The organism is Cognatiyoonia sediminum (assembly GCF_900129845.1).
Classification (GTDB): Bacteria; Pseudomonadota; Alphaproteobacteria; order Rhodobacterales; family Rhodobacteraceae; genus Cognatiyoonia; species Cognatiyoonia sediminum.
On record NZ_FQXB01000001.1, the window covers coordinates 795,023 to 850,699 of the forward strand.

The 55,677-nt window shown below is 54.0% G+C and carries 60 protein-coding genes and 1 tRNA gene (2 of these 61 only partly in view); 33 read left to right on the forward strand and 28 right to left on the reverse strand.

The genetic code is table 11. The annotated features are described in order from the left end of the window. The 3 genes in view from BUA85_RS03955 to BUA85_RS03965 are tightly spaced (at most 22 nt apart) and all read right to left on the reverse strand, a layout consistent with a single transcriptional unit that may run on beyond the window. Nucleotides 1–755 carry the 5' portion of a dimethylsulfoniopropionate demethylase gene (locus BUA85_RS03955; protein WP_072899476.1) on the reverse strand. The gene continues 346 nt to the left of window position 1, outside the view, so 755 of the gene's 1,101 nt are visible here — the first part of the coding sequence; the start codon lies at nt 753–755; its stop codon lies beyond the left edge, outside the window. Between the two features lie 22 nt (nt 756–777). Continuing rightward, nucleotides 778–1,488 (reverse strand): DUF1326 domain-containing protein, encoded by a 711-nt coding sequence (locus BUA85_RS03960; RefSeq protein ID WP_072899477.1) that lies wholly within the window; start codon nt 1,486–1,488, stop codon nt 778–780. 13 nt (nt 1,489–1,501) lie between these two features. Further along, the gene (locus BUA85_RS03965) at nt 1,502–2,278 is read right to left on the reverse strand and encodes a DUF2182 domain-containing protein (protein ID WP_110559069.1); all 777 of its coding nucleotides are present in this window, start codon (nt 2,276–2,278) and stop codon (nt 1,502–1,504) included. Between the two features lie 65 nt (nt 2,279–2,343). On the opposite strand from BUA85_RS03965, the gene BUA85_RS03970 reads away from it, so the two are divergent. Further along, entirely contained in the window at nt 2,344–3,099 is a 756-nt protein-coding gene (locus BUA85_RS03970) for a FadR/GntR family transcriptional regulator (RefSeq protein WP_072899480.1), read from the forward strand. A 21-nt stretch (nt 3,100–3,120) separates the two neighbouring features. Beyond that, the gene (locus BUA85_RS03975) at nt 3,121–3,477 is read left to right on the forward strand and encodes a DUF4345 family protein (RefSeq protein WP_072899482.1); all 357 of its coding nucleotides are present in this window, start codon (nt 3,121–3,123) and stop codon (nt 3,475–3,477) included. Here the strand turns inward: BUA85_RS03975 and BUA85_RS03980 are convergent. Continuing rightward, nucleotides 3,474–3,944, reverse strand: coding sequence for an outer membrane protein assembly factor BamE (locus tag BUA85_RS03980; protein ID WP_072899484.1), 471 nt, complete (start codon nt 3,942–3,944; stop codon nt 3,474–3,476). The genes BUA85_RS03975 and BUA85_RS03980 overlap by 4 nt on opposite strands. An 88-nt stretch (nt 3,945–4,032) precedes the next feature. Here BUA85_RS03980 and BUA85_RS03985 point away from each other — a divergent pair, with 88 nt between their 5' ends. The 6 genes from BUA85_RS03985 (at nt 4,033) to BUA85_RS04010 (ending at nt 8,055) form a co-directional block, all read left to right on the forward strand. After that, nucleotides 4,033–4,581, forward strand: coding sequence for a YceD family protein (locus BUA85_RS03985; protein ID WP_242648983.1), 549 nt, complete (start codon nt 4,033–4,035; stop codon nt 4,579–4,581). A 162-nt stretch (nt 4,582–4,743) separates the two neighbouring features. Beyond that, on the forward strand, nt 4,744–4,950 hold the full coding sequence (gene rpmF, locus BUA85_RS03990) for a 50S ribosomal protein L32 (protein WP_072899488.1): 207 nt from the start codon (nt 4,744–4,746) through the stop codon (nt 4,948–4,950). A 20-nt stretch (nt 4,951–4,970) separates the two neighbouring features. Beyond that, nucleotides 4,971–6,089 carry a phosphate acyltransferase PlsX gene (plsX, locus tag BUA85_RS03995; protein WP_072899489.1) on the forward strand — a complete coding sequence of 373 codons (1,119 nt, stop codon included), beginning with the start codon at nt 4,971–4,973 and terminating at the stop codon, nt 6,087–6,089. A 5-nt stretch (nt 6,090–6,094) separates the two neighbouring features. Then, complete coding sequence (locus tag BUA85_RS04000; protein WP_072899491.1) at nt 6,095–7,066, forward strand: beta-ketoacyl-ACP synthase III; 972 nt, start codon at nt 6,095–6,097, stop codon at nt 7,064–7,066. A 92-nt stretch (nt 7,067–7,158) separates the two neighbouring features. Continuing rightward, entirely contained in the window at nt 7,159–7,461 is a 303-nt protein-coding gene (gene ihfA / locus BUA85_RS04005) for an integration host factor subunit alpha (protein ID WP_072900403.1), read from the forward strand. 12 nt (nt 7,462–7,473) lie between these two features. Continuing rightward, nucleotides 7,474–8,055: a MerR family transcriptional regulator gene (locus tag BUA85_RS04010; protein WP_072899493.1), complete on the forward strand. Its 582-nt coding sequence runs from the start codon at nt 7,474–7,476 to the stop codon at nt 8,053–8,055. Between the two features lies 1 nt (nt 8,056). Here BUA85_RS04010 and BUA85_RS04015 read toward each other — a convergent pair whose 3' ends face one another. After that, nucleotides 8,057–9,139, reverse strand: a complete 1,083-nt coding sequence (locus BUA85_RS04015; protein WP_072899495.1) for a PA0069 family radical SAM protein — start codon at nt 9,137–9,139, stop codon at nt 8,057–8,059. A gap of 149 nt (nt 9,140–9,288) precedes the next feature. On the opposite strand from BUA85_RS04015, the gene BUA85_RS04020 reads away from it, so the two are divergent. The 5 genes from BUA85_RS04020 (at nt 9,289) to BUA85_RS04040 (ending at nt 12,517) form a co-directional block, all read left to right on the forward strand. After that, nucleotides 9,289–9,984 carry a corrinoid protein gene (locus tag BUA85_RS04020; protein ID WP_072899497.1) on the forward strand — a complete coding sequence of 232 codons (696 nt, stop codon included), beginning with the start codon at nt 9,289–9,291 and terminating at the stop codon, nt 9,982–9,984. A 100-nt stretch (nt 9,985–10,084) separates the two neighbouring features. Beyond that, nucleotides 10,085–10,459, forward strand: a complete 375-nt coding sequence (locus BUA85_RS04025) for a hypothetical protein (protein ID WP_072899499.1) — start codon at nt 10,085–10,087, stop codon at nt 10,457–10,459. Further along, a complete protein-coding gene (locus tag BUA85_RS04030; RefSeq protein ID WP_072899501.1) occupies nt 10,434–11,600 on the forward strand; it encodes a hypothetical protein in 1,167 nt (388 codons plus the stop codon). The genes BUA85_RS04025 and BUA85_RS04030 overlap by 26 nt, the downstream gene beginning before the upstream one ends. Nucleotides 11,601–11,646: 46 nt before the next feature. After that, nucleotides 11,647–11,859 carry a hypothetical protein gene (locus BUA85_RS04035; protein ID WP_072899503.1) on the forward strand — a complete coding sequence of 71 codons (213 nt, stop codon included), beginning with the start codon at nt 11,647–11,649 and terminating at the stop codon, nt 11,857–11,859. Nucleotides 11,860–11,890: 31 nt separating this feature from the next. Then, a complete protein-coding gene (locus tag BUA85_RS04040; protein ID WP_072899505.1) occupies nt 11,891–12,517 on the forward strand; it encodes a DUF1638 domain-containing protein in 627 nt (208 codons plus the stop codon). Here the strand turns inward: BUA85_RS04040 and BUA85_RS04045 are convergent. Then, nucleotides 12,514–12,918, reverse strand: coding sequence for a SufE family protein (locus BUA85_RS04045; protein ID WP_072899507.1), 405 nt, complete (start codon nt 12,916–12,918; stop codon nt 12,514–12,516). The two genes, BUA85_RS04040 and BUA85_RS04045, sit on opposite strands and share 4 nt — an antisense overlap. A gap of 122 nt (nt 12,919–13,040) precedes the next feature. Here BUA85_RS04045 and BUA85_RS04050 point away from each other — a divergent pair, with 122 nt between their 5' ends. Further along, nucleotides 13,041–13,526: a hypothetical protein gene (locus BUA85_RS04050; protein WP_072900404.1), complete on the forward strand. Its 486-nt coding sequence runs from the start codon at nt 13,041–13,043 to the stop codon at nt 13,524–13,526. Here the strand turns inward: BUA85_RS04050 and rnd are convergent. The 3 genes from rnd to purM form a co-directional block, all read right to left on the reverse strand. Next, a complete protein-coding gene (rnd, locus tag BUA85_RS04055; protein ID WP_072899509.1) occupies nt 13,523–14,680 on the reverse strand; it encodes a ribonuclease D in 1,158 nt (385 codons plus the stop codon). The genes BUA85_RS04050 and rnd overlap by 4 nt on opposite strands. A 93-nt stretch (nt 14,681–14,773) precedes the next feature. Beyond that, a complete protein-coding gene (gene purN / locus BUA85_RS04060; protein WP_072899511.1) occupies nt 14,774–15,382 on the reverse strand; it encodes a phosphoribosylglycinamide formyltransferase in 609 nt (202 codons plus the stop codon). Further along, a complete protein-coding gene (purM, locus tag BUA85_RS04065) occupies nt 15,379–16,419 on the reverse strand; it encodes a phosphoribosylformylglycinamidine cyclo-ligase (RefSeq protein ID WP_072899513.1) in 1,041 nt (346 codons plus the stop codon). Before purM ends, purN begins: the two co-directional genes overlap by 4 nt. Before the next feature lie 131 nt (nt 16,420–16,550). Between purM and BUA85_RS04070 the strand changes: the two genes are divergently transcribed. From BUA85_RS04070 to BUA85_RS04090, 5 genes are all read left to right on the forward strand, one after another. Further along, a tRNA-Ile gene (locus tag BUA85_RS04070) sits at nt 16,551–16,627 on the forward strand. A 113-nt stretch (nt 16,628–16,740) separates the two neighbouring features. Then, the gene (locus BUA85_RS04075; RefSeq protein WP_072899515.1) at nt 16,741–17,949 is read left to right on the forward strand and encodes an NADP-dependent isocitrate dehydrogenase; all 1,209 of its coding nucleotides are present in this window, start codon (nt 16,741–16,743) and stop codon (nt 17,947–17,949) included. A 55-nt stretch (nt 17,950–18,004) separates the two neighbouring features. Further along, nucleotides 18,005–18,616 carry a YitT family protein gene (locus tag BUA85_RS04080; RefSeq protein ID WP_072899517.1) on the forward strand — a complete coding sequence of 204 codons (612 nt, stop codon included), beginning with the start codon at nt 18,005–18,007 and terminating at the stop codon, nt 18,614–18,616. A gap of 152 nt (nt 18,617–18,768) precedes the next feature. Further along, the gene (gene typA / locus BUA85_RS04085) at nt 18,769–20,589 is read left to right on the forward strand and encodes a translational GTPase TypA (protein WP_072899519.1); all 1,821 of its coding nucleotides are present in this window, start codon (nt 18,769–18,771) and stop codon (nt 20,587–20,589) included. A gap of 67 nt (nt 20,590–20,656) precedes the next feature. After that, a complete protein-coding gene (locus BUA85_RS04090) occupies nt 20,657–20,962 on the forward strand; it encodes an SCP2 sterol-binding domain-containing protein (RefSeq protein WP_083526173.1) in 306 nt (101 codons plus the stop codon). Here BUA85_RS04090 and BUA85_RS04095 read toward each other — a convergent pair. From BUA85_RS04095 to recA, 4 genes are all read right to left on the reverse strand, one after another. After that, nucleotides 20,959–21,402: an MOSC domain-containing protein gene (locus BUA85_RS04095; protein WP_072899521.1), complete on the reverse strand. Its 444-nt coding sequence runs from the start codon at nt 21,400–21,402 to the stop codon at nt 20,959–20,961. The genes BUA85_RS04090 and BUA85_RS04095 overlap by 4 nt on opposite strands. 17 nt (nt 21,403–21,419) lie before the next feature. Next, nucleotides 21,420–21,713, reverse strand: a complete 294-nt coding sequence (locus BUA85_RS04100) for a DUF1330 domain-containing protein (RefSeq protein ID WP_072899523.1) — start codon at nt 21,711–21,713, stop codon at nt 21,420–21,422. After that, nucleotides 21,714–24,359 carry an alanine--tRNA ligase gene (gene alaS, locus BUA85_RS04105; protein WP_072899525.1) on the reverse strand — a complete coding sequence of 882 codons (2,646 nt, stop codon included), beginning with the start codon at nt 24,357–24,359 and terminating at the stop codon, nt 21,714–21,716. Between the two features lie 124 nt (nt 24,360–24,483). Next, a complete protein-coding gene (gene recA, locus BUA85_RS04110; RefSeq protein ID WP_072899527.1) occupies nt 24,484–25,572 on the reverse strand; it encodes a recombinase RecA in 1,089 nt (362 codons plus the stop codon). Between the two features lie 195 nt (nt 25,573–25,767). On the opposite strand from recA, the gene BUA85_RS04115 reads away from it, so the two are divergent. Continuing rightward, nucleotides 25,768–26,367, forward strand: a complete 600-nt coding sequence (locus BUA85_RS04115) for a hypothetical protein (RefSeq protein WP_072899529.1) — start codon at nt 25,768–25,770, stop codon at nt 26,365–26,367. Here BUA85_RS04115 and glpK read toward each other — a convergent pair. Together glpK and glpD are read right to left on the reverse strand one after the other, a co-directional pair. Further along, nucleotides 26,364–27,848 (reverse strand): glycerol kinase GlpK, encoded by a 1,485-nt coding sequence (glpK, locus tag BUA85_RS04120; protein ID WP_072900406.1) that lies wholly within the window; start codon nt 27,846–27,848, stop codon nt 26,364–26,366. The two genes, BUA85_RS04115 and glpK, sit on opposite strands and share 4 nt — an antisense overlap. A gap of 38 nt (nt 27,849–27,886) precedes the next feature. Next, entirely contained in the window at nt 27,887–29,434 is a 1,548-nt protein-coding gene (glpD, locus tag BUA85_RS04125; protein WP_072899531.1) for a glycerol-3-phosphate dehydrogenase, read from the reverse strand. 168 nt (nt 29,435–29,602) lie between these two features. Between glpD and BUA85_RS04130 the strand changes: the two genes are divergently transcribed. The 4 genes from BUA85_RS04130 to BUA85_RS04145 all read left to right on the forward strand — a co-directional run bounded on the left by BUA85_RS04130 (nt 29,603) and on the right by BUA85_RS04145 (nt 32,654). After that, the gene (locus BUA85_RS04130; protein ID WP_072899533.1) at nt 29,603–30,361 is read left to right on the forward strand and encodes a DeoR/GlpR family DNA-binding transcription regulator; all 759 of its coding nucleotides are present in this window, start codon (nt 29,603–29,605) and stop codon (nt 30,359–30,361) included. A 67-nt stretch (nt 30,362–30,428) separates the two neighbouring features. After that, nucleotides 30,429–31,136: an ABC transporter permease gene (locus BUA85_RS04135; protein ID WP_072899535.1), complete on the forward strand. Its 708-nt coding sequence runs from the start codon at nt 30,429–30,431 to the stop codon at nt 31,134–31,136. After that, nucleotides 31,129–31,872, forward strand: coding sequence for an ATP-binding cassette domain-containing protein (locus tag BUA85_RS04140; protein WP_072899537.1), 744 nt, complete (start codon nt 31,129–31,131; stop codon nt 31,870–31,872). The genes BUA85_RS04135 and BUA85_RS04140 overlap by 8 nt, the downstream gene beginning before the upstream one ends. After that, nucleotides 31,869–32,654: an ABC transporter substrate-binding protein gene (locus BUA85_RS04145; protein WP_072899539.1), complete on the forward strand. Its 786-nt coding sequence runs from the start codon at nt 31,869–31,871 to the stop codon at nt 32,652–32,654. The genes BUA85_RS04140 and BUA85_RS04145 overlap by 4 nt, the downstream gene beginning before the upstream one ends. On the opposite strand, the gene BUA85_RS04150 is transcribed toward BUA85_RS04145, so the two are convergent. Together BUA85_RS04150 and BUA85_RS04155 are read right to left on the reverse strand one after the other, a co-directional pair. Next, nucleotides 32,651–33,367: an RlmE family RNA methyltransferase gene (locus BUA85_RS04150; protein WP_072900407.1), complete on the reverse strand. Its 717-nt coding sequence runs from the start codon at nt 33,365–33,367 to the stop codon at nt 32,651–32,653. The genes BUA85_RS04145 and BUA85_RS04150 overlap by 4 nt on opposite strands. A gap of 38 nt (nt 33,368–33,405) precedes the next feature. Beyond that, entirely contained in the window at nt 33,406–34,518 is a 1,113-nt protein-coding gene (locus BUA85_RS04155; RefSeq protein ID WP_072899541.1) for a Ppx/GppA phosphatase family protein, read from the reverse strand. Nucleotides 34,519–34,755: 237 nt separating this feature from the next. Here BUA85_RS04155 and BUA85_RS04160 point away from each other — a divergent pair, with 237 nt between their 5' ends. The 3 genes from BUA85_RS04160 to BUA85_RS04170 are packed head-to-tail and all read left to right on the forward strand — an operon-like array spanning nt 34,756 to nt 37,102. Further along, the gene (locus BUA85_RS04160; protein ID WP_072899543.1) at nt 34,756–35,052 is read left to right on the forward strand and encodes a virulence factor; all 297 of its coding nucleotides are present in this window, start codon (nt 34,756–34,758) and stop codon (nt 35,050–35,052) included. A gap of 41 nt (nt 35,053–35,093) precedes the next feature. Beyond that, the gene (locus BUA85_RS04165) at nt 35,094–36,035 is read left to right on the forward strand and encodes a methylenetetrahydrofolate reductase (protein WP_072900408.1); all 942 of its coding nucleotides are present in this window, start codon (nt 35,094–35,096) and stop codon (nt 36,033–36,035) included. Further along, nucleotides 36,032–37,102 (forward strand): methyltetrahydrofolate cobalamin methyltransferase, encoded by a 1,071-nt coding sequence (locus tag BUA85_RS04170; RefSeq protein WP_072899545.1) that lies wholly within the window; start codon nt 36,032–36,034, stop codon nt 37,100–37,102. The genes BUA85_RS04165 and BUA85_RS04170 overlap by 4 nt, the downstream gene beginning before the upstream one ends. 8 nt (nt 37,103–37,110) lie before the next feature. On the opposite strand, the gene BUA85_RS04175 is transcribed toward BUA85_RS04170, so the two are convergent. Next, complete coding sequence (locus BUA85_RS04175; RefSeq protein ID WP_072899547.1) at nt 37,111–37,545, reverse strand: hypothetical protein; 435 nt, start codon at nt 37,543–37,545, stop codon at nt 37,111–37,113. A 110-nt stretch (nt 37,546–37,655) separates the two neighbouring features. On the opposite strand from BUA85_RS04175, the gene BUA85_RS04180 reads away from it, so the two are divergent. After that, nucleotides 37,656–38,408 carry a helix-turn-helix domain-containing protein gene (locus BUA85_RS04180; RefSeq protein ID WP_072899548.1) on the forward strand — a complete coding sequence of 251 codons (753 nt, stop codon included), beginning with the start codon at nt 37,656–37,658 and terminating at the stop codon, nt 38,406–38,408. Here the strand turns inward: BUA85_RS04180 and BUA85_RS04185 are convergent. The 5 genes from BUA85_RS04185 to BUA85_RS04205 all read right to left on the reverse strand — a co-directional run bounded on the left by BUA85_RS04185 (nt 38,405) and on the right by BUA85_RS04205 (nt 44,789). After that, the gene (locus BUA85_RS04185; protein ID WP_072899549.1) at nt 38,405–39,493 is read right to left on the reverse strand and encodes an ABC transporter ATP-binding protein; all 1,089 of its coding nucleotides are present in this window, start codon (nt 39,491–39,493) and stop codon (nt 38,405–38,407) included. The genes BUA85_RS04180 and BUA85_RS04185 overlap by 4 nt on opposite strands. 14 nt (nt 39,494–39,507) lie before the next feature. After that, nucleotides 39,508–41,154: an alpha-glucosidase gene (locus BUA85_RS04190; protein WP_072899550.1), complete on the reverse strand. Its 1,647-nt coding sequence runs from the start codon at nt 41,152–41,154 to the stop codon at nt 39,508–39,510. Nucleotides 41,155–41,166: 12 nt separating this feature from the next. Beyond that, on the reverse strand, nt 41,167–42,324 hold the full coding sequence (locus BUA85_RS04195) for a carbohydrate ABC transporter permease (RefSeq protein WP_072899551.1): 1,158 nt from the start codon (nt 42,322–42,324) through the stop codon (nt 41,167–41,169). Next, nucleotides 42,324–43,331: a carbohydrate ABC transporter permease gene (locus tag BUA85_RS04200; protein ID WP_072899552.1), complete on the reverse strand. Its 1,008-nt coding sequence runs from the start codon at nt 43,329–43,331 to the stop codon at nt 42,324–42,326. The genes BUA85_RS04195 and BUA85_RS04200 overlap by 1 nt, the downstream gene beginning before the upstream one ends. Before the next feature lie 99 nt (nt 43,332–43,430). Next, nucleotides 43,431–44,789: an ABC transporter substrate-binding protein gene (locus tag BUA85_RS04205; protein ID WP_072899553.1), complete on the reverse strand. Its 1,359-nt coding sequence runs from the start codon at nt 44,787–44,789 to the stop codon at nt 43,431–43,433. Between the two features lie 239 nt (nt 44,790–45,028). Between BUA85_RS04205 and BUA85_RS04210 the strand changes: the two genes are divergently transcribed. From BUA85_RS04210 to BUA85_RS04220, 3 genes are read left to right on the forward strand one after another with little or no spacing between them, the layout of a single operon-like run. Then, nucleotides 45,029–46,057, forward strand: coding sequence for a LacI family DNA-binding transcriptional regulator (locus BUA85_RS04210; RefSeq protein ID WP_072900409.1), 1,029 nt, complete (start codon nt 45,029–45,031; stop codon nt 46,055–46,057). An 11-nt stretch (nt 46,058–46,068) separates the two neighbouring features. Further along, a complete protein-coding gene (locus BUA85_RS04215; RefSeq protein ID WP_072899554.1) occupies nt 46,069–47,394 on the forward strand; it encodes a GH1 family beta-glucosidase in 1,326 nt (441 codons plus the stop codon). 12 nt (nt 47,395–47,406) lie between these two features. Further along, complete coding sequence (locus BUA85_RS04220) at nt 47,407–48,381, forward strand: glucokinase (protein WP_072899555.1); 975 nt, start codon at nt 47,407–47,409, stop codon at nt 48,379–48,381. Here the strand turns inward: BUA85_RS04220 and BUA85_RS04225 are convergent. From BUA85_RS04225 to guaB, 5 genes are all read right to left on the reverse strand, one after another. Beyond that, nucleotides 48,378–48,674: a response regulator gene (locus BUA85_RS04225; RefSeq protein ID WP_242648985.1), complete on the reverse strand. Its 297-nt coding sequence runs from the start codon at nt 48,672–48,674 to the stop codon at nt 48,378–48,380. The two genes, BUA85_RS04220 and BUA85_RS04225, sit on opposite strands and share 4 nt — an antisense overlap. A 2-nt stretch (nt 48,675–48,676) precedes the next feature. Next, on the reverse strand, nt 48,677–49,960 hold the full coding sequence (locus BUA85_RS04230) for a two-component system sensor histidine kinase NtrB (protein ID WP_131802759.1): 1,284 nt from the start codon (nt 49,958–49,960) through the stop codon (nt 48,677–48,679). A 372-nt stretch (nt 49,961–50,332) separates the two neighbouring features. Continuing rightward, complete coding sequence (locus BUA85_RS16670) at nt 50,333–50,587, reverse strand: hypothetical protein (protein ID WP_131802760.1); 255 nt, start codon at nt 50,585–50,587, stop codon at nt 50,333–50,335. A 233-nt stretch (nt 50,588–50,820) separates the two neighbouring features. Next, a complete protein-coding gene (locus BUA85_RS04240; RefSeq protein ID WP_072899561.1) occupies nt 50,821–51,990 on the reverse strand; it encodes an RsmB/NOP family class I SAM-dependent RNA methyltransferase in 1,170 nt (389 codons plus the stop codon). A 6-nt stretch (nt 51,991–51,996) separates the two neighbouring features. Then, the gene (guaB, locus tag BUA85_RS04245; protein WP_072899563.1) at nt 51,997–53,445 is read right to left on the reverse strand and encodes an IMP dehydrogenase; all 1,449 of its coding nucleotides are present in this window, start codon (nt 53,443–53,445) and stop codon (nt 51,997–51,999) included. A 120-nt stretch (nt 53,446–53,565) separates the two neighbouring features. Between guaB and BUA85_RS04250 the strand changes: the two genes are divergently transcribed. Both BUA85_RS04250 and BUA85_RS04255 read left to right on the forward strand, forming a co-directional pair. Beyond that, entirely contained in the window at nt 53,566–54,258 is a 693-nt protein-coding gene (locus BUA85_RS04250) for a hypothetical protein (protein ID WP_072899565.1), read from the forward strand. Between the two features lie 92 nt (nt 54,259–54,350). Beyond that, nucleotides 54,351–55,677: the 5' portion of an ASKHA domain-containing protein gene (locus BUA85_RS04255; RefSeq protein WP_072899567.1), read on the forward strand. It continues 719 nt past the right edge of the window; only the first 1,327 of its 2,046 coding nucleotides appear in the window; it begins with the start codon at nt 54,351–54,353; its stop codon lies beyond the right edge, outside the window.

Consider the following 55,677-nt stretch of genomic DNA (forward strand, 5'->3'; position numbering starts at 1 on the left):
TCTCGTGTCATGTCGTTGCCGTAAGAAAGCAGCCCACCCTCGATGCGTTCGATCAAGTTCGGGCAGCCAGCGTAGACGTCGAGGTCTTTGCCCGCCTCCATGAGCGCGTTCCAAAGGGGCATACCGTTCTGTGTCCCTTCGACATAGATCTCAAACCCGCCCTGTTTTGAATAGCCGGACCGCGCAACGACAAAGCTATGGCCGTTAAAATCAAACCAACCAAACCGGAAGAATTTGATCGACCGAACGCCGTCGCCGAAGACGCGTTCCATAAGGTCGTCCGCTAGCGGCCCTTGGACCGCCAAAGGGGACACGTCTGGCTCATCAATGAGGACATCTAGGCGATAGCCATAGGCCAGACCTTTGATCCAAAGCAGCAAGTCACTGTCAGCGATGGACACCCACCACCGGTCTTCGCTTAGCTTCAATGCAACCGGATCATTCAACATTCCCCCGGTCTCATCCACCATCGGCACGTAGTAGCATTGACCCGGCATCATCCCACGCAAGTCGCGCGGCGTCAGCATCTGCATCAATCGAGACGCGTCGGGCCCGCGCAATTCGACCTGCCGCTCAACAGCCACATCCCAGACCTGCACTGCGGTCTTGAGATGGCGATAATCCTCCACCGGTGAACGAAAAACCGTCGGAAGGAGCATGCGGTTATAAACCGTATAGGCTTTGACACCTGCAGCTTCGACACCATCTGAGAACGGCGTCCTGCGAAGGCGGCGGGACTGTGAGATCATCGCCATTGTCGGTACTCCTGAAACGGGCCTAAGGGTTAGGGCCTTGCCATTCGATCGGGCAGATCTCGGCAGATTTACCGCCAAAGTCCCAAACACGACCATAGTCGCGCACACGAGATTTCAGACCGCGGGCCGCGATGATATCTGGACCCATCCAGTATTTCGAATTGGTGATCATCACTGGGTGATCAGCGCTTAGGCCCGAAACCGTTTCAATCTCACCTTGGATCTTGCGACCGATGTAGATGCCGCGCTTATTGCCGTCGCGCACGATCTCGACTTTTTCGCGCTCGGCGCCGATGATTTCGCTTACTAACATGGTGAACAGGCCGGTTGTGCCACCGGCCTCACCGCTGAAGATCTTGAGAATGCCGTTGTAGGCCTTTTGGGTCGCGCGTTCATCAACGTAGGCCGCAACTTTCCAGTTACCTTCTGCCATGCGCCCCGGGATATCGACCAGTAGGCCAACATTCAGGCCGCCGAGGTCTTCGCCCTCAAAATGCCCCTCATCGATCGCAATTGCCATCCAGGCGTGGCAATGCCCCTCGGTCGGAGGATGCGCGCCAAGCGACACCACACAAGGACAGAAGACTGTACAAGAGCAATTCAGAAACAGCTCCCCTTTGATCTTCCACTCTGTAGGGCGTTTTTTTCGACGCAATGGATTGTTTTCCATACGCTGATCTATCCGCTGAGAGATTTTCAGCTTGTCGCCCGGTTTCCGTGTCTTTTCAGCCATATCCCGACCTTTCCTAAAGTGACCAAACGGCCAGTCCGATCCCGCCAAGGATCAATCCAACGCCCAAGGGCTTCGTCACACGATGCCCGATTTGGGGTAATTTTTCCAAAACCATAAAAAACGTAGCAGCGCCCATCCAAAGTAAGCTCATCACGCCGCCCACAAATCCAAGCGCCATAAAGCCCCAGCAACAGCCGACGCAAAAGGCTCCCAGACCAAGACCCATCCGCAGTCCGCCTGAAAAACCTGTCCGCCAACGCGTCAGGAAATATGTCGTCGGACTGTGACACACGCCATGGCAGACTTCTTTTGCTTTCGTGAATTGAAAAAGCCCAACAGCGATCAGCAGGATGACGGATAGCCAAACGTTCGTCGCGATCCCCAGCATGTCGATCCAACCGCCGAACAGCAAAGCCAACTGCACGCCCGCAATCAATGCAGCAAAGGCAACCCAAACGATGAAATACCCCAGCAAAACGCCAGCCCATCCAGCCCGCGTCCCATTTGCGCTGACCATCAGGTCTTCATAGGCGCGCAGCGTCGGCACCATGGTCGGCAGCATCATCGCTGCCATCATAATGGCCCACATCGCGAAAAGAGGCCCGAAGTTCGCCATTGGCATATACATCGGCATCCGAGGGTCCATTTGGCGCATGGCCTCACCCATTGGACCAGGACGACCGATCCAATCCAGGTCCATATCGACACTCATCATGTACATAACCCACCACGCGGCGAGGATCGCAGCGAAGAACGTCAGCCAAAGTGATGACCGGATGATATGAGACACGACACCTCCCAATGGGCGACTCAGCACTTGCCAAATCATATGTCAGACAATTAAATGTCTGACAAATGAAAATCGATCCAGACAGCAATGCTGATTTGTCAGCCCAGATCGCCGGAGCAATCCGAGATGCGATCATTTCGGGCGATCTTCGCGTCGATGAAAGACTGCCCTCTGAGTCGGAACTATCCGATCAATTCGGCGTCTCGCGTCCAACCGTTAGAGAAGCGCTCAAACGTCTCGGTGCGCAATCGCTCATTCGAACGCAACGCGGTGCGACGGGCGGCGCCTTCGTCAACAAGCTGACCTATCCGGATGCCTATGGCCAACAGATCACTACTTCGACGTTGTTGCTCTCAATGAACGCCGTCAGCTTTCAGACCGCCTGCGAAGCGAGGTATGCTCTTGAACGGGCTTGCGCACCGCTATCGACCAAACGCAGAACGGCGGACCACCTCGCCACCATGCGTGCAGAGGCGCATAGACAGGCGCAACCCGGACTGTCAGACGAATCCTTTTGTGCATCAGACGTCGCGTTTCATCGTGCCTTGGTCGACGCGGCTGACAATCCAGTTTTGTCTTATCAACTTGCGGGCGCCGTCGAAGCCATGCAGCCTCTAATGAACATGATCACCTTCACGGCGAGATCTCGGGAGCGAATTGTAGCCCTTCACACGGCCATCGCAGACGCCATAGAAGCGCAAGACGCAGAAGCGACGGATCGTCATCTGGAAGAGCTTGCCGCCTATACCAATGAATTGGCGCAGAGTGTTTTTGATGCTCGGGCAAAACAAAGTGCGTCCAAATCTGGGGTTTCATCGTAAGAGTCCCTAAAAGAGGACATTATGATCGACATTCTGAATATCATCGCAGCAGTGCTCACCATTATCTTTGGTAGCTTTGGCTTTCTTGCCCCCCGTTTCACTATGGGGGCGCTCTACCTTCAAACTGATGGCAATACGATGGGGCTCAGCGAGATACGCGCGTCGGTTGGCGGCCTCTTCGTTGTCACAGGCATTGCTTGCCTGCTTCTCGGCACGCCCGAATCCTATTTCATGCTGGGTGTCGCCTACGTAGGCGCAGCAGCGGGGAGGCTCCTGTCTCTAGTGTTGGACAAACCACCCTTCGCAAAGGCGTTTATCTACTTCGCGATTGAGGCCGTTCTAGCTGTTTGGCTTGTGGCAGCCAACTATCCTGCTTAGCTGTCAGACCCGAGGAATTGCCCCGGATCGATCCGACCGATGCTTTGAAGCAGTTGGCGAATAAACGTGGTGTCTTGAACACCGGTATCCGTCACACGGCGGAATAGAACAACCACTTGGCCTTCCTCTAGGCCATAACGTTCAATATTGGTCACTACGCCGGATTCATTGAAACGAATGGCCAAGACCTGCCGCTCGATCTCTTCGGGGGCAAAGAAGCCGAGTGTTCTGAACGTGCTTTGAACATAGTAGTAGTCACCGCCGCGCTGAACACCGTCTGCGGAAGGTGGCCCTACCAGTGCACGAACGCTTTCGCGGGTATCCTGACCAACGACGATGCGCGTCAGATCTTCATCGGGCGGGATATACCCGTGGTTTCGGATAAGGGGTGTACAGCCAATGGCCAAGGCAAGTGTCGCAACAAGCATCGTTCGTTGAAGCATCCGCATCGACCGCAGCTTATTCATCACCTACCTGCCCTCTTGCTTTGGCGTCGCGCGCCTTTTAACGAGGTCTACATCAAGCCACCCCCTTTGTTCAAGAATGGAACGTCTGGTGCCTGAACGACTAAGCCACCTCCTGCGCGTCGCGGATTTGCCGACAAAAAAGCCGACCGCGTTTCTTTTGGAGTTTGACGCCAAGCAACGCGCAGGCATTGCTGACGAACTCGGGATCAGTGGGATAAAGAAACTGCGGTTCTCAGGTCAGGTACAAGCCGTTGGTGGACGCGATTGGGAATTGTCAGGGGAACTTGGCGCAACCGTTGTTCAGCCCTGTGTTGTTACGCTTGATCCAGTGACAACAAGATTGGACGAAAATGTTCGCCGTCTCTACGTCGCAGAGTTGCCGGAGTTGGAGGGTACCGAAATTGAGATGCCAGAAGACGACTCAGTCGACGAACTGCCTTCTGAAATTGAAGTTATGGACGTCCTGATCGAAGCCTTGTCTCTAGCTTTGCCGCAATTCCCACGGAAAGAGGATGCGGAACTCGGCGAAGCGATATTTGCAGAACCGGGCGTTTCGGCCATAACAGACGACGAAGCAAAGCCATTTGCGGGCCTCGGTGCGTTGAAAGATGCCCTTGAAAAGAAGACCGACACGTAACCTTTACGAGGCGGTCACAAAGGCCTTGCCATAAAAAAGAATCGCAGTATGTTCGCGGCCTCTTTGAGATACCCCTCGACAGGGCCCGCGCAATGCCTTAGGTGCCCGTCAGAACGAATGAAAACTGGGCGAAACGCCCCCCAATTAGACGAAGGTTGAGACATGGCTGTCCAGCAGAATAAAGTCTCCAAGTCGCGCCGCAACAACCGCCGCGCACATGATGCGCTTGTTGCCGCGAACCCGCAGGAATGCGAAAACTGCGGCGAGCTGAAGCGCCCACACCACGTTTGCCCATCTTGCGGCCACTACGCATCCCGCGAAATTGTTGCGATGACAGACGACATCGACCTTGACGAAGACGCGGCATAAGCTGCGAAGGGCAAGGTAGAATGACGCCCAGCCAAACGGACACGGCTCCAACGGCACCGGACGCATCACACGTGATTTCAGTCGACGCAATGGGCGGAGACAAAGGGCCTGCAACGGTGGTTGCAGGCCTTTCGATGTTTCTACGAAATTTCCCTCAGGCTCGCGCGATTCTTCATGGACCCGAAGATGAGTTGCGAAAGCTGTTAGAGCGTCGAGGCATCAGCGATCGGGTGAAAATCCAACACGCTGAAGACGTCGTGCAGATGACTGACAAGCCAAGCAATGTTCTGCGTCACGGCAAGAAGACGTCGATGTGGTCGGCCGTCGAAGCGGTTCGCAATGAGGAAGCTGGTGTCTGTGTTTCTTGTGGCAATACCGGCGGCTTGATGGCGATCTCAATGATGCGCTTGCGCAAGGCGGAAGGTGTCAACCGCCCTGCTATCGCGTGTTTGTGGCCATCTCGAAACAAGCAAGGCTTCAATGTTATGCTCGACGCTGGCGCTGATATCCGTGCGGACCAAGACGATTTGCTGACATATGCGTTGATGGGCGCGTCCTATGCGCGTAATGCCTTTGATTTGGAACGTCCGCGGATCGGCCTTCTGAACGTGGGTGTCGAAGAACACAAAGGTCGTGCAGAGCTTAAGGTTGCCCATGATTTGATTGGGCGCTCGGCAGATCGTGGCGAGTTCGATTATGTCGGTTTCGTCGAAGGCGGCGACATGCCGTCTGACAAGATCGACGTAATCGTCACGGATGGGTTTACCGGCAATGTCGCTCTCAAAACTGGTGAAGGCACGGCGACGTTGATTTCTGAATTCTTGCGCTCTGCCTTAATGCGCAACCCTGTATCGATGTTTGGTGCGGTGCTAGCTCGTGGATCACTCGACCGTCTTCGCAAAAGAATTGATCCGCGCAGCGTAAATGGCGGTGTTTTCCTCGGCCTGAACAAAACTGTCGTTAAGAGTCACGGTGGTGCCGACGCAACTGGTATTTCCGCTGCTCTTCAGTTGGCGTATCGGCTGGCCCAATCTGGTTTCTCTAACAAATTGGCGGCACGGGTTGCTTCCGCTGCGTCACTCGCACAAGATGCGATCCAAGAAGGTGAAGCCGCAAAGGCCGCCGAAGCAGGAAAATAGACTGAATGACACTTCGTGCAGTGGTAAAAGGGGTTGGACACTACCTTCCCGAACGGGTAGTGTCAAATTCGGAATTCGAAAAGACACTCGATACCACAGACGAATGGATCAAATCGCGCTCAGGCATTGAGCGCCGTCACTTCGCAGCCCCTGGCGAAACCACCTCAAACTTGGGAGCAGCCGCCGCGCGCAATGCCCTTAAGCATGCAGGTTTGGACGCGAATGACATAGACGCTATTGTCGTCGCGACCTCAACAGCGGACCTGACGTTCCCATCCTGTGCCACGATGATCCAAAATGAATTGGGCAACACAAAGGGCTTTGCATTCGACGTCCAAGCCGTTTGTGCGGGTTTTGCCTATGCGCTCGCCAACGCCAATGCCTTGATCGTATCTGGTCAGGCGGAACGTGCACTTGTGATTGGTGCGGAAACGTTCAGCCGCATTATGGATTGGACAGACCGTTCGACATGCGTGTTGTTCGGCGACGGTGCCGGAGCATTGGTACTAGAAGCGCACGACGGCAACGGAACTTCTGACGATCGAGGGATTCTCTCCACCGACCTCAACTCAGATGGACGCTATAAGGACATCCTTTATGTCGATGGCGGTGTGTCCACCCAGACTACTGGCGTCCTTAAAATGCAAGGCAAGGAAGTCTTCCGCCATGCTGTGGAAAAACTCGCCCAAACGGCCCACACAGCTTTGGACAAAGTTGGGCTGACGGCAGATGATGTGAACTGGGTCGTCCCGCATCAAGCGAATATCCGTATCATCCAATCTACGGCCAAAAAACTCGGTGTGGGCATGGATCGCGTCGTTGTCACCGTTCAAGATCATGGCAATACGTCAGCGGCTTCGATCCCACTCGCTTTGTCTGTCGGTGTCGAAACCGGTCAGATCAAAGAAGGCGACGTCATCGTCACAGAAGCGATTGGCGGCGGGCTTGCATGGGGCTCCGCCGTTATTCGCTGGTAGAGCGAAACACTTCATACACGCGGCTAAGCTGTGGTTTTTATTGACTCTCATTTTCCCTTCGCCCTATGGTTCATGAAAATTTGGGGGGAAAAATGTCCGATAAGACTTTGACACGTATGGATTTAGCAGACGCCGTTCACTCTCAGGTCGGATTGTCCCGTAACGAAAGCGCTGATTTGGTAGAGAGTGTTTTGGACCATGTTTCAGACGCGCTCGTGCGCGGCGAGTCGGTCAAAATCTCCTCCTTTGGCACCTTTTCTATCCGCGATAAGGCGGCCCGTGTTGGTCGCAACCCCAAAACAGGTGAAGAAGTGCCGATCCACCCGCGGCGCGTTCTGACCTTCCGCCCTTCGCACTTGATGAAAGATAAAGTGGCTGCGGGCAACAAAAGCTAAGGGAGATCTGCTTTGGCAAAGGCCCCAGACGCGTTCCGAACAATTTCCGAAGTCGCAGAGGCGCTTCACACCCCTGCCCATGTGTTGCGGTTTTGGGAAAGTAAGTTCAGCCAGATTAAGCCCGTAAAACGCGCAGGTGGCAGGCGCTATTATCGACCTGATGACATCGCACTGTTGGCCGGGATCAAACACCTCCTGCATGAACAAGGCCTTACGATCAAAGGCGCACAGAAGCTGCTTCGCGAAAACGGCGTAAAACACGTAGCTTCGTTGGTTGGCCCTCCAATCCCAACCGAAGAAGCCGATACGGGCGCCACACCGATTGTTGAGTCCCCAGCACCGGCGCCGGAACCTGAGGTCGCGGAAGCAATAGAAAGTGCAGTTACTCCGCTGAAGGTGGTGTCCGACCCTGCACCCGAACCATCAATCGATCTTGACGCACTTACCCCTGCAGAGATGCCCTCAGATATGCCGCCACGTTGGTTTGATGCGTCTGGAAAGCTGGATGCAACTGTGGTCAAAGGCAACGCAGACGCCATCCTGCCCTTGCTGGAACGTCTAGAGGCGGTTCGTGCCCGAATGAGCGCTTCCTAAATCAAAACAAGCTCAGCTGATCCCCCGATTTCAAAGGGACCTGGAACAAGTCCGTGCGAAGCTGTGGTAACGTACGATCTAACCCCAACTGACGCGTTTTTAGCTTGAAACGCTGCTGAATGAGTTCAGCCCATTTTCCTTGGCCTGTCATGCGCTTACCGAAGGTTGGGTCGTAATCCTTCCCACCATGCAGTTCCCGAACACGACCCAACACGCGCTCCGCGCGATCAGGAAAATGTTCGGCTAACCAGTCCTTAAACAAAACCGACACTTCAAGCGGTAAACGCAAAACGATCGACGATGCAGCCACCGCACCCGCGTTGGCGGTGGCCTCTAAAATGGTTTCAAGCTCATGATCGGTCAGCGCCGGAACAATCGGCGAGACCATAATTCGAACAGGGATGCCCGCATCCGATAACTGCTTGATCGCACGCAGTTTTGTCTTGGCCGAAGGCACGCGGGGTTCCATCGCCCTGCCCGTCTTATCGTCAAGCGTCGCAATCGAAATCCCCACACGCACCAGCCCTTTTTTGGCCATTGGCGCTAGAATATCAATGTCGCGCGTGATCAGAGCTCCTTTGGTGACGACACCGACCGGATGATCAAAATCGCATAGCACCTGAAGGACCCCACGCATAATTTGTTGATCGCGCTCGATGGGTTGGTAAGGATCTGTGTTGGTTCCGATGGCGACGGTCTTCGGCACATAGGACGGATGACGCAGCTCTTTTTCCAGCAAAGCCGGCATATCCGGTCGCGCGATCAATTTCGTTTCAAAATCCAACCCAGGTGACATGCCAAGGTACGCATGACTTGGCCGCGCATAGCAATAGACGCAGCCATGTTCGCATCCACGATATGGGTTCAGGGACCGGTCGAAAGATAAGTCGGGCGACGTATTCCGGGTGATGACTTTCCGAGGACGCTCGATCGAGACCTCAGTCCGCAAGGTCGGTAAATCCTCTTCTAGATCCCAGCCATCATCGAACGCCTCGGTTCTATGTTGATCAAACCGGACAGCAGGATTCGAGCGGGTCCCCCGACCCTTAATTGTATGGCGATCTTTTGAATTGCATGCGTTCATATACTGAATTTAGAATAAAATAAGAACATCGACAATCATGGGTCGGTGACGTTTCCACAATTGTCGCAAATTGTCGCGTGACATTCGCCGCAACAAAGCAATAAGAATCCTAGAGTTACACGCACGCAGTGCCGCCAAAGGAGCGACCCATGTCTGATGAAGAAGACGACATCATCCTGTCAGAACTGAATGACGAAGACCTCGTCGCGCAGATGTTTGACGATCTGTATGACGGCATGAAGGAAGAAATCGAAGAAGGCGTTAATATCCTTCTTGAACGCGACTGGGCACCATACCGCATTCTGACCGAAGCTTTGGTCGGTGGGATGACCATCGTTGGCAACGATTTCCGCGACGGTATTCTCTTTGTTCCAGAGGTTCTGTTGGCCGCAAACGCTATGAAAGGCGGCATGGCGATCCTGAAGCCGCTCTTGGCCGAAACAGGCGCGCCTCGCGTGGGTAAGATGGTAATCGGGACAGTAAAAGGTGACATTCACGACATCGGAAAGAACCTTGTCTCCATGATGATGGAAGGTGCTGGCTTCGAAGTTGTTGACCTTGGTATCAACAACCCCGTCGAAAACTATATGGAAGCGCTCGAGAACGAGCAGCCTGACATTCTTGGGATGTCTGCACTCCTCACAACGACGATGCCCTACATGAAGGTTGTGATCGACACGATGGTCGAAAAAGGCTTGCGCGACGACTACATCGTCCTCGTTGGTGGTGCGCCATTGAACGAAGAATTTGGCAAGGCGATTGGTGCAGACGCATATTGCCGCGACGCTGCCGTTGCTGTTGAAACGGCAAAAGAGTTCGTCGCTCGCAAGCACAACCAGATGTAATACTGGCGACTTAGGAATGTGAAATCGGGCGGCGCAGCCGCCCTTTTTTATTGACAGAATACGAAGATTGCGGCCTCATTACCCTATTTGAGGTTTTTTTATGTCGTTGCCTCCCAAAGTCATTACCTTGGACGTCGCCGACACGGCTCGTGCCAAGAAATTTGTCACCAGTTACAAATCATCCATCACGCGCAAAGAACGCCTCTCCGAATCGTCGCTCCTATTGCACTGTTTGGGATGGGCCTGCTTCGCTATTCTCCCTTGGATCTTCACGGCTTTCATTTTCTGGTTTGTCGATGAACGGTTAGAAGAAAACGCACAAATTGAAGAATTACGATCAAGTCAAACAGATAACAAAATTGCTGAAATAGAGGCGAAAATTTTGGCCGCTCAAGAGCAAATAGAAACTGGGCTTTCGCCTGCTCTATTGCTGTCCGTAGAACACAAATTTGGAAGAGCTAGAAACGTCACTTAGCGACGCGGAAAAGGCGGAAATTGCTCGTATTCACGCAGCACAGCGTGGTGAGTATATTTTGGTCGCGTCAGGTATCTTTACCAACGTTATCCTTATGATGATTTGGATCTATCAAGTGCGGATCGTCCGACGGCACTGGCAAAATCTCTTTCCTGTCGGTCACAGACTTTCTAGGATTCGTTACCCGCTAAACATTTCGATTCAACTGTCGATATTAACATTTGCTGTGTTTATGATCGGCTTCCATCGCATTCTCGATTTGCCAAGCATCCTCGAATTGCCACATGAGGCATACGGTCTTGTGATCTTTTCACTCACCGCCGCTCAAATCACGGCGCTCACGTTTGTGACGTCATTTGGTGTCGCAGCATACAGACACAACTATCCAGATGCGGCAGAAATCGCGTTGCATGTGAAAACGCTTAAGGAGAACCTATCAGAACATTTCGACCTAAAAGGATTGATCGACATTGCTTTATTCGGTCTCGGCGATGATCCAAACCCACCAAAAATTGTTGTTTCTAATCAGGCCCAAACAACTGCGACCTGGCCTGCCAAGGTTCCAGTCCCCCCTTACCTCGACAATGGACTGACCGCCGCGACCTCTACTCAACTCGTTGCACTGCTTTCCCGCGTTCTGGGTATCGGCTATATTTTATTCATCATCTACGTCGGTCTGGTAGTGTCTTCCCTAAGCGCCGACTTGAATGCGACCGATGACTTAAGAACCGCCCTCGCTGACCTATCCGAAGGATGGTTAATTGCCATTGGCACCGGATTCACGTTGGTTTTGATGCTGGTCTATACAGTTCCCACCAGTGGTTTGGCGCCATTTGTTTCCAGCCCAAAACCATCGCCAAAACTGCAGATCAAAGGGAATAAGGATGGTTTTGTTCTCTTGGATCCGCCAGCTGCACCTAAGAAGAAAACCGAAAAACAAAAACACATCGATCAACTTTGGCATCTCCGCGAAGGCGAAATGGGTGCGAACCAGGAGAAATTCTCTGCAATAATCAATGCGGCCCATCGGGGCGGGGGGTTTCATGAGCTACTCGACGATTCACTCTTAAAACATGCCAAGACTTTCCTAGGCTTGATTTCTCCCGCAATTGCTGCCGGGGCGCTTAGTTTTCTTAGCTAGAATCAAATGAAAGGAGCACCTATCTGTAGGACACAGGAGATGCCTTATGCCGCTAAACGTACTGTTCTTAATCCTTGTCAATGTGATCAGCGCCGCTGCCTTCACGGTATGGGTCGCGACAAGCCTCGTATCGCCGGTATCAGTTAGCCCAATCCTCGGTCTGACTGTGCTCAGTGCATTGGCCTTGGCCGGTTCTTTGCTGTTACGAGTCGCTTCCAAGCGCCATGAAACCACAGAAAACGATCAAGCTAAGGATTAGAACGTAGTCCTAGATCGGCGATCCAGCCATTATGCAAGCAAGCGATGAAGAACTGACTACACAAGGACTCGACGCAACTGGCGACGGTCGTGTGCTGCTATTGGCTTGCGGAGCTTTGGCGCGTGAGATCATCGCGGTGCAGCAGCAGAACAGATTGTCCCATCTCGATCTTCAGTGCCTGCCCGCGATCTACCACAATCATCCGGAGCGCATTGTGCCCGCCATCAAAGAGGCCGTGACAAAATACAATGACGACTACGACTCCATCTTTGTTGTTTACGCAGATTGCGGCACAGGCGGCCTTCTTGAAGCGGCCTGTCAGGAACTCGGGGTCGGCATGGTCAAAGGCCCGCATTGCTATAGCTTTTTCGAAGGCAACGACGCTTTTGAAGCACGCGATGAACTGACCGCTTTCTATCTAACGGATTTTCTTGTTCGCCAGTTCAACGCGTTTGTTTGGAAGCCACTGGGCCTCGATCGCCACCCGGAATTGCGCGATATGTACTTTGGGAACTACGAAAAACTGGTCTATCAGGCGCAATTGGACGATCCAGACCTTCAGAAATTGGCCGAAAGCTATGCGGAAAAAATGGGCCTTACCTATGAGTATCGCTACACCGGATATGGCGATCTCGAAACAACGCTCAAAACCCTCTAAGCGCTGGCAACCTGCCTGATCCGCTCAATCATCGCGCGCAGGCCGTTCGATCTTTGTGCAGATAAGTGATCGTTCAGTCCCAACCGGCCAAGCTCTGCATGGGCATCAATGCCTCCGATCTCGGCTGTCGGTACGCCGTTATAAAGTGCGCCCAATACTGCAATCAAACCACGTACGATCATCGCGTCGCTGTCCCCTTTGAACGAGAAGACGCCATTCTCAATCGTTGGGTGCAGCCAGACCTGCGATGCACATCCATCAACTTTCGTGACCGAGACTTTCAAAGCATCATCCAAGGGTTCCATCGCCTTGCCCATGTCGATGACATGACGATAGCGATCTTCCCAGTCATCAAGGAATTCAAAGTCTTCCGCGATTTCTTCGAAAGCGGCTGTCGCCATGGGTCTGCTCCATCATTTCGTTCGTTTGATCTAGGACGCAAAACCAGAAAGGTCCAGTCGTGGCTTTTCATAGCGCCCCACTTGGGCTACCCATTTTGCAATGAACGATGAAGGGGTTTGCGATGCGTCCAGTATTGCCGATGGTTTTAGCTGCATCTTTGGCGGTCGCAGGGTGTTCCCAAATCTCCCAATCTTGGTTCAACCCCCTCAATTGGTTTGGCGGATCAGAGACTGTCGCAAATGAAGACGGAACGGTAGTTCTCAGGCCATTGGTGCCAGAGAACGCTGGTGATCGCGTAATTGATGCCCGTACTCTGATAGGTTCTGTCGTCGATCTTTCTGTCGACCGCACACCTGACGGAGCCATCGTGCGCGCGACAGGTACGACGACGGCGCCATCTCAATTCAACGCTGAATTGGTTCCGACATCCATCGAGAACGGCGTTCTAAACCTCGCATTCCGCGTTCAGACACCAGCAACAGCGACAACCGCGCAAAGAGAGCCGCGCCAGATCACGGCGGCATATCTGGTCGACAATCAGTTGCTGTCGCAAATCCGGTCAATTCAGGTGCAGGGATCTCAAAACTCGCGCATTTCGCGGCGTTAACGCGCGACAGTCACAACTTTCAACCCGTCAACGGCAAGGCCGACACGGCCCTCGCACAGCTCAATGGCTGATTTGCCAAAGACTTCTCCACGCCACCCTTTGAGCGCCGGAATATCGCGACCGCCAGCCGCCAAAACATCAAGGTCTTGAGACGAGGCAATCAGTTTCTGAGCGACGCCCTCCTGCTCCGCCTTAGCTTTCAAAAGCACGCGGAGCATGTCTGCGATAGCCGGGTTCACCTGCAATTTCTCGCGGCTACGGTCTGGTTTCGGCAGCGCGTCGTTCGGTACATTCAACCCAGCCTTCACCGCCTCCATAATACCGTCGGCAATCGGCCCTTTTCTGGCTTCGCGAAGAAGCAATCGAGATCGGCTGAGGTCCTTTTCGTTCTCAGGCTTGGTCGATGCCAATTCCACCAATGCATCGTCTTTGAAGACCCGATTCCGCGGCACGTTATTGGATTGCGCATAGGTTTCTCTGAACCGCGCTAGTTCACGCACAACAGCAAGGAAACGGCCCGAATTAGTGCGAGTCTTCACCCTTTTCCACGCCTCATCAGGATCAACCTGATAGGTCGCTGGGTCGTTCAAAACGGCCATTTCTTCCGCGACCCATTTCTTCCGGCCAGACTTATCCAATTTCTCAGACAAGAATTCATAGATATCCCGAAGATGTGTCACGTCAGCGAGGGCGTATTTTTGTTGCGCATCGGAAAGCGGCCGGCGTGACCAATCTGTAAAGCGGGACGACTTATCCAATGAAGACTGCGCTATTTTGCGCACCAGGGTTTCGTACCCGACCTGATCACCAAATCCGCAGACCATTGCCGCGACCTGTGTGTCGAAAAGAGGCGTCGGAATGAGGCCGGCATCAACAAAGAAAATCTCTAAATCTTGTCGCGCAGCATGAAAAACTTTGACCACACCCACGTCTTTGAACAGCTCGTAAAGCGGTTCCAATGACAGGCCCTTCACCAATGGGTCAACCAAAACAGCGTCTTGAGAGTCGTCGTCCTTATAGGCCAGTTGAACCAGACACAGCTTGGAGTAGTAGGTCCGCTCCCGCAGGAACTCTGTATCCACCGTGACGTAGGGGCGCCTTGCAGCCTCGTTACAGAACTCTTGCAACGCTTCGGTCGTTGTAATGATTTTCATAAAACCCTGTGCGGCCTTTTCAGCTTTTTCTCTTTCACTTTTGATAAGCTAGGGCAAAGCCAATGAAAAGCGCGTCTGCCCATAGTTTATGGATCAAGAACGGTCGCGTGCGTCAATTGTCACTGTCTTTGCGTTTTTGCTCAAAAACCGCTCTAGGGCTGCTGGGTAGAGTTTGTGTTCTTGTTCCAAAACGCGCGCCGCGAGATCGTCAGCTGAGTCACCTGCTCGAACCGATACTATCGCCTGCCCCAAAATCGGGCCGTCATCCAGCTTGGCGGTCACTTCGTGGACCGTGCAGCCATGTTCGTTATCGCCCGCATCTAAAGCCCGCTGGTGGGTGTCTAGGCCCTTGTATTTGGGCAAGAGAGACGGATGAATGTTGAGCATCCGCCCTTCCCAAGGCGTAATGAAATCACCAGACAATACGCGCATGAAACCCGCGAGACAGATCACATCTGGAGCAGCGTCCATAAGTGCCGCGTGCAGCGTATCCTCGAAAGTGCGTCTATCTTTGCCAAAGGCTTTATGATCGATGCTAACGGTCGGAACACCTAGCTCCGCTGCCTTGTTCAAACCACCCGCATCCGGTCTGTTCGACCCAACCAGAACCGGCTCGCCATATCCCCCTGCCCGCATCGCCTTGACGAGTGTCACCATGTTGGACCCACCACCCGAGATAAGGATGGCAACGCGTTTGGTCATAGCAGAGTGCCGGAATAGGTCATGTTTGGTTCTGAGGTGACTTCACCGATGCGATAAACTGCTTCGCCCATTTCGGTCAGCAGTTCGGTCAGGTCATCCGCCTTCGCCGCCTCAACAACCAGCACCATACCGATCCCCGCATTGAACGTTTTCAGCATCTCAGCTTCTGCCATACCACCAACCTGAGCCAACCACTTGAACACCGGCGGCAAGTACCATGCATCCAACTTAATCGATGCGCCGCATCCCTCAGGCAAAACGCGTGGCAAATTTTCCGTCAAGCCACCACCGGTAATGTGAGCCAACCCATGCACTCCGCCCCGCCGGATCGCGGCCAAAGCTTGCTTCACGTATAGACGTGTGGGCGCCAACAATGCTGCGCCAAGTGTTTCGTCCGTGAAAGGAGCGTCGTCGCTCCAACTCAGACCAGAGACATCTACGATATGGCGCACAAGAGAATAGCCATTCGAATGAACGCCATTGGACCCCAAGCCCAGCAAGACATCTCCCGCGGCAACGTTACGCGGCAAATCCGCGCCCCGCTCCATCGCGCCAACCGAGAAGCCGGCAAGATCGAAATCGCCAGCCTCATACATCCCAGGCATCTCCGCGGTTTCACCGCCGATCAGCGCGCAGCCCGACATCTCGCAGCCCGCAGCGATCCCCTCGATAATCCGCGTGGCATCATCGAGATCGAGCTTGCCAGTGGCGAAGTAGTCGAGAAAAAACAACGGCTCAGCACCCTGACAGACCAGATCGTTGACGCACATAGCGACAAGATCGATCCCAATGGTGTCGACATTTCCAGTATCGATTGCGATGCGCAGTTTTGTCCCCACACCGTCTGTCGCTGCGACAAGGATCGGATCGGAATAGCCAGCGTCTTTCAGGTCAAAAAGCGCCCCAAAACCGCCAAGCCCGGCCATAACGCCTGAACGTGCGGTCTTCTTTGCCGCTGGCTTAATTCGCTCAACAAGCGTGTTTCCGGCATCGATATCAACGCCAGCGTCCGCGTAAGTCAGCCCATTCTGTGTCATCGACGATCCCCTCTCGATTGCGGCTGACCTAGCGGATGAAACGGCGCTTCGCAACCGCGCAAAGGCGCCACTGCATCCCCTTCGCTCTTCTCTTGACGGTCGTGGTGATTATGCTACCCACGCAGCGTGGCGGGCCTGTAGCTCAATTGGTTAGAGCAGAGCGCTCATAACGCTTTGGTTGCGGGTTCAAGTCCTGCCGGGCCTACCATCTTCGCCACCCCCATTTTCCCACAAAATGCCTGTGCTGCTACGAAGGTTTACTTCCCCTATTCCAACATTTGCGATACGCCTCCAGTAGCCAAAATCTAAAGAGGGAACACCATGTCAAAGATCAAGGTTGAGAACCCCATCGTTGAACTTGATGGAGACGAGATGACTCGCATCATCTGGGATTTCATCAAAAAGAAACTGATCCTACCTTACCTCGACGTGGACTTACTCTACTACGATCTCGGCATCGAAGCGCGTGACGATACCAACGATCAAATCACCATCGATGCTGCTGAAAAGATCAAGGAAATCGGTGTTGGGGTGAAATGTGCCACGATCACCCCAGACGAAGCCCGTGTTGAGGAATTCGGTCTGAAAGAGATGTGGCGTTCGCCCAACGGTACAATTCGTAACATCCTAGGTGGTGTCGTATTCCGTGCTCCAATTATCTGTAAAAACGTGCCCCGCCTTGTTCCCGGATGGACACAACCCATCGTGATCGGCCGCCACGCTTTCGGCGATCAATACAAAGCCACGGATATGAAATTCCCTGGCCCTGGCAAACTAACCATGAAGTTCGTTGGCGAAGACGGCACCGTGATCGAGCATGAAGTCTACGACGCCCCCTCCTCCGGCGTCTATATGGGCATGTACAACCTCGACAAATCCATCGAGGATTTCGCCCGTGCGTCTTTCAACTATGGCCTTAGTCTTGGTTGGCCGGTTTACCTGTCGACTAAGAACACAATCCTCAAGCAATACGACGGTCAGTTCTTATTGATTTTTGAGCAAATCTTTCAAGAAGAATTCAAAGCGCAATTTGACGAAGCTGGTATCGAATACCAACATCGCTTGATCGACGACATGGTCGCCTCTGCCATGAAATGGTCTGGTGGTTTTGTCTGGGCATGTAAGAACTACGATGGCGACGTCCAATCGGACACCGTCGCGCAAGGGTTTGGCTCGCTTGGCCTCATGACGTCACAACTGATGACACCCGATGGAAAAGTCGTCGAAGCCGAAGCCGCGCACGGGACGGTAACCCGCCACTATCGCCAACATCAACGCGGCGAAGCAACCTCCACCAACTCAATCGCATCCATTTACGCGTGGACCGGGGCGATAAAGCACCGCGCCAAACTTGACGATAACGAAGCCTTGCGAACATTCGCGGAAACACTTGAGAAAGTGATTATCAACACGGTTGAGAGCGGCTACATGACCAAAGACCTTGCATTGCTTGTTGGGCCGGATCAGGGTTGGCTAACCACCGAAGGGTTCCTTGAGAAGATTGATGAGAACCTGCAGGCGGCAATGTAATCTTTGACAGTTTGCCTCTGCCAAGTGTCGTTGCTTAAATCGAGATTGCCGGTAAATGGCCGAACCTCATAAATCGATAAACCATAAATGGCATGAGGATCTCTTGGCCTTTCTTGTCGGAACGTCGATGTGCGCTCTCGGAATTCAATTTTTGAATTTTGCGGGATTAATAACAGGCCAGACCGCTGGGTTGGGCGTTCTTTTGAGCTATGTGACAGAAACCTCATTTGGCGTCTGGTTCTTTGTTCTCAATCTCCCTTTCTACATTTTCGGGTGGCTGAGACTTGGCCCAAGGTTCACCATCAAAAGCTTTGCAGTTGTCCTGATGCTTTCAGTGTTGTCAGAACTGTTTTCCGACCTGATCGTTCTTGACAGCGTTCCAACCGCACTAGCAGCGCTCCTTGCCGGCGCCTGTAGCGGATTGGGTCTGATGATCGTTTTCCGGCATGGAGCCTCCCTCGGCGGGATCGGCGTGATGGCTCTTTATCTTCAGGACAAAACAGGTTGGCAAGCTGGCTGGACGCAGTTGGCTTTTGATGCTTGCCTCTTTCTCGTCGCAGTATTCATCCTACCCATCGATCTGGTCTTCTGGTCGCTTATCGGCGCGGTCGCTACCAACATCATCATTGGCCTGAACCACCGCAAAGACCGATACGTCGCGCGATAAATTTGATCTAAGACAGTTAAGATCACAAAAGCGCTCTCATCTTGGCCGAAAAACTCTCCCCGAAGGGCCGGCCTGCCAACATTTCAGGGCTAGCCATCGCGCGCCTCACAGGCTATGCGCGCGCTCAAACCTCCCTTTGAAGGCACGATCTTATGGATATCCGCAATATCGCGATCATCGCGCACGTTGACCACGGCAAAACGACACTCGTTGATGAGCTGCTCAAACAGTCAGGCGTTTATCGCGACAACGAAGCCATCACCGAACGCGCGATGGACAGCAATGACATCGAACGCGAACGTGGGATTACCATTCTTGCCAAATGTACCTCTGTTGAGTGGAAGGGTACGCGGATCAACATCGTCGACACGCCAGGGCACGCGGACTTTGGTGGAGAAGTTGAACGGATCTTGTCCATGGTTGACGGCGTGGTTCTGTTGGTCGACGCAGCAGAAGGCGCGATGCCGCAGACCAAGTTTGTAACGTCCAAAGCTCTGGCTCTTGGCCTGCGTCCGATTGTCGTCGTCAACAAAGTCGACAAACCAGATGGCGATCCTGACAAAGCACTGGATGAGGTGTTCGATCTCTTCGCCAACCTTGATGCGAGCGACGACCAGTTGGATTTCCCTGCCATGTACGCATCCGGACGCTCCGGCTGGTGTGACTCCGATCTCGACGGCCCGCGGGAAAACCTCGACGCGCTCTTCGATTTGATCGTTGATCACGTCCCTGCCCCTGCCCAGATCGCCGCGCGGAATGAACCGTTCCGCATGCTGGCGACAACGCTGTCCGCAGACCCGTTCATTGGCCGTATCCTGACAGGTCGCGTGGAAAGCGGCACGCTCAAGGCGGGCGATACGATCAAAGCGCTCAGCCGCGAAGGGGATCGGATCGAACAATTTCGCGCCAGTAAAATCCTAGCCTTCCGCGGCCTGATGCAACAGCCCATTGCCGTAGCCGAAGCTGGCGACATCGTGACAATCGCCGGGATGACCAAAGCGACCGTTGCGGACACGCTTTGCGACGTCAGCATCGAAGAGCCAATCCCTGCCCAGCCGATTGACCCGCCAACGATCACCGTCACCTTCGGGATCAACGATAGCCCGCTTGCTGGTCGCGATGGCAAGAAGGTGCAATCCCGCGTGATCCGCGAGCGTCTGTTGAAAGAAGCCGAAGTCAACGTCGCGATCAAAATCGAAGACACGCCCGGTGGGGATGCGTTTGAGGTCTCGGGCCGCGGAGAACTTCAGATGGGTGTTCTGATTGAGAACATGCGTCGTGAAGGGTTCGAACTGTCCATTTCGCGTCCTCAGGTGATCTACACCGAGGAAAACGGCCAGCGGATGGAGCCGGTCGAAGAAGTCACCATCGACGTAGATGATGAGTACACCGGTGTTGTTGTCGAAAAACTTACTGGCCCGCGCAAGGGCGATCTCGTCGAAATGCGCCCTGGCGGCGCTGGCAAAACCCGTATTGTGGCACATGTACCATCGCGCGGGCTCATTGGTTATCACGGAGAATTCCTGACCGACACACGTGGCTCCGGCGTTTTGAACCGCATCTTCCACGGCTCAACACCGCATAAAGGCAAGATCGAAGGCCGCCGTCAGGGTGTCTTGATCTCCATGGAGAACGGCACCTCCGTCGCTTTCGCCCTTTGGAACCTCGAAGAACGCGGCAAGATGTTCATCGGCGCTCAGGAAAACGTCTACCAAGGCATGATCATCGGCGAACACAGCCGCGAAAATGACCTGGAAGTGAACCCGCTCAAGGGCAAGAAACTCACCAACGTGCGTGCATCTGGCTCCGACGAAGCGGTCCGCCTGACGCCGCCGGTACGGATGAGCCTTGAAGAAGCGATCGCCTATATTGACGACGATGAGCTGGTAGAGGTCACGCCCAATGCCGTGCGCCTCCGCAAGCGCTACCTCGATCCGCACGAGCGGAAACGGATGGCAAAGGCGGCGAACTAGTCGAGACCCAACGTCATAGTAGACATCCCCCTCCTGTCATGACCCTCTGGCGCGACAGGAGACCTTTATGACCACACTCACACTCACACCCAAAGCCATGCTCGACGTTATCAGCGCGCGGGCAAAAGATCGTATCAAAGGAAGTGTCCGGTTGGAGATGCCGGAGTTCGCGACATTCTACGTTGACGAAAACGGCGCGATCGAAAGCGATCAAGACGCCGACATCACTCTGACGGCGAAGGCACAAGTCTTTTACGAGATCTCGATGGGCGAACAAAACCCAGCGACGGCGTTCATGACGCGCAAGCTGAAGGTCGATGGGAACCCGATGCGCGCCTTGAAAATCGGGGAGCTCCTCAGCACACCTGCCTAAGGTCGGACGGCGTCACCAATCTTGATTTGCCCGCCGGAAACAACGCTGGCGTACCATCCACCGTGGCCTCGCATAGCGTTATAACCGCCATGGCCCAGCACTTTTTCCAGGCGGGAACAGGGCGGGCATGGACCTTCGATTTGAAGGGTGCACTCACCGATATGAAGCGGCGCCTTGCGCAAGGCTTGTAGGTTGATGCCTGAGATTACGAAGTTTCTACGTAGCTCTTCCGGCGCAACTGTCTCGCGAGCCGTCAAAGCCGCAATGACCAGCAGATGTTCTGCTTGGATCATTGTCACCGCACGTTTCCCGGCCCGCCCATGATCACCAACCAAACCAGCCGCATTCACTTCGGCTACATGGACGACATCAATCTCAGCCAATCGTTCGGCCCGCAGCCCGATCCATTCGACACGAACGGCGGCTGCATGGTTCGCCATTATTTCGGCCAGCGTGCTCAGCTTTCCACCTCTTCGACGATGTATAGGTCCCGCTCCGATGCACCTTTGGCGAAGGACAGAGCCTCCTGATAGGTCGCGGATTTGTAGCAGTTCTGAGCGGCCTTCAGGCTCGGAAACCGAACCACAATATGTCGCTGACGTTCGGCGCCTTCTAACTGAACCGACGCGCCGCCGCGTACCAAAAAATCGCCGCCGTACTCATCAATGGCAGCAACCGCCCATTTCGCATATTCGCCGTGCGCCTCAGGATCGATGACCGAGACATGAGAAATCCAAAGAGCAGTCGGCATCTATTCGGCCAGCTTCGCCTTCACGGCAGCAATCGCGTCATCGGCCTTTTCTGCACTCGCAGCGCCGCCTTGTGCCATGTCGGGACGCCCGCCGCCGCCTTTTCCACCAAGCGCTTCGACAGCGGTGCGCAACAGATCAACCGCGTTGAATTTCTCAGTCAGATCTTTCGTCACACCCGCCGCGATGGCCGCTTTACCACCTGCATCAGAAATCAGCAGAACGACACCACTACCAGCGCGATCTTTGAACTGATCCACAAGCGCTGGAAGTTCTTTGCCCGATACGCCTGATAGCGTTTGTCCGATGAAGGCCACACCGTTGATGTCATCCTGCGCAGGCCCGCTAGAGCTGCCGCCCACAGCCAACTCTCGGCGCAGCTGAGCCACCTCATTGGACAGCACCTTGCGCTCTTCCAGCAAGGCTTTCACGCGCTCCTCGATCTCGCCGATGGGCGTCTTCATCGTCTGCGCCACGGTCTGCAATTTCGCGGCCTGCGCCGACAAATGATCAAGCGCAGCCTGACCCGTCAGCGCCTCGATCCGGCGCACGCCGGCGCTCGATGCGCTGTCGCTCAATGCCACAAACGCTCCGATCTCGCCTAGCTGTTTCACATGCGTGCCGCCGCACAGTTCCAAGCTATACGTCTCGCCATCGGTGCCTTTACCAGAGCCTTCGGCAATTCCCATCGACACCACGCGCACCTCGTCGCCGTATTTCTCGCCAAAGAGCGCCTGAGCGCCCAAAGCCCGCGCATCATCCGGCGTCATGATCCGTGTCTCAACGCTGGAGTTTTGGCGGATCAAGGCGTTCACCTCATCCTCAACCGCTTTTAGATCGGACGCATCAACGGCCGTGTTGTGGCTGAAATCAAACCGCAAACGGTCTGGCGCGTTCAAAGACCCGCGCTGCGCAATATGATCGCCCAAGCGGTTGCGTAGCGCCTCGTTCAACAGGTGTGTCGCAGAGTGGTTGGCTTGAATTGCCGTACGGCGAGCGGGATCAACGGACAGCTCAGCACCCTGACCTTTCTTAATCTCGCCATCCGTCAACTCGCCAATGTGGATGAAGACATTCGCGACTTTCTTGGTATCCGTCACTTGCACCGTGCCGGTTTCGGTTTTGAGAACGCCTGCATCGCCCACCTGACCACCGCTTTCGGCATAGAATGGCGTTTGATTCAGAACGACTTGCACCTTGCCTGTTGCGCTGTCCTGCGCCTCACCGTCTTGCACGATGGCAACGATCTGCCCTTCCGCAGAGATTGACTCGTACCCTAGGAAATCCGTTGCACCATTTTCTTCAGCCACATCAAACCAGATCGCGGCATTCTCAGCTTCACCCGTACCGGACCACGCCGCGCGCGCTTTGGCCTTTTGTTCCGCCATAGCCGCATCAAAACCATCGCTGTCCACGCCACGCCCCCTTTCGCGCAGGGCATCCTGCGTCAAATCGAGCGGGAATCCATAGGTGTCATAAAGCTTGAACGCGGCCTCACCTGGCAGATCAGCGCCCTCGGGCAAGCCGGACAACTCATCATCCAACAGTTTCAACCCGCGATCCAATGTTGTTTTGAACCGCACCTCTTCGTTCAACAATGTCTCTTCAATCAGCTTCTGGCCTTGACCCAACTCTGGATAAGCAGCTCCCATTTGCTGAACCAAAGCCGGAACAAGCTTGTGCATGACCGGGTCTTTGGCGCCAAGCAGGTGCGCGTGACGCATCGCGCGGCGCATGATCCGCCGCAGCACATAACCGCGACCTTCGTTCGACGGTAGGACGCCTTCAGCAATCAGGAAGGACGTAGACCGCAAGTGATCAGAGATCACGCGGTGATGAACGTTTTGATCGCCATAAGGTTCGGTTGAGGTCGCATGAGCAGACGCCTCAATCAGGGCTTTGAACAGATCTGTGTCATAGTTGTCATGGCTGCCTTGTAGCAGAGCTGCAATACGCTCAAGCCCCATGCCCGTATCAATCGACTGCATCTCAAGCGGCACCATCGATCCGTCATCGAACTGCTCGTTCTGCATAAAGACAACGTTCCAGATCTCGATGAACCGGTCGCCGTCTTCTTCTGGAGAGCCTGGAGGCCCACCCCAGATATGATCGCCATGGTCATAGAAGATTTCGGTGCACGGTCCGCATGGCCCCGTCGGGCCCATCCGCCAAAAGTTGTCATCCGTCGCGATCCGAATGATCCGATCTTCTGGCACGCCGAGCTTTTTCCAAATCTCAAAGGCTTCGTCATCGGTGTGATACACCGTTGTCATCAGTTTTGACTTGTCGATACCAAAGTCTTTGGTCAGCAACTCCCACGCGAACGGGATGGCTTCGTTCTTGAAATAATCGCCAAAGCTGAAATTCCCCAGCATTTCAAAGAACGTGTGGTGGCGCGCTGTATACCCAACATTATCAAGATCGTTGTGTTTACCACCCGCCCGTACACATTTCTGCGACGTCGCCGCACGCTGGTAATCACCGCTTTCAACACCGGTAAATCGGTTCTTGAACTGAACCATACCCGAATTGGTGAACATCAATGTTGGATCATTTCGCGGCACAAGTGGGCTGGAGGCCACAACCTCATGATCCTGCCGATCAAAATAATCTAGGAAGGTCGAACGAATGTCGGCAAGGCTGGTCATAGTCTCTATCCAGGCTGATCAATAATCTTAGCCTGAAATAGCCCTGCCCCCCACAAAGGTCCACAGCACAAATAACAAAGGGCACCGCTATTGCGATGCCCTGTCAGATTATATGTTGACGCTCTTAGACCTCGACGAGGCTGTCGTCTTCGTCTTTATCAGGATCATTCGGTGCCATGTCGAAATCCAAACCGTGTGCCGCACGAATCTTATCCTCAATCTCCCAAGCGACGGATGGGTTTTCTTTCAGGAACATTTTCGAGTTCTCGCGACCCTGCCCGATACGTTCATCGCCGTAGCTGAACCAAGCACCAGATTTCTCAACAACACCAGCCTTCACTCCTAGGTCAAGCAACTCCCCATTCTTTGAAATGCCTTCGCCATACATGATGTCGAACTCAACCTGCTTGAACGGCGGCGCCACTTTGTTCTTTACGACTTTCACACGGGTCGCGTTGCCAACAACCTCATCCCGATCCTTGATCGCGCCAATCCGGCGGATGTCGAGACGGACGGAGGAATAGAACTTCAGCGCGTTGCCACCAGTGGTGGTTTCGGGGGAGCCAAACATCACGCCGATCTTCATCCGAATCTGGTTGATGAAAATCACCATGCAGTTAGACCGGTTGATCGAACCAGTCAGTTTGCGCATCGCTTGCGACATCAACCGTGCATGAACACCAACGCTGCTGTCGCCCATGTCACCTTCAAGTTCTGACTTAGGCGTCAAAGCAGCAACCGAGTCCACGACGATCAAGTTAACCGCTCCAGAGCGGACCAAAGTATCTACGATCTCCAAAGCCTGCTCACCAGTGTCAGGCTGCGAAATCAGCAACTCGTCAAGGTTTACACCGAGCTTCTTGGCATACTGAGGGTCCAACGCATGTTCCGCATCAACGAAGGCACAAACCCCGCCCTTTTTCTGCTCTTCGGCAACCGCATGAAGGGTCAGCGTCGTCTTACCGGAGCTTTCGGGCCCATAGATTTCTATGATCCGACCCTTAGGAAGACCGCCTATCCCTAGGGCGATATCCAAACCCAAAGAACCGGTAGATGTCGCTTCAATATCCTGAAACTGGTTTTCACCGCCCAATTTCATGATCGAGCCTTTGCCAAACTGACGCTCAATCTGTGCCAACGCGCTATCCAGCGCCTTTTGCTTATCGGATGTTTTCTTATCGCTCATCGAAAGGAGTTCTGCCGTTGCTGCCATCTTTCCTGTCCTTATGTCACGCCCGTCTCGGGGCGGCAATCACTGCTGATGTTCTTTTTCTGTTCTCTCTGCTTAATGAGACCAAAACGAGAACATTTCAACTAAAATCTTCACAACCCATTCTTTCTCAAAGGTGGTTAAAGAAGTATTGATGCGCTAAGCTCCGCCGAACCAAACACGCAATAGCCGCGCCATATGCTTGTATTCTTTGAGAAAAAACTGGTAATCTTTGCCACGACGAAGACGGGATCGACGGCTTTGCACGGCGCATTGTCGCCACGCGCCTCGATGACATTTCGTAATCCGCCGGCTGTGAAACACGCCAGCGTTCAAAAATACGAACGAATCCTTAAACCAACCTTTGAAGAACTTGGCGCACCTCAAGACATGGAAACCTTCGCCCTGATCCGGCATCCCGTTGAATGGCTGAGCAGTTGGTTCCGGTATCGCTGTCGCGATCAGCTTATCGGCAAGCCCAATAGCACACGCGACGTAACGTTTAACGAATTCGTGGTGGAGTACATGAAGGATCTGCCGCGCAGCTTCGCGGACATTGGCTCCCAGTCCAAGTTTCTCACCGGCCTCGATGATGAACTCGGTATTGATCACCTCTATCAATATGAAGCGGAGAAACGATATCTACAGTTCTTGCGCGACAGGCTGGATGTTCCGATAGATACCAAGCGGCGCAACGTCTCGCCCGACTTCGAAGTCACCATTGATCCGGGGATTAGACGTGACCTCGAAGCGCTACACCGCGTTGAATTTGACCTCTGGCATATCGCCCAACACTAACTCAGTGTTCGGCGTATCGCATCTTTCCAACCTGCGAACCGTCGTTTGCGTGTTTCTTCAGACATCGCAGGTTCAAACCGCTCATCGAGCGCCCAGTTCGCAGCAAATCCAGCCTGATCCGGATAAACCCCTGCCCGCATACCGGCCAGCCAAGCAACCCCGAGCGCTGTTGTCTCCAGCACTTCGGGCCGATCCACCGGCGCATCAATGATGTCCGAGAGGAACTGCATCGTCCAATCAGACGCGCTCATTCCACCGTCAACGCGCAAGACGGCATCACCGGAAGCACCGTCCCAATCGGCTTGCATCGCTTCCAAAAGCTCCCGCGTTTGGAAGCCCACGCTTTCAAGGGCTGCCCGCGCGAATTCATTTGGGCCTGAGCCACGGGTCAGGCCATAGATCGCTCCGCGTGCATTGGCATCCCAATGCGGGGCGCCGATACCAGTGAACGCCGGAACAAGGTACAACTCCTGCTCCGGATCAGCTTTTTCAGCCAAGGGATGGGTATCGGCCGCTTTGGCAATGATCCCCAACCCATCGCGCAGCCATTGCACCACAGCGCCTGCGATGAAGATCGACCCTTCCAGCGCGTAGGTCGTTTTCCCATCCAAGCGATATGCGATTGTGCCCAACAAACGGTTCTGACTGCTCACCAACGTGCCACCTGTGTTCAAGAGCGCAAAACACCCCGTGCCATAGGTCGATTTGAGCATCCCCGGCTCAAAACATGCCTGTCCAAGCGTGGCCGCTTGCTGATCACCTGCGACACCAAGGATTGGAAGTTCAGCGCCAAGGATATCCCCATGCGAAATGCCAAAATCAGCCGCGCAATCAAGTACTTCCGGCAACATATTCATCGGAATTCCGAACTTGGAGCAGATGTCTGCATCCCATTGGTTTTCGCGGATGTTATAGAGCATGGTCCGAGCAGCATTAGTGGCATCGGTCACATGCCGTGTGCCGCCCGTAAGCTTCCAGATCAGGAAGCAATCCACCGTGCCAAACAGTAAATGACCGGCTTCGGCATCCGCGCGCGCGCCGTCCACATTATCAAGAAGCCATTTCACCTTTGTTCCGGAGAAATAAGGATCAAGCAAAAGTCCCGTTTTTTCAGTGAGTTCCGCTTCGAAGTTATCGGATTTCAGATCCTCGCACATATCTGCTGTACGCCGATCCTGCCAGACAATCGCTTTGTGAATAGCTTCACCCGTCCGCTTGTCCCAAACGATTGTAGTCTCGCGTTGGTTCGTAATGCCGATCCCGGCCACATTGCTCGCCGAAATACCTGCCTTTTCAATTGCGCCTTTGGCAGTTGCTACTGTGGTGGTCCAGAGATCATCGGCAACATGCTCCACCCAGCCGGATTTGGGGAAATGCTGCTTGAACTCTTGCTGAGCGATCGACGCGATCTTCATGTCTTTGTCGAAGATGATCCCCCGACTGGACGTGGTTCCCTGATCAATGGCCAAAATATAGGTCATCGACGCATCCTCCCTGATTTGTTCCATTCCACGATAAGTTAGGCCGCAGATTTCATAAAGTCGTCAATTGCGCGGATTTGATCGTCGTTCAGTCGCAAGCCCAGCTTGCTTCGACGCCAAACAACATCTACTGCCGTCAACGCATATTCCTTTTTCATCAACCACCGCACTTCGGCCTCTGTGAGATCAGCGCCGAAATCTTGGCCAAGGTCGGTAGCTGACCGACTATCCGCCAAGATGTCTCTTGCATCTGTGCCATAGGCGCGAAAGAGCCTCTTCGCCCAACGGTCTGATAAAAAGGGATAATCCTCTTTCAACGCTCGAATTCGGGCGTTTACTTCGCTCACTGGGAACTCTCCACCGGGCAGCGGAACCTCCGCCGTCCAGTCCCCAGTTCCACCAACGTGATCTTCTAGTTTGGCTAGAACATTCTCGGCCAGCTTTCGATAGGTGGTGATTTTCCCACCGAAAACACTCAGCAAAACCGGCCCATTTGTATCGAGTGACAGCACATAGTCCCGCGTAGCGGCGGTGGCAGACTTAGCTCCATCATCATAAAGCGGCCGCACGCCCGAATAGGTCCAGACAATATCATCGCGTGTCAGCGTTTGCGTGAAGTAGTTGTTGGCAAATTCCAGCAGGTAATCTTGTTCCTCTTGCGTTGCAGTTGGAGCCTCATTCAACTCCATATGCTCCGCGTCGGTCGTGCCAATCAGGGTGAAGTCTGTCTCATAAGGAATCGCAAAAATGATGCGCCCATCTTCGCCCTGAAAGAAGTACGCTTTTTCATGATCAAACAAACGCTTAGTGACGATATGTGATCCTCTGACAAGGCGGATGCCTTCGGTCGAATTCAGCCGAACGGTGTTCTTAACGATATCCTCAACCCATGGACCCCCTGCATTCACAAGACCCCGCGCAGCCACCGTGCGCTGTTTACCATCCTTCTCCAAAACAATAGACCAAAGGCCATCAACTCGCTCAGCTGATACCACCTTAGTCCGGGTCATGATCTTCGCGCCGCGCTCTTCGGCGTCTCGGGCATTCAGAACAACCAATCGCGAATCTTCGACCCAGCAATCGGAATATTCATAGGCGAGCTTGAACTTTGACTTTAGCGGCTTACCCACTGGATTTGTTTGTAAATGTAGTGTTCGTGTCCGCGGCAAAATCTTTCGCCCGCCAAGATTGTCATACATCGCCAAACCCAGTCGGATTAGCCAAGATGGGCGGCGACCCTTCATCCAAGGCATAACCGTCGAAAGCAGTTTTGACGTCGGTGTTTCACCCTCAAACCGCATGTCCTTGTGATAGGGCAAGACAAACCGCATCGGCCAGCTGATATGCGGCATGGCTCGTAGAAGAACTTCTCTTTCAATCAATGCCTTACGCACCAAACTGAATTCAAAGAACTCCAAATAGCGCAACCCACCGTGGAACAGTTTCGTCGAGGCAGATGAGGTTTTAGAGGCCAGATCATCCATCTCGGCAAGACCGACCTTCAGACCGCGCCCTTGCGCGTCACGCGCGATCCCGACACCATTGATGCCGCCGCCAATTACAAAAAGATCAAAATCGGGGTTCATGTCCTGCTCCTCGTTTGTGGGCGGCTTAACCAACCAAAAATACCTGGGAAACCAGAACTGGACACAATGTTCGCTTTTTCCTATACGAACTTAATGCGAGCAACCATTTTCCAATAAAATATGCAACCAAAAGCAAACGCATGTTCGCCTTAAAAAGAGTCCGAACAGTTGAACGAAGCTGAACGCCACACCGCTATTCTAGAAGAAGCCCGAAAGACCAAAATCGTCAATGCGACGCGTCTGTCGATGTCCTTGGGAGTGGCTGTCCAAACCATACGACGCGACCTACGCAAATTAAGCGCTAGTGGTCAGCTCGAACGGGTTCATGGCGGGGCGGCGCTGCCTTCGGGCGTCGCAAATATTGGCTATGATGCCAGGCGGTCGTTAAATCGCGATCTAAAGCGCAGAATTGCTCTTAAAACAACCACGTTAATCCCTGATAACGCTTCGCTTTTTCTAAACATCGGCACCACCACGGAAGCCGTTGCTTCGAGGCTTTCCAACCATCAAAATCTCATGGTTGTGACGAATAATCTGAACGTGGCGAACATCCTCGCGCCGCATAAATCGTGCGAGGTCGTTGTTGCGGGCGGTCGCTTGCGACGCGCCGACGGGGGCTTAACTGGAGATCTCGCCGCCCTCGCCATTCAGCGCTTTAAGGTCGATATTGCCGTTATCGGAGCATCCGCCATCGATCCAGAGGGTGATTTGCTGGATTTCGACCCGGAAGAAGTTCGCGTGAGCCAGCAAATTATCACAGCCGCGCGTCAAACCATTGTCGTTGGCGACAGCGGGAAATTTACGCGCAAAGCACCGGTTCGGATCGCATCGCTATCCGAGGTCGAACATTTTGTGACAGATGGGATGCCTTCAGAGCGTCTGGCTATGCGCTGTCAAGATTGGGGCACACAGCTTCACTTAGCTTGAGATCGAAACCTTGTGAGCGATCACTTTACCCCTCTTCAATTCGGATTATCTGCGCTAAGTGTGTTGCATGCAGGACTTTTTCGACGCGTTCCAACAGGCATTCGCCCTTATCGCTTCTGGTGATCCCGAATTGATTGGGATTGTTTTGTTGTCGTTGCGCGTTTCGCTTACGGCTCTGATTTTGGCCTGTATCATCGGTTTCCCCATCGGCGCGTTACTCGCCGTTTCAAACTTTCCTGGAAGACGTGCGATCATACTCTTTTTCAACGCAGCCATGGGTCTTCCGCCAGTCGTCGTGGGCCTGACACTCTACCTGCTATTTAGCCAAGCGGGCCCGCTCGCTGTTCTTGAGCTGCTCTACACACCCACCGCAATGATCATCGCTCAGATCGTCTTGATCACACCGATCATCATCTCACTCACGCGCGGTACCATTGCAGGCCTGCTCGCTGAACATGGAGAGACCCTCCGAGCGATGCGCGCAACTCGCCCCCAAATGGTGATGACGCTACTGCGCGAGGCGCATCCGGCCTTATTGACGACCGCGGTCGTCGGTCTGGGTCGCGCCTTTGCAGAAGTTGGGGCCGTGATGATCGTCGGAGGCAACATCAACCATGTCACGCGCGTGATGACGACCTCCATCGCACTAGAAACGTCTCGTGGTGAACTCGCCATGGCATTGGCTCTGGGGATTATCTTGCTGATCATCGCACTTTTTACCAATGCCGCCGTTTACGCGCTGGCCCCTCGCAGTCGGGAACTCGCCCATGTCTGAGAGCGCTGAAGTCGTCCCGATCCGCCCGTCGATCCGCTTAGACACGGACGCGCTGACATTGACGGACATTCGTTTGTCTCATGAAGGTAGAAACCTCCTCGACGGCGTCATAGCAGAGATTTCGAGCAACGGCATCACCACGCTCATTGGACCCAACGGCGCGGGCAAATCTCTTTTGCTGCGTGTGATTATGGATTTGGTGAAACCGACCTCTGGCGTGGTTGAATTCGGCGATGGTTTTGAGCACCCCGCGCTGGTCTTTCAACGCCCGATCCTCCTGCGTCGTTCCGTCCGTGCAAACCTCAATCACGCATTGAAACTCGCCAAGGTGCCAAAGGCTGACCGTTCGGGCCGTTTGGCAGAACTTTTGGTCGCTGCGGACCTGACGCGCCTTGCTGAGAACCCAGCGCGCGCGCTGTCTGGTGGCGAACAGCAACGGCTCTCGATTGTACGGGCGTTGGCGTCTAACCCATCCCTTCTGCTCTTGGATGAACCCACAGCCAGCCTTGACCCTTCAGCAACCAAAGCAATCGAGGATCTGATCCGAAACACCTCGGCGGCTGGCGTAAAAATCATCCTTGTGACCCACAACCGCGCCCAAGCCAAACGTTTGGCAGATGACGTGCTCTTCCTCCATCAGGGAAAGATCGCGGAACACACATTGGCGGAAAAATTCTTTCAAGCGCCGCAATCGGACGCGGCAAAGGGCTATCTCGCGGGTGATCTGCTCTTATGATCAGATTTCTTCCGTTTCTCTTGGCCGCACCGGCATTCGCCGACCCGATTACGCTGCAATCGACGACATCGACGCAGAACTCAGGACTTTACGACGCCATCCTGCCTGCATTTACCGCCGAAAGCGGGATCGAGGTCCAGGTCGTCGCAGTCGGGACGGGTCAGGCGCTTCAAAATGCGCGGAACTGTGATGGCGATCTGCTGATCGTTCACGCCACCGAAGCCGAAGAGGCGTTCGTAGCAGACGGGTACGGCACAAACCGCGCTGATCTGATGTACAACGACTTTGTCATCGTCGGCCCACCCGCCGACCCAGCCGACATTCGTGGAACAGATGACGTCCAAGCCGCGCTCTCCGCAATTGCAGCGGCCGAAGCGCGCTTTATGTCTCGCGGCGATGACAGCGGCACCCATAAGGCTGAACTGCGCCTATGGGCCCCAACAGATATCGATCCTGCGGAGTTTAGCGGTACATGGTATCTCGAAACCGGCGCGGGCATGGGGGCAACGCTTAACACGGCGCGCGGCTTGAACGCTTATGTAATGACCGACCGCGCCACTTGGCTGCGGTTTGGGAACAAGGGTGATTTTGAGTTACTGCTCGAAGGCGATCCTGATCTGTTCAACCAATATGGCGTTGTGCAAATTTCACCGGATCATTGCCCACGTGCTAACCTGACTGATGCAGCGACCTTGCGCAATTGGCTTCTGAACGATGGGCAAGAAGCGATTGCGGCTTATGAGGTTGAAGGCGAACAGTTGTTCTTCCCGAACGCAGACTAGCCCCGGAACCCAGTTGCTACGACAAATTTCTCAGAACTGTCTGAACGTGAAGACGGCGGTTTAACGTTTGCAACCTTTTCGAACTTCTCTTTCAGGAGTTTTTGAAGATCGCCCTCGGCGCCACCAGCGAGAACCTTAGCCACAAACGTGCCGCCCTGCTCTAAGACGTCAAATGCAAAATAAGCCGCCGTTTCGCAAAGCGCGATGATCCGCAAGTGATCCGTCTGCTTATGTCCAGAGGACGCAGCCGCCATGTCTGACATCACCACATCTGCTTTGCCGCCTAGCCATTCCTTTACCTTCTCGTCGGCATCATCATCCATGAAATCCAACTGGTGAAGTTCTGCACCCGCAATTGGTTCGACTTCCTGCAAATCAATGCCCAGAACACGCCCCTGCGCCTTGCTTGTCCGTGTCCCCAAAGCATTGACGCGTTTGACTGCGACCTGACACCAACCGCCCGGTGCGCATCCCAAATCAACTACTCGTGCACCCGGCACAAGAAAGCGGAACTTCTCGTCCAGTTCCAAAATTTTGAAAGCAGCCCGACCGCGATAGCCCTCTTTCTGAGCCCGTTTCACATATGGATCATTCAACTGCCGTTGCAGCCAAAGCGTCGAACTCATCTTACGGCCGCGTGCCGACTTGACCTTCACGGTCAAATCCCGCTGTCCGCGTCCGCTTGTGTTCTTTTTTCCGGGTTTCTTGACCATATCGCCATCAGCCTTCATCAGAGATCAGGCATGTGCCATCAAAACGGCGCATCTTCAAGCGCACCATCGGCGGACATCTGTGCGTATAGTAGCCCCTCCCGCAGACCGCGATCCGCGACGGACAGCCGATCTGTCGGCCAAAGCCGCATCAGAGCCTGCAAGATGGCCGAACCCGACATGATCAGCGCCTGCCGGTCTTTCCCGATGCGCGGGTCGGCACGGCGGCCCTCTGGTCCCAAAGACAGATAACCATGAATAACCGCGTCAATTTGATCGGACGTCATGCGCAATCCATCAACTTTTGTTCGGTCATACCGCTTAAGGCCAAGGTGCGAGGCCGCAACCGTTGTAACCGTCCCGCTGGTTCCGACAATCTGGAAATTCTCTTTCGCCTGTTCGGCGGCGTAGGGAGAAAAATCAGCCAAGTTTTCCTCAAAGAACCAACTCATCAAAGCGAACCGTGCTGCATCGTCCTCAACATCAGCGAATTGGTCGCGCAAGGTCGCGACACCCAAAGGGACAGATATCCAATCCACCACCTTGGCGGCGGCAAATGGCCCTGGGTCAGACTTAAACCCTGCATGAAGCCGCATAATCGACCGAGGCCGCTCGCGTGGCGGCACTTTTGTCAGATCGACCCAGACCAATTCGGTCGATCCGCCACCAATGTCGACCACCAAAAGCTGTTCGGTCTTGGTGCTCACCAACGGTGCACAGGACACCACGGCCAAACGCGCCTCTTCCTCGGGCTTGATGATTTCGAGGTTCAAACCGGTTTCTTTGTTCACTTGCTTTACAAAAGCAACGCCATTGCGGGCACGGCGACAGGCCTCGGTCGCGACCAAGCGCATCCGCTGCACACCGTGCCGTTCGAGCTTATGCTTACAAATACGCATCGCGCTGATCGTCCGGTTCATGGACGAACGCGACAATCGACCACTTCCTTCCAGGCCCTGCCCAAGTTGGACGGCCTTGGAAAAGCTATCGATCACATGAAACTGACTGCCCTTCGGCTGGGCAATCAGCATGCGACAACTGTTTGTCCCCAGATCCAACGCTGCATAAAGCGTCTCCGGATCGGGAGATTTTGGCGCGGGGGTCTCTACCGCTTTCGGGAACGCGACCGCACCTTTGGGACGCTTGGGCGCCATTTTCACGCCCTCCAATTTTCAAGTTACCTCTAACCTAGGCCGCAACAGGTGTCCTTGCAAGGCACGTGAATCTTCCTCAACCAGTTGTTGAAAATTTTGAACGTGGTCAGGTCATGCATATCTAAGGCATATCCGCTTCGTCGCGGATGTTTCGCGTGATGTCGAAAACCGGCGTCTGCGATAAAATCGCAATGCTAGAAATGCACAACGCGCGAAAGCGGATCGGAGAGAGAATCAATGGCTGATGTCACAATCGTATACTGGCGGGATATGCCTGCGCAGGTGATCGTCGGAAAAGGACGTCGCGGGACGAAAATGCCTTTGCCAGAGCGGTTTGAGCAAGCGATTGACCGTGCCGCGATGAAATCCGGTGCTGCAGAAAGTGATGCCTACCTCGAAGGCTTCCGCAAAGCTGATCCATTCCCCGTTGAAGGCGCAGACGCAGAAGTCGCCGCCGCACAGGTCGCGCGTATTGAAGAAGAATACGACACCGAGAAACTCAAGGCGTTGATCGCCAACGATGGCTGGGCGTGAGCCCGCCTGACACCCCCGTCAACCGCCTGAAGGAGGCGCTAATGTCCCTGCTCCCATTCAAAAAGAAACAAGCAGATGTCGAAGTAACGCTCAATCCAGAGATGGAAGCGTTTCTTAAAGACTATTCGATCGAGGTTATGCCGCGCACCGCGGAAAAGGTCGAAGACTTCACATCACTTCTTCCGGCTGGCACGCGCGTTTACATAGCCCACATTGAAGGTACACCGATTGAAGATATGGTCGCGACAGCCAAGCGCCTGTCGGCAGACGGCTACAACGTGATGCCGCACTTCCCTGCCCGTATCATCAAAGATGAGGCCACTCTCGCCGATTGGATTGCGCGCTATCAGGGCGAGGCAGGTGTCGAGCAAGCGCTCCTATTGGCAGGCGGCGTCGCTGAACCGCACGGCGACTTCCACAGCTCCATGCAGCTTTTGGAAACCGGTCTGTTTGGCAAGGCTGGGTTCAAACACTTGCATGTCGCAGGTCACCCTGAGGGCAACAAGGACATTGACCCTGACGGATCGGACAAAAACGTCATGGATGCGCTTTTGTGGAAACAGAAATTCAACGAAACATCCGACGCTCAAATGGCGCTTGCCACACAGTTCGCTTTTGAAGCAGGTCCAATCATCGAATGGGCGGACGCTATCAAAGCGGCTGGCGTTGATATTCCGATCCATATCGGTATTGCCGGTCCGGCCAAGCTGCAAACATTGATCAAATTTGCAATCGCTTGCGGCGTTGGCCCTTCGCTGAAGGTGCTGCAAAAGCGCGCGATGGACGTTACCAAACTACTCCTGCCTTATGAGCCGACCGAGGTTCTGACAGAACTTGCCGCCCATAAAGCTGCGAACCCTGACTTTAACATCACCAATGTCCACTTCTTCCCGCTCGGCGGGATCAAGACCAATGCAAACTGGGCAATTGCCCATGGCGGTGCGTCCACCGCTCCTGCCAACCCAACGAAAGAAGCCGTATGACACGCACTATTGTCGAATCCAAAACCAAGACCGCTGTCATCGGTTTTGACCAGCCGTTCACAGTGATCGGTGAACGGATCAACCCAACCGGCCGCAAAGTTTTGAACGAAGAGTTGGAGCGTGGCGATTTCAGCCGCGTGGAGGCCGACGCTTTGGCACAGGTTGCTGCCGGTGCGACTATCCTCGATATCAATTCTGGTGCGGTATTCTCCAACAAAATGGCAGAAGACCCGCGCTATGCGGACAACAACTTTGTTGAACCGACACTGATGAGGGAACTCGTCGAAAAGGTTCAGGCCGTCACAGATTGCCCGCTGTGCATCGACAGCTCCGTTCCTGGCGCTTTGGAAAACGGCCTCGCTGCTGCTGAGGGCCGTCCACTTTTGAACTCCGTCACCGGTGAAGAAGAGCGCCTTGAGATGGTTCTGCCTCTCGTCGCGAAATACAATGTCCCAGTAGTTGCGATCTCCAACGACGACACCGGTATCAGCGAAGACCCAGACGTCCGCTTTGCCGTTGCAAAGAAGATCGTTGAGCGCGCTGCAGACTTTGGCATTCCAGCCCATGACATCGTCGTCGACCCGCTGGTTATGCCAATCGGTGCCATGGGAACCGCTGGCTTACAAGTCTTCACTCTGGTCCGCCGACTGCGCGAGGAATTGGGTGTAAACACCACATGCGGAGCGTCTAACATCTCCTTCGGTCTTCCAAACCGTCATGGAATCAACAACGCCTTCCTTCCTATGGCCATGACTGCGGGCATGACGTCTGCGATCATGAACCCTGTGGCGCTTCCAATCGGCCCAAAGAAACTTGCCGAGAAGAAAGCCGAGGTTGAGGCTGCTGGTGTCATTCTGCCGGAAGGCATGGACGATGAGGCCTTTGTTCAGCTCTTCGGCATGGGATCAACAAAACCAAAGGCAGGCAAAGAAATGGAAGCGATCCGTGCGGCCAACTTCCTAACCAACAACGACGAAGGCGGCGGTGAGTGGATCAAATTCAACCGCGCACCTGCGAAACCTGGCGAAGGTCGCGAACGCGGCGGCCGTCGTCGCCGCCGCGGTTAAACAAATCACTACGTCTGTGCAGGGTCCGCTTCGGCGGGCCCTTTTCTTTGCAAAGGCATGACCATCATCAGAAGAAAACTCAGGTTCAACAACACATTAAGTGGTGAACCCGCTACAACCGAAAATGTGGAATCTGTCACAAACCAACCGATTGCGGCATAAAGTACAACTTTTCGACCTTCCTTTGGGGCGACGGGCAGAACCTCGGTGGCGACAGTCCATACCATAGCCCCCAAACCGACCGTTAGGCCACCGCTGATCGCAATCATGAGGCGGCCGGTCGGATCCAAAGTCTCAGGCGCGCTATTGAATGGCCAATGCGCAATGTCGAAGAAAAACGATATCCAACTATAGACCCATGGTAATGCGGCTAGCGCAAATAACACTCCGAATATCATGATAATCTCAGCATTGATCCGAAGCACTTTTTGTTCTCGTGTCATAGGCTTTCTCCTTCTTGACCTATCGAGGGTTGTTTGGCCGAAACGAGAGATAGAAAACAATTACCTCAGAGGTAACTGACACGCTGAACATTCAGAATTAGGATTCCCTCATGCAAAACTTCCCTGACATCCTTCGTCATTGGCGAAAGCAGCGGCGCTATAGCCAATTGGACCTCGCGCTTGAAGCCAACATCAGTTCCCGCCATCTGTCATTCTTGGAAACTGGACGCTCGAAACCCAGTCGCGAAATGGTCCAACAGTTGAGCGATGCCTTGTCGGTTCCGTTGGACGCACGGAACCGAATGCTGACCTCAGCGGGCTATGCCCCGAAATACCCAAAACGCGAATGGGACGATGCAGAAATGCTGCCCATTCGGAAGGCTATTGACTGGACCCTAAACCAACATGCTCCCTACCCCGGACTTGCGCTTGATCGATTGTGGGTCATTCGGCGGATGAACGAACCCGCAAAGCGCATGTTCGGAACCTTTGGTGTCACCGAGGGATCGAGCATGTTGGATTTGATCCAAGACCCCACTCTTCAGGACCTCATTGAAAATTGGCCTGAAGTTGCCCATCACAGTGCGTTGCGACTGCGAAGTGAAAGCGCCGCTCAGGGCGGCATTCCAGAACTTGATGCAGCAGCCGACATATTATCATCAGACGCCACACCCTCGGAGCCAAATCTTCCTGCAATACCGACGGTCTTCAAATTAGGAGAACAGACACTGTCGCTCTTCGGTACCATCGCTCAATTTGGAACAACCGCCGATGAAGCCATCGAAGACCTAAAGATCGAGTTGTTTTTCCCCGCGGACGATGCCGCGGAGGACTTGCTCAAGCAGTTGGCGGTTGTGCACTAGCGATAATAGAGAGAAGTGCCGTTGTGGAAAACTTGCACCTTTTCCGGGGCGACGGTCAGCCGGACAGTCTTGCCCCGTAGGTCGCCATGAATTCCGGGGAGTTTACCAATCACCGGATCTGCGTCACCATCCTTTTCAAAGTAGAGCAACGTCACTTCGCCCAAGGCTTCAATGATGTCGACTTTGCCTTCGAAAACGAAGTCACCGTCCGTCTCGACCATATCTTCAGGACGTGCGCCAACGTTCACTTTCAATCCTTTATCAGCTTCCTGTGTCGGCACAGCAGAAACCGCCATACCACCGCCAGCCAACTTGATCGTTGTTTGCTCACCGGTTTCAACGATTTCGCCTGGCAGAAGGTTCATGGAGGGTGACCCGATGAATTGGGCAACGAATTCATTCTTTGGCCGTTCATAAAGTTCCAAAGGTGACCCCACCTGCGCGATCCCCTTGTTCGCCAAAACCACGATCCTTGAGGCCAATGTCATCGCCTCGACCTGATCGTGCGTCACGTAGATCATCGTGCTTTCGGGCATCGACTCTTTCAGCTGCGCGATCTCAATCCGAGTTGCCACACGAAGGGCTGCGTCCAAGTTTGAAAGTGGTTCGTCAAAAAGGTAAACCTTGGGGTCACGCACAATCGAACGACCGATAGCCACACGTTGCCGCTGACCGCCCGAAAGCGCTTTTGGCAAACGGTCGAGGTAATCTTCCAACTGCAGGATCTTGGCCGCTCGGCTCACCGCTTCATCGATCTCGGCCTTGGATTTCTTCGCCAATTTCAGGGCAAAGGACATGTTATCTCGCACGGTCATATGAGGATAAAGCGCGTAGGATTGGAACACCATCGCAATACCGCGCTGCGCTGGCGGAATGTCATTTACCACCTGCCCGTCGATTTCCAACGTGCCGCCAGTGATCTTCTCAAGCCCTGCAATCATCCGCAGCAAGGTCGATTTACCGCAACCAGACGGACCAACAAAGACGATCAACTCGCCCTGTTTAATGTCCAAATTGATGTTCTTGAGAACATCAACTGTTCCGCCATAGGTCTTTGCGACATCCGTCAGCTTAAGGTCGGCCATAGGTGTTCCCCTCCCTACTTTTTGAGCGCGAGGCAAACCTGCCACGGACCCAAATGCAGTTTCCCATCTTGTGAAATTTGTGCGCTCCCCAACTCGGCGCCGATTGGCAACCAAGATCCAGACGGCAAGTCCAAATCGGATGGGGTATCGCTAATGTTGAACGCGCAGAAGATCGTCTGTCCCCCGAGCGTGCGCTTGAAAGACAACACATCGCCAGATGCGGTCAGATCGCTGTGCTCGCCAACCGCCAAAACATCGTGGGTTTGGCGGAAATGGATCGATTTGCGATAATGATGCAGCAACGCGCTCGGATCGTCTTCCTGCGCTTCGACCGAGAGCTGCAGATGCTCATGCGCAACCGGCAGCCAAGTCTTGGCTTCAGAAAAGCCTGAATACTGATTGCTCTTCTCCCAAACCATCGGGGTCCGGCAGCCATCGCGGCCTTTAAACTCGGGCCAGAACTCGATGCCGTAGGGGTCTTGCAAGTCGTCGAAAGCTACGTCGGCTTCTGGTAGACCAAGTTCTTCCCCTTGGTAGAGGCAAACGGACCCGCGCAGACACATGATCAGCGTCGCGAACATGCGCTGGCCTGCCGCTGTCAGTTCCCACCTAGAGGCATGGCGCTGCACGTCGTGGTTCGAAAACGCCCAACAGGCCCACCCATCGGCTGCGACATCGTCGACCTTCAAAAGCACATCAACAAATTCCTGCGCAGACGGCTTCGCGTTAGCGAGGAATTCAAAGGCGTAACACATCTGCATCAGATCATCGCCGGCCGTGTACTGACCCATGATCTCAAGCCCAAACTGAGCGTCCCCAACTTCGCCCACAGCAGCAGCGCCAAAGGGCTCCATTACCGCTCGTAAACGCCGCAGGAACTCTAGGTTCTCTGGCTGGTTCTTACTGTAGAGGTGTTTTTGGTGGTTATAAGGGTTCACCGACGGCGCAATTGTCGAATTCCGTTCCTCCGGCGGCAACGCGGGATTGTCGCGCAGCTGCGCATCGTGGAAATAGAAGTTGATCGTATCCAATCGGAACCCATCAACCCCGCGGTTCAACCAGAACGTGGCAACATCCAGCAAAGCGTCCTGAACATTCGGATTGTGGAAGTTCAAATCCGGCTGCGAAGCGAGAAAGTTATGGAGGTAATACTGCTCGCGCCGCGCATCCCACTGCCAGCCAGAGCCGCCAAAGATGGACAACCAATTGTTCGGCGGTGTGCCATCCGGCTTTGGATCAGACCAAACGTACCAATCGTGTTTGGCGTTGTCGCGATTGGCGCGGCTTTCAGCAAACCAAGGGTGCTGGTCGCTGGTGTGGCTCAGCACCAGATCGATCATGACACGAATGCCGAAACGATGCGCGGTTTCAACCACGGCATCAAAATCGGCAAGAGTTCCGAACATCGGATCGACATCGCAATAGTCGCTGACGTCGTATCCAAAGTCCTTCATCGGTGACATGAAGAACGGCGATATCCAGATCGCATCAACGCCAAGCGTCGCAATGTAAGGCAAACGCTGCACGATCCCTAACAGATCGCCCACGCCGTCCCCATTGCTGTCCTGATAGCTACGCGGGTAGATTTGATAGATCACCGCGCCGCGCCACCAATCTTTGCTCACGGCATTGTCCAATTTGGCTGCTGTCGCCACGTTCATTCGTCGTCTTTCCTATTTCACTGACCCGGCGAGCAAACCGCGCACCAGATATCTTTGCATTGCAAAAAACACGACCAAAGGCACCGCGATTGACACGAAAGCGGAAGTCGCGAGGATTTCCCAGTCACCGCCACGGGTGCCCAGAAGTTCCACGATTTGTTTCGTCATAACCGTTGTCTGGCCGGATGCATCGATCAGGAACACCAATGCGACAAGCAGGTCATTCCATGTCCACAAGAACTGGAAGATCGCAAAGGACGCCAACGCAGGGAACGACAGCGGCAGGATGATCTTCACAAAGATCTGGAAGTCTGTTGCGCCATCGACTTTCGCATTCTCGATAATGTCTCTTGGCAAGCCGACCATGTAGTTTCGCAGCAAGTAGATCGCCAAAGGCAACCCAAAGCCGGTATGCGCCAACCAAACCCCAAGATAGCCTTTGCCAATCCCAATAGAGTTATGGAAGGACAGCAGCGGAATAAGCGCAAGCTGCAACGGCACGACCAACAGCCCCACCACGGCCGCGATCAACAGAGCACGCCCCGGGAAATCCATCCACGCCAAGGCGTAAGCCGCAAAAGCCGCTATCAAGATCGGGATCACAGTTGCCGGGATAACGACGGTCAACGTATTCAAAAAGGCCTTCATCATCCCTTCGGAATTGTCCTCGTCGAACAATACGAAGTTATAATTATCCAAAGTAAATTCCGGCGGAGTCTCAGCGTCGATAAAGACCCGCTGAGCACGCCCCGAAATTTGGTCGTCGTTGCCCTGCCAAATGTAAGTGCCATCAGCATTCAAGGTGAAGCTTTCGCCGTCGCCCATGTCATAGGTGTCACCAGGTGCGTTTTCGCCCAAACGACGGCTCGACGTTGACCAAGCTTGGATCGTGCCTTCAAATGGCTCATCCCCGAAAATCTGACCTTCTACAACAAAAACACCATCGCTTGTTTCTACGCGAAACTCATCAGGATCAGCCGCGCGGATTTGCAAGGTCTGCTCTGCTGGGAACATGGCCGACCACCAGCCGGACGCCGTGATCTGATCCCCTGTTCGGAACGACGACACAAATAGGCCAAGCGTCGGGAACAACCACAGAAGCACGATTAAGACAACAGAGATGTTAAGCAGCCAAACGACGATTGGCTTCTGACCGGAAAGACCATCCATCAGCGCATCTCCTTCCGAGCGTTGTAAACATTCCAAACAAGGATCGGCGTTACCATCAGCATGATGATCATCGCCGCAGCGGATCCCATGCCCCAATCATGCGCGCGGAACAGCTTGTCGTACATGTAGTTGGCCAGAACTTGGGTTTCCCACTGGCCGTTTGTCATCGCGAACACGATGTCGAACACTTTGAGCGTCGCAATCGTGATCGTGGTCCAGACCACCACGATGGTCGACGTGATCTGGGGAATTTTGATCTTGAAAAAAATCTGCACAGGATTGGCGCCATCAATGATCGCTGCCTCGACCGTTTCTTCGGGGATGCCACGCAAGGCCGCCGACAGGATCACCATCGCAAAGCCGGTTTGGATCCAGATCAATACGATCATCAAAAAGAAGTTGTTCCAAAACGGTATGGTCAGCCACTGCTGGGGCTCGTCGCCACCGAACGTGAGGTAGAGGTGGTTTAGGATACCGATTTGAGCGACATCTACGGGCCGCGCTTCATAGACCAATTTGAAGATCACTGCCGCGCCGACGAATGAAATCGCCATTGGCATGAAGATAATCGACTTCGCCACATTGCCCCATGGCAACCGATCTGTCAGCTGCGCCACCAACAACCCAAGGGCAGTCGATGCGGCAGGCACGACCATCAACCATAAAACGTTGTTGATCATGGCTTCGGTAAATTTCGGTTCCGCGAACATTTTGGTGTAGTTCTCAAAACCAACGAATGCGTATTCGTTACCGGGGAGCCTTTCGAGGAAGCTCAACCGCAGCGTCGCGAATACGGGATATGCAAGGTAAAGACCCAAAGCCAAGATCGCGGGCAGCAAGAACAACCACGGACGGATCATATTGGCTCGGTTGATGTTTCGGCCCGCATTCGGACCCTTTGCAGGGAACAGAACCTTATCAAGGAGAAGGTTTGCGCCGTAGAAATAAACGATACAACCGCCGATCCCGACGATCATAGTTATCATGGCCTGAATTGCTGGATTCATCGTCCCCTCCCTGACGAATTAACGGCGGTGTTCCCCTTGCCGTTTGGTGGTTTCGGGCACGTGACAGCGCCCGAAACCAATCTCAATCTATGGTCGAACTTAGTTCAACGCGTCCCAGCTGTTCTGGATCGCATCAGCAACGTCTTCAGCAGACGCACCGCCGACGAAGTCAACCATACCTGTCCAGAATGTACCGGCACCGATGGCACCTGGCATCAGGTCAGACCCGTCAAAACGGAAGGTTGTTGCGTTCTGAAGGATTTCACCCTGACCACGCAGCGTCGCATCCTTATAGGCGTCGAGGTTCACACCGGAGTGTGGCGTCAAGAAGCCTGTCTGAGCCATCATGATCTCATGCGCGATTGGCTGCTGGAGGAACTCCATGAATGCCATTGTCGCGTCAGATGGGTCAGTCACAGCCATCAGCGTACCACCGCCAAGAACTGGGTTACCCAGATCTTTTTCAGCGAAGGATGGGAAGTAGAAGAAGTCTGCATCTTCGCCGATCACAACGTCTTCAGGCATAAATGCCGGGATGAAGGACGCTTGCTTGTGCATGTAGCACTGTGGTGGCGATGTGAAGAGACCTGCAGGGCTGTCGCGGAAGTCCGTTGAACCAACAGCACCGGCACCGCCAGCAACCATATCGTCGTTCTTCGCAAACATACCGAATGTGTTTAGCGCTTCGATAACTTTAGGATCGTTGAACTTTAGCTCGTTGGAGACCCAAGCGTCGTAATCCGCTGGGGACTGTGTGCGCAGCATGATGTCTTCCACCCAGTCAGTCGCTGGCCAACCTGTCGCAGGACCGGATCCCAGACCAATACACCAAGGAGTGTCGCCGTCTGCGATGATCTGCTCAGACAGAGCGATCAGGTCTTCCATTGTCTCAGGAATATCGTAGCCCGCATCTTCGAAGTTCTCAGGCACATACCAAACGAGAGACTTAACGTTCACGTTGTAGAAGAAGCCATAGAACTGGTCATCGCCATTGGCGTCAGCATATGTGCCCAGATCAACCCAGGAAGAGCCAGCCGCATAGTTGTCGGAAACCCAGCTGGCCATGTCACCGCCGAGTGGTGTCAACAGGCCCTGCGCTGCCATGTTTGCAGCCAGACCAGGCTGTGGGAACACAGCGATGTTTGGTGGAGAGCCCGCTTCAGCATCGATCACGATCTGCTGCTCAAAACCGTCAGAACCGGTGTAAGTAACTTCAGCGCCAGTCGCATCGACGAAGTATGCGATCGCGGAACGGAAAATGTCGTCTTCTGGAGACAGCCAAGGGCCAAAGACGGTAACAGTCTGACCGGACAGATCAGGTGCGCCTGCCGCGTAAGCTTCATACTCATCCCAGCTAAAGTCCCCTTCACCCGGCGCAAAAACCAAGTGACCTCCTGCGTGCGCAGCGGACGCAAGGAGAGCGACCGAAGCCGCACTGGCGTACAGTGTTTTCTTCATTAGGTATCCTCCCAAATGACGCCCAACGCGGGCGCAAACCTATTGTTTTCCATACCTCGACTTTGCTTTGAGCAAAACCAAAGCGCTTTGGATGAGTGGGAGATTCTCTTAAAAGCAGCGTGAAGTCAAGCATCAACTATCCCTTGGTTTTTTGATGATTTCAGTTTACTGAAACGATTACGAAACATAAAATGCCGGGAATCGCGAAGCGGATAACCGTACTTAAAGCGCTTTGGACCATGAACCTTAAAGAACTCTCCGAAACTCTAGGCCTCAGTCAAACGACCGTCAGTCGCGCTCTAAATGGCTACCCTGAGGTCAGTGAAGCCACCCGCACCCGCGTTGAGATGGCCGCGCGGAAGTTCAACTACTCCCCAAGCTCCCGCGCGAAAGGTCTGGCAACAGGCAAGGCACTGGCTATCGGCCATGTCATCCCTACGCGCTCTAAGCATGAAATGGTGAACCCTGTCTTCGGTGACTTCATTGCGGGCGCTGGCGAAATTTATGCGCAAAATGGCTATGAGATGATCCTTTCAATTGTAAATGCCGATGCAAGTGAAGAGACCGTCTATCGCGGCTTGCAATCGAGACGCGCGGTCGATGGAGTCGTTGTTCACGGACCGCGCATGGCGGATGACCGCATCCCCCTACTGAACGAAATTGGACTGCCATTCGTGGTTCATGGCCGTGCCAGCGAAATCTCGGAACCTTATGAGTGGCTGGACGTTAACAATAAGCACGCCTTCGAACGCGCAACGCAGTTTCTGATTGATCTCGGGCACCGACGCATCGCCCTGATTAACGGACTCGAAGTTATGGACTTCGCACGCCGCCGCCGCCTCGGCTACGAAGCGGCTCTGAATTCCGAAGACCTCGACATAGATGAAAGCCTGATCTTTTCGGAAGAAATGACCGAGGAATATGGCTACGAAACCACCCGCACAATCCTGGACCGTTCCGACGCACCGACAGCCGTTGTCGCGTCGTCTATGATCATTGCGCTTGGGGTACGGCGTGCCATTGAAGAACGCGGTCTGGTGATGGGTAAGGACCTGTCCATCGTCACCCATGACGACATGCTGTCCTACCTTCAAAATGGCGGCGATGTACCCATCTTTACCGCAACGCGATCATCTGTAAGAGAAGCAGGCCGCAAAGCCGCTGAAATGCTTCTACAAAAGATCTCTAATCCCACAACGCCACCGCAAAATATCCTGTTCGAAGCTGAACTCACCGTCGGTCGTTCGACCGGCCCTGCCCCGAATTAGAAAGACTTTCAATGAACTTCAAACGTTCCGAATTCCCTGACGGTTTCGCCTTTGGTGCAGCCACTGCGGCTTACCAAATCGAAGGCCATAGCTTCGGTGGCGCAGGCCCTACCCATTGGGATACCTTCGCGGCCGCCCCTGGTAACGTTGTTCGTGCAGAAGACGGCAGCGTGGCATGTGACCACTACCACCTGTATGAGAGCGATCTTGATCTGCTTAAAGACGCTGGAATGGACGCCTATCGTTTCTCGACCTCGTGGGCCCGCGTGATGCCGGAAGGTCGCGGTGCTGTGAACCAAGAGGGATTGGATTATTACGACCGACTAGTTGATGCGATGTTGGATCGCGGATTGAAGCCCTACCAAACACTTTATCATTGGGAAATGCCCTCTGCCCTTGCTGACCTCGGTGGCTGGACAAACCCGGACGTTGCAGATTGGTTCGCGGATTTCACGGAAGTCATCACAAGACGCATCGGTGACCGTGTTGAGGCCGTGGCGACTTTGAACGAACCTTGGTGCGTCGCATTCCTTTCGCATTTCTTGGGCCATCATGCGCCGGGCCTGCGCGACATCCGTGCAGCGTCTCGCGCAATGCACCATGTTATGAAAGCACATGGCCGCGCGATGACGCGCTTGCGGAGCCTCGGCCAAGACAACTGCGGTATCGTGCTGAACTTTGACCGGACTGAGCCTGCGGACGATAGCCAAATTGCAAAGGATGCTACGGCAACAGCCGACGCGATCTTCAACCGTTGGTTCATCGAAGCGATCCAACGCGGCACCTATCCAGAAGAAGCGCTTGCTGGCTTTGGCCCGCATATGCCTGCAAACTGGCAAGACGACATGGCAGAAATATCCCAAGACATCGATTGGTTGGGCGTGAACTATTATACGCGCCATAAGGTGTCAGCTGATCCAAAAACACCGTGGCCGCATGTATCAAGCGCGGAAGGCCCCGGCGAAAAGACCCAAATGGGGTGGGAGATTTATCCAGAAGGTCTGCGTTATTTCCTAACGTGGCTGTCCAAGGAATACGTTGGCGAGATGCCCATTTTCGTTACAGAGAATGGCATGGCATGGGACGACAAAGTCGAAAACGGCGCCGTCTATGATCCCGTTCGTATGGGCTTTGTAGATGAGCACATGCAGGCCACTTTGAAGGCAATAGAGGAAGGGGCAAACGTCAAAGGGTTCTTTTATTGGTCCCTTTTGGACAATTATGAGTGGGCTTTTGGTTACGAAAAACGTTTCGGAATGGTGCATGTTGACTTTGACACCTTGCACCGGACGCCAAAGGCTTCATATCACGCGCTCAAAGACGCAATAACGCGATAGATTCGAGACGAAATGGCCCACGCACCCAATACCCTAAACCTCGTTGCCGACATCGGCGGCACGAACACGCGTGTTGCATTGGCGCGGGGTAAAATGCTGCTGCCGGAAACAGTTACAAAATACAAAAACACCGCACATTCCAGCCTGCAGGACGTTTTGAAGAAGTTTATTCAGGAACAAGGTGGCGTCGACACGTCTGCAGCCTGCATTGCCATCGCCGGTCCTGTCCGCAATGGCCAAGCGTCGATGACAAACTTAGACTGGGAAATCGACCTTGAGACGCTCGCTGATGCTTCAAAGGCCGAAAACACCGCGATCTTAAATGACCTTCAAGCCCAAGGTCATGCGCTTGGGCATCTGCCGCCCGAAAGTGAAACACAAATTATCCACGGTACTTCTATCGAAAAAGAAACCACACGGATGATGGTTGGGCTCGGAACTGGTTTCAACATCGCGCCGGTTTTCGAAACGCCTAATGGTCGCTTCATTCCGCCTTCAGAATCTGGGCATATTTCATTGCCGATTAACACAGAAATGGATCGGAAACTGTCTGCGCATTTTGATGCGCAATTTGGCTTTCCTACAATTGAACATGCCCTTTCTGGCAACGGTTTGGAAAATCTCTACAACTTTCACTGCTGTGGCGTAGAAGGCGCTGCTCACAAAAACGCAGCTACCATCGTTGCTGACTGCGAAGCTGGCATAGACCCCGCAGCCACACGCGCAGTTCGGCACTTTGTCCAAATCCTTGGGTCGGTTTGCGGCGACCTCGCGCTGGTCCAGTTACCATTTTCAGGCATCTACCTCGTCGGCGGCGTCTCTAGAGCCATTGCCCCTCACCTGTCAGAGTTTGGCTTCCTAGATGCATTTCGCGCGAAGGGTCGTTTCGAAGACTTTATGAACTCCTTCAGCGTCGCGGCAATCTCTGATGATTTTGCGGCACTGACTGGATGTGCAGCCTATCTCGAAAGCTCAGCACACGCCTAGTTAAGCTGTTGCTGTACGATCGTCGATAACTGACCAAGCGAAAAAGGCTTTGGGAGGAAAACGGAGTTCTGCATCTGGTTGCCCTCCGGACCGAACGCGTCCTCTGCATAGCCGGACACAAACACGACTTTTGTGTCGGGGCGCTCGCCGAGGGCCTGTTTCACCCACGTCGGTCCGTCCATTCCCGGCATGATCACGTCACTTACAAACAAATCGACGTAAAGCTCTGGGTCATCGAGCAATTCAAGCGCAGCTTCGGCGCAATCTGCTTCCAGAACTGTATAGCCACGCAATCTTAGTGCACGCGAAGCAAAAGATCGGACCGGCGCTTCATCTTCCACCAGGAGAATGACATCTTCTCCGCGGGACGCCAAGGGCTCAGGAACGGGCTGCGCCTGAACCATTCTTTCCTGCTCAGGCATATCGTGCCATGGAAGAAGTACGGTGAAGGCCGTTCCTTGACCAATCTTGCTGTCGGCAAAAAAAATCCACCCGACTGCTTTACGATCCCGTAGACCGTCGACAATCCGAGCCCCGTACCTTCACCAGTCCGTTTTGTTGTATAAAACGGTTCAAAGATTTTTGATATAACCTCTGGTGAAATGCCCTCACCTTCATCGACCACGCGAAGCTCGACGTAGCGTCCCGCAGGTACGGTTGCCCGATCCCGCAGAATGTCGTTGTCCAAGTGCCGGTTGCGTGTGATGACCCTAATCTGACCTCCTGAAGGCATGGCGTCGCGCGCGTTAACGACAAGGTTCATAACCACCTGCTCAAGCTGGCGCTTGTCCGCCTTGATCCCTCCCAAGTCTTCTTGATGTTCGAAAGACAGGCTAACTTTTTCGCCAACAAGGCGGTTCAGCAAGTGAGTAAGATCAGCAAGCGTATGCCTCAAATCAACGCGTTCGGGCTGCAAATTCTGTTTTCGCGAAAAAGCAAGGAGTTGTTTCACCAGTCCAGCCGCGCGATTGGCATTTTGATGGATTTGAATCAGATCTCCAAAATCTGCGCTGCCTTGATCATGCCGCTCTAACAATAAATCCCAATGCCCTGAAATCGCTGTCAAAAGATTGTTAAAGTCATGAGCGACACCGCCAGCAAGATGGCCAACTGCTTGCATCTTTTGGCTTTGCAAAAATTGAGCTTCCAGTGTCTTAAACTCGGTCACATCGTTAAGAACTGCAATCAAATGCCGTCCGTCCGCAGCGTCAGAAATGTTCAAAGTGACCTGAAAAAAAGTTTCATATTTTGTCCCAAGTCCGCGTAGAAACTGTGATGCGCTACCGCCCCTACCCATCATTGCATCTTGGATCCAGCCATCCATCGGGCGGCCCAATCCATCGACAAGATCGATCAATCGTTTTCCCTCTGTCGTCTCCAAGTCAAAGAGCTGGCGCGCTTCTCGGTTTGAGGCTTCGACCGACCCATCCCTTGAGATTTTCAGCAACGGCACGGGCAAGTCTTCTATGGCCTCCCAATCCCCGTTGATCGACCTTGGGCCGGCGCTTCGTTTTATTTCTGATGGTGCTGGCAGCGCATAGACTTCAAGACGTCCGCCTGTCCCTTCAACCGTAGCCAACAATACTTCCGTTGGTCCATCTGACCCTTCAATCGTGCAAATCTTGCCTGATTCAATCGTTGTCTCGCCAAAAATCTGCTTGATCGACTTCGGTCGTCCGCCGACCAGAGTTCGGAAGGCTTAATTCAAACATAAGATCGCATTGCTCGGCCCCATTGTGAGCATCGGTAAGGTCAAAGCATCTGCAGCCCTTGTCCTTTCCCTTTCGCCAACAGCGGCTTGGTCCATGCGCCACAACAAAGCGTTTGCACCAGCTTGGACGACAGTGAACCGGAAAACCCCATCTCTTGTCCGCAATTCCTTTCGTGCGGCCCCTAAAGTCGATGCGCCTGAAAACAGCGGATATAAAACAGTTTCGGGACTGGCAAAAAGTCAGCTTAGAGCTGCGGAAAGATGCGTGTCTTCAATTGGCAAAAATCGTTCTTTCGCAGCTTCGTTCATGAAAAGGATTTCGCCGTCAAGATCGGTCAGCAACGCGGAGTCTGGTTCGTGCATAACGATCGATTGAACACACCCAATAAGGTTTTGCTTTTCTTCAACTTTCACGATCTTCGCCCGTTCGATGCGAAAATCGTTCAGCATGGTCAGCGCAAAGAAACAAAACAAAGTAATTGCGACTATGTTCATACCGGAACTGAACAGCGAGTCAGTTGTAATGAGACCCAATAGGGCGGCAACAAATGCGATCAGAAATAAAAGCCAAGCGGATGCGCTATTTGAAGGAAAATCTGATTTGTTTAGCTTGGTTTGGTCCGTCAAAGACACGTGGCAAAACCTCGATAATACATTTGTATCCTAATAGCTGGCGGATACTTAAAGGGTGGTTAATCACAAATCACATCATTAACAATTTAAGGTAATTAGTAAATGCCTTTATACACGCAATGGTAGAAACCGTCATTTTCGGAAGTAGGTACAATAAGCTCTTCGGCGATCCTTTCGAAATTAGGATTTCCATTTAGAAACCTAGCGCCAGTTTCACCGTTCTCCACCTGCAAAACCGAACAAGTTGAGTAAATTAGAACCCCTCCCTTCTTTAGAAACTTTGACGCAGATTCTAGAATAGAGACCTGACGATCTTGAAAATCTCTTAGTTCGTCCTCGGTTAGCCGCCACTTAGCGTCTGGCGTTCGTCGCCAGGTACCTGATCCACTACATGGCGCATCACATAAGACGACGTCGAAAAGAGGCAACGTGTCCAAATCTTCGGACTTGACGACCTTGATCGACGCGCGCGCGCGCGCGGCTCTGACTGGAATATCTGCCATGCGATCAAATACACTGTCATGTGCCGTCACCGAGGCGTCGAATATGGCAGCAAGAGCCAGTGATTTGCCTCCCCCACCGGCGCAGAAATCCAAAACCCGATCGCCCGTGCTGATCGGCCAGCTACGCACGGCCGCCTGAGATGACGCATCTTGCAACTCAACCAATCCGGTCTGATAGGCTTTGCCCTGAGCCAAGCGTCTTTGGTTGCTGACGGCGTTTAGGCACCCAATCACATTTGGATGCTCTATTGCCTCGATCTCGTCTGATGCCAAGGATTGGAGGGCGCTGTCGACCGAGCCTAATCGTTCGTTCACCCTCAGCGCCACCTTCGCGCGTTCCCGTTGCGACTGGGCGGCCGAAATCGCTTTATCCCCCAACCCGTCGCGCCAAAGAGGCCAAACCCAATCGGGCAAATCGGCTGCTTCAGCTTCGGATAAAGACGGTTCTTCAAACGAGAGCTCATCCTCCGTCAACGGCTCCGGCGCGTATCCTTCTCCGGAGAATATAGACAGTGGATCGATCCCTGTCTGACGCAAAAGGCCTAACACAAGCGCCCTGCCATCCCCGCCAGCACCAAAGGCGGCGCACGATCGCTTTTTCCGCAGAACATCGAACACATGACCCCTAACGGCCGCACGGTCCTTTGATCCCGCATACCGATTGCGTCGCGCCCAGTTGGTCAAAGCTCTCTCGGCCGGTTCACCGCCAAGGATGACATCCAGTACCGCGATCGCTGCTGCATAGCGCGCTGAAGGAGTCACTGCCCCCTATCCAACGCGGTAGTTCGGGCTTTCCCGGGTGATCTGTACGTCGTGCACATGGCTTTCTTTCAAGCCCGCTCCGGTAATCTTCACGAAATTCGCCTTGCTGCGCATCTCTTGAATCGTCGCGTTGCCGGTGTAGCCCATCGCAGCCCTCAAACCACCAACCAATTGGTGAATAACCGTGCCAGCTGATCCTTTGTAGGGTACCTGCCCTTCGATCCCCTCAGGAACAAGCTTGTCTGTCGCTGCATCCTTCTGGAAGTAACGGTCCGCCGAGCCGCGCGCCATCGCGCCCATACTGCCCATACCGCGGTAAGATTTGAAGGATCGCCCCTGGTACAGGATCACTTCTCCTGGGCTCTCGTCCGTTCCCGCGATCATCGAACCAACCATCGCACATGACGCACCGGCGGCAATCGCCTTGGCGAAATCGCCAGAGAATTTGATCCCGCCGTCTGCGATAACAGGGGTGTCACCAGCCGCCGCAGCACTGTCCATGATCGCCGTCAACTGCGGCACGCCCACACCAGCCACCATACGTGTCGTACAAATCGACCCCGGACCAATCCCGACCTTCACCGCATCAGCCCCTGCACCGATCAATGCGCGCGTCGCCTCACCCGTAGCGACATTCCCCGCAACAACTTGAACCTGATTGCTCAGCGATTTCGCGCGTTCGACAGCCTTTGCCACCCCTTCGGAGTGACCATGTGCTGTGTCGACCACAAGCATGTCCACACCAGCATCCACAAGCGCTTCACTACGTTCGAACCCAGCGTCTCCAACGCCCGTCGCCGCAGCAACGCGCAAACGCCCCAACTCGTCCTTGCACGCCATCGGATTCAGAACCGCCTGCTCACTGTCTTTCAACGTCAGCAAACCAGTCAGCTTTCCTTCCGCATCCGTGATCAACAGCTTCTCAATCCGGCGAGCTTGCATCAGACTACGCGCCTCATCCAGATCAGCAGGTTCCTGCATCATCGCCAAGTCAGATGACGTCATCATCGCATGCACCGGTGTCGCATCATCCTGCGCAAACCGCATATCGCGGTTCGTCACGATGCCCTCGACACGACCGTCAGCACCCACCACCGGGAAGCCGGTGACGCGGTAGCGCTCCATCAAAGCCTTTGCATCCGCCAATGTCTGGTCACGCGTTAGAGTAATCGGGTTGTAAACAGTCCCGGAAACAAACCGCTTTACGCGTCGAATTTCCTTGGCCTGCGCATCGACATCCAAGTTCTTATGCACCACGCCCATACCGCCAGCCTGCGCCATGGCAATCGCCATCCGGCTTTCCGTCACCGTGTCCATCGCAGAGGACAAAAGTGGGATGTTCAGGGCAATGCTTTTGGTAACAAATGTGGACGTATCAGCCGTTGATGGCAGCACCGAAGAGGCCGCCGGAACAAGCAATACATCATCAAAGGTGAGAGCCTCGCGAATCTCCATCAACCGTCTCCTAGGTGTGGCGTCGTTTGGCACGTCCCTATCGCATGGATCACGCCGAACCGAAACCCCCAATCAGAGAATTGGCTTGTGACTTAAATCCTTAACGCGCAAGCTGTTGCCATGCCACCTGCTCCCACGGTTGATCTCCAGCCGACACCCCTTAGGAAAAGCCTTCCACGCCTCGCCATTAGGTTTGGGGTTATTGCGGGATTCACCTACTTTGCTTTGCTTGGATTTGAATGGCTTACGACTCAAATTATGAAGCTCGATGGGGCGACCCAGTCCGGCGCAATGATCGGAGCCCTTGCTCTGGTCCTTGTCGGCTATGCCCTCCTCCTCGCCATTCCATTCATGCCTGGTGTAGAAGTCGGGATCGCTCTTCTTTTGATGAAAGGCGCCGACATCGCTCCATTTGTCTACGCAGCAACCTTATTGGGGCTGTTTATCGCATTCTCAATCGGCCAGAACGTCCCCTTGAAGTGGCTGCAGTCCTTCTTTCAAGACCTTCGAATGTTGCGTGTCTGCAGGTGGTTGGACCGTATGCAAAACAGCGCAAGAGACGACCGGCTCGAAAGACTGACCGAACGGTTCCCCAGTTGGCTGTCGCGGATCGCCGTGGACTATCGCTATGTTAGCATCGGGATATTGATCAACCTGCCAGGAAGTTTCGCCATTGGTGGCGGTGGCGGGATCATGATGGCGGCTGGTCTGACACGCCTTTTCCAAACCAGTTGGGTCATTCTGACGCTCATGATAGCGGTCTTACCCGTCCCTCTCGCGGTTTGGATCACAGGCGTTGAATTCCTAAAATAAGTGACGCTCCGCATAAAGATTATGCCGCGATCTGGCCTTCCCATTTTAACAGCTCGCGATACATTCGCCCCAACGAAAAATAGGCAGAACGTATGAGCAACGATCCACTCGTCATCTTCACCCCGTCTGGCAAGCGTGGGAACTTCCCAGTTGGCACCCCAATCCTCACGGCAGCACGCCAACTTGGCGTGGACTTGGACAGTGTTTGTGGCGGGCGCGGAATTTGCTCGAAATGCCAGATTACGCCGTCTTTTGGCGAGTTCCCGAAGCACGGCGTGACCGTGTATGAAGATGCTCTCTCAGAATGGAACAGCGTAGAACAACGCTACGACGATATTCGCGGCCTCACCAAAGGCCGCCGCCTTGGTTGCCAAGCAACCGTTCAAGGCGATGTCGTCATTGACGTCCCACCAGAAAGCCAAGTTCATAGACAGGTGGTACGCAAGCGCGCGGAGGCGCGTGAGATCGTGATGAACCCGTCGACGCGGCTCTACTACGTTGAAGTCGAAGAACCGGACATGCACGACCCATCTGGCGATCTGGAGCGGCTGATCAAAGCCCTACGCGCCGATTGGGACTTGCCTCAACTAGAGGCCGATCTTGGCGTTCTGACCGGCCTGCAACCCGCCCTCCGAAAAGGCGAGTGGAAAGTCACCTGCGCCGTGCATCTGGGCGACGACACCTTCAGCCCACGCATCATGCAGGTCTGGCCCGGGTTTTACGACGGTTCGATCTACGGTCTCGCTGTCGATCTGGGTTCAACCACAATCGCAGCGCATCTTTGCGATCTCACGACCGGAGAGGTTGTCGCCTCCTCCGGCATCATGAACCCGCAAATCCGCTTCGGCGAAGATCTGATGAGCCGTGTCAGCTATGGCATGATGAACCCATCCGGCGCAGATGAAATGACCAAAGCCGTGCGCGAAGGCATGAACGCTCTTTTCGTTCAAATCGCATCTGAAGCTGAGATTGATCGTAACCTGATCGTCGACGCCGTTTTCGTCTGCAACCCAGTGATGCACCACCTCTTCCTTGGCATCGATCCATTCGAACTGGGCCAAGCGCCCTTTGCCTTAGCGACGTCGGAGGCTCTCGCGCTGCGTACGCTGGAGTTAGACCTCAACCTCCACCCCGCCGCGCGCGTCTACATCCTGCCTTGCATCGCCGGCCATGTTGGGGCTGACGCCGCTGCCGTAGCCTTGTCAGAAGCCCCTGATAAATCCGACGATCTTGTCCTTGTCGTGGATGTTGGCACAAACGCCGAAATCCTGCTGGGCAACAAAGAAAAAGTTCTCGCCTGTTCGTCTCCCACAGGCCCCGCCTTTGAAGGCGCGCAAATCTCCTCCGGCCAACGCGCAGCCCCCGGTGCCATCGAACGCATCGAGATTGACCCTGTCACCAAAGAGCCCCGCTTCCGTG

Bases quoted from the DNA above. Each gene is read 5' to 3' on its own strand.
- BUA85_RS03960 (WP_072899477.1), bottom strand. From the start codon at position 1,488: ATGGCTGAAAAGACACGGAAACCGGGCGACAAGCTGAAAATCTCTCAG.
- BUA85_RS03970 (WP_072899480.1), top strand. From the start codon at position 2,344: ATGAAAATCGATCCAGACAGCAATGCTGATTTGTCAGCCCAGATCGCC.
- BUA85_RS03975 (WP_072899482.1), top strand. From the start codon at position 3,121: ATGATCGACATTCTGAATATCATCGCAGCAGTGCTCACCATTATCTTT.
- BUA85_RS03980 (WP_072899484.1), bottom strand. From the start codon at position 3,944: ATGAATAAGCTGCGGTCGATGCGGATGCTTCAACGAACGATGCTTGTT.
- rpmF (WP_072899488.1), top strand. From the start codon at position 4,744: ATGGCTGTCCAGCAGAATAAAGTCTCCAAGTCGCGCCGCAACAACCGC.
- plsX (WP_072899489.1), top strand. From the start codon at position 4,971: ATGACGCCCAGCCAAACGGACACGGCTCCAACGGCACCGGACGCATCA.
- BUA85_RS04000 (WP_072899491.1), top strand. From the start codon at position 6,095: ATGACACTTCGTGCAGTGGTAAAAGGGGTTGGACACTACCTTCCCGAA.
- ihfA (WP_072900403.1), top strand. From the start codon at position 7,159: ATGTCCGATAAGACTTTGACACGTATGGATTTAGCAGACGCCGTTCAC.
- BUA85_RS04015 (WP_072899495.1), bottom strand. From the start codon at position 9,139: ATGAACGCATGCAATTCAAAAGATCGCCATACAATTAAGGGTCGGGGG.
- BUA85_RS04020 (WP_072899497.1), top strand. From the start codon at position 9,289: ATGTCTGATGAAGAAGACGACATCATCCTGTCAGAACTGAATGACGAA.
- BUA85_RS04025 (WP_072899499.1), top strand. From the start codon at position 10,085: ATGTCGTTGCCTCCCAAAGTCATTACCTTGGACGTCGCCGACACGGCT.
- BUA85_RS04035 (WP_072899503.1), top strand. From the start codon at position 11,647: ATGCCGCTAAACGTACTGTTCTTAATCCTTGTCAATGTGATCAGCGCC.
- BUA85_RS04040 (WP_072899505.1), top strand. From the start codon at position 11,891: ATGCAAGCAAGCGATGAAGAACTGACTACACAAGGACTCGACGCAACT.
- BUA85_RS04045 (WP_072899507.1), bottom strand. From the start codon at position 12,918: ATGGCGACAGCCGCTTTCGAAGAAATCGCGGAAGACTTTGAATTCCTT.
- BUA85_RS04050 (WP_072900404.1), top strand. From the start codon at position 13,041: ATGCGTCCAGTATTGCCGATGGTTTTAGCTGCATCTTTGGCGGTCGCA.
- rnd (WP_072899509.1), bottom strand. From the start codon at position 14,680: ATGAAAATCATTACAACGACCGAAGCGTTGCAAGAGTTCTGTAACGAG.
- purN (WP_072899511.1), bottom strand. From the start codon at position 15,382: ATGACCAAACGCGTTGCCATCCTTATCTCGGGTGGTGGGTCCAACATG.
- purM (WP_072899513.1), bottom strand. From the start codon at position 16,419: ATGACACAGAATGGGCTGACTTACGCGGACGCTGGCGTTGATATCGAT.
- BUA85_RS04075 (WP_072899515.1), top strand. From the start codon at position 16,741: ATGTCAAAGATCAAGGTTGAGAACCCCATCGTTGAACTTGATGGAGAC.
- BUA85_RS04080 (WP_072899517.1), top strand. From the start codon at position 18,005: ATGGCCGAACCTCATAAATCGATAAACCATAAATGGCATGAGGATCTC.
- typA (WP_072899519.1), top strand. From the start codon at position 18,769: ATGGATATCCGCAATATCGCGATCATCGCGCACGTTGACCACGGCAAA.
- BUA85_RS04090 (WP_083526173.1), top strand. From the start codon at position 20,657: ATGACCACACTCACACTCACACCCAAAGCCATGCTCGACGTTATCAGC.
- BUA85_RS04095 (WP_072899521.1), bottom strand. From the start codon at position 21,402: ATGGCGAACCATGCAGCCGCCGTTCGTGTCGAATGGATCGGGCTGCGG.
- BUA85_RS04100 (WP_072899523.1), bottom strand. From the start codon at position 21,713: ATGCCGACTGCTCTTTGGATTTCTCATGTCTCGGTCATCGATCCTGAG.
- alaS (WP_072899525.1), bottom strand. From the start codon at position 24,359: ATGACCAGCCTTGCCGACATTCGTTCGACCTTCCTAGATTATTTTGAT.
- recA (WP_072899527.1), bottom strand. From the start codon at position 25,572: ATGGCAGCAACGGCAGAACTCCTTTCGATGAGCGATAAGAAAACATCC.
- BUA85_RS04115 (WP_072899529.1), top strand. From the start codon at position 25,768: ATGCTTGTATTCTTTGAGAAAAAACTGGTAATCTTTGCCACGACGAAG.
- glpK (WP_072900406.1), bottom strand. From the start codon at position 27,848: ATGACCTATATTTTGGCCATTGATCAGGGAACCACGTCCAGTCGGGGG.
- glpD (WP_072899531.1), bottom strand. From the start codon at position 29,434: ATGAACCCCGATTTTGATCTTTTTGTAATTGGCGGCGGCATCAATGGT.
- BUA85_RS04135 (WP_072899535.1), top strand. From the start codon at position 30,429: ATGCAGGACTTTTTCGACGCGTTCCAACAGGCATTCGCCCTTATCGCT.
- BUA85_RS04140 (WP_072899537.1), top strand. From the start codon at position 31,129: ATGTCTGAGAGCGCTGAAGTCGTCCCGATCCGCCCGTCGATCCGCTTA.
- BUA85_RS04145 (WP_072899539.1), top strand. From the start codon at position 31,869: ATGATCAGATTTCTTCCGTTTCTCTTGGCCGCACCGGCATTCGCCGAC.
- BUA85_RS04150 (WP_072900407.1), bottom strand. From the start codon at position 33,367: ATGGTCAAGAAACCCGGAAAAAAGAACACAAGCGGACGCGGACAGCGG.
- BUA85_RS04155 (WP_072899541.1), bottom strand. From the start codon at position 34,518: ATGGCGCCCAAGCGTCCCAAAGGTGCGGTCGCGTTCCCGAAAGCGGTA.
- BUA85_RS04160 (WP_072899543.1), top strand. From the start codon at position 34,756: ATGGCTGATGTCACAATCGTATACTGGCGGGATATGCCTGCGCAGGTG.
- BUA85_RS04165 (WP_072900408.1), top strand. From the start codon at position 35,094: ATGTCCCTGCTCCCATTCAAAAAGAAACAAGCAGATGTCGAAGTAACG.
- BUA85_RS04170 (WP_072899545.1), top strand. From the start codon at position 36,032: ATGACACGCACTATTGTCGAATCCAAAACCAAGACCGCTGTCATCGGT.
- BUA85_RS04175 (WP_072899547.1), bottom strand. From the start codon at position 37,545: ATGACACGAGAACAAAAAGTGCTTCGGATCAATGCTGAGATTATCATG.
- BUA85_RS04180 (WP_072899548.1), top strand. From the start codon at position 37,656: ATGCAAAACTTCCCTGACATCCTTCGTCATTGGCGAAAGCAGCGGCGC.
- BUA85_RS04185 (WP_072899549.1), bottom strand. From the start codon at position 39,493: ATGGCCGACCTTAAGCTGACGGATGTCGCAAAGACCTATGGCGGAACA.
- BUA85_RS04190 (WP_072899550.1), bottom strand. From the start codon at position 41,154: ATGAACGTGGCGACAGCAGCCAAATTGGACAATGCCGTGAGCAAAGAT.
- BUA85_RS04195 (WP_072899551.1), bottom strand. From the start codon at position 42,324: ATGGATGGTCTTTCCGGTCAGAAGCCAATCGTCGTTTGGCTGCTTAAC.
- BUA85_RS04200 (WP_072899552.1), bottom strand. From the start codon at position 43,331: ATGAATCCAGCAATTCAGGCCATGATAACTATGATCGTCGGGATCGGC.
- BUA85_RS04205 (WP_072899553.1), bottom strand. From the start codon at position 44,789: ATGAAGAAAACACTGTACGCCAGTGCGGCTTCGGTCGCTCTCCTTGCG.
- BUA85_RS04210 (WP_072900409.1), top strand. From the start codon at position 45,029: ATGAACCTTAAAGAACTCTCCGAAACTCTAGGCCTCAGTCAAACGACC.
- BUA85_RS04215 (WP_072899554.1), top strand. From the start codon at position 46,069: ATGAACTTCAAACGTTCCGAATTCCCTGACGGTTTCGCCTTTGGTGCA.
- BUA85_RS04220 (WP_072899555.1), top strand. From the start codon at position 47,407: ATGGCCCACGCACCCAATACCCTAAACCTCGTTGCCGACATCGGCGGC.
- BUA85_RS16670 (WP_131802760.1), bottom strand. From the start codon at position 50,587: ATGAACATAGTCGCAATTACTTTGTTTTGTTTCTTTGCGCTGACCATG.
- guaB (WP_072899563.1), bottom strand. From the start codon at position 53,445: ATGGAGATTCGCGAGGCTCTCACCTTTGATGATGTATTGCTTGTTCCG.
- BUA85_RS04250 (WP_072899565.1), top strand. From the start codon at position 53,566: ATGCCACCTGCTCCCACGGTTGATCTCCAGCCGACACCCCTTAGGAAA.